This is a genomic window from Streptosporangium minutum, from assembly GCF_002149035.1.
Lineage (GTDB): Bacteria > Actinomycetota > Actinomycetes > Streptosporangiales > Streptosporangiaceae > Streptosporangium > Streptosporangium minutum.
Genome location: NZ_NGFP01000045.1, coordinates 1 through 43,131, shown reverse-complemented (window position 1 = coordinate 43,131; position 43,131 = coordinate 1). Strand labels below are relative to the sequence as shown.

The window sequence follows — 43,131 nt, the reverse complement described above, 5'->3', positions numbered from 1 at the left end:
CGGCGGGACCTGCCGGATGGCACGGGCAGGCGGCCGGGGCGGGCTTCAGTAGTCCTTGAGGGTGATGGCGCGGGCCGCCTTCTGGAGCGGCTCCATGACCTTGGCCATCATGCGCTCCTTGCCCGGCAGGTATTTCATCAGCGAGAGCATCTTCATCTGGAACCAGACCTGGGACCTGCTCCGCAGCACCATGTGCTTGATGTTGCCGGGCCCGAGGTTCTGGTTCTGCTCGGCGAAGTGCCGCGTCGCCTGCTCGTAGCCGCCGAACCCGGCCTCGTGGTCGCCACCGGCGGCCGCCAGCTCGCCGGCCAGGACGTAGGCGCCGACCAGGGCGAGGCTCGTGCCCTGCCCGGAGGCGGGGGAGGCGCAGTGGGCGGCGTCCCCGATCAGCGCCACCCGCCCCTTCGACCAGCGGTCCATGTGGACCTGGCTGAGCGAGTCGAAGTAGAAGTCGGGCGCGTCGGCCATGCCGTCGAGCAGGCGGGGGATCTCCCATCCCTCCCCGGCGTAGGCGTCGGCCAGGAGCTTCTGCTGCTGCTCGCGGTCGCGGTGGTCGTAGTCCAGCGTCCCGGTGGCGAACAGGAACATCGCCTTGGCCCCGGTGTCCTTGGCCGTGCTGTACATCAGGGCCGTCCTGCCGGGGGAGACGTAGGTGAGCTCCCACCGGTCGAGTTCCAGGTGGTTGGGGACGCTGAAGATCGAGACGTGGTATCCGAGGCCGCGGACATACCGGGACTCGGGGCCGAAGGCCAGCGCACGGGTGGCCGAGTGCAGCCCGTCGGCGCCCACCACGAGGTCGAAAGTGCGTGTCCCGCCGTTCTCGAAGGTGACCCGTACCCCGTCGCCGTCATCGGTGAGGGAGACGATGGAGTCGTCGAAGAGGTATTCGACCTCGTTCTCCGTCAGGTCGTAGAGGATGCGGTTCAGGTCGCCGCGCAGGATCTCGGTGTCTTCGCCCTCGCGCCCGCCGAACGTGTCGCCGCCCATGCTGGCCAGCCGTTCGCCGTTCGCTTTGACGATCGACGCGCCCTGCACGTTGGTGCGCTCCCGCCGGATCTCGTCCATGACGCCCATGCGGGTGACCACGTCGAGGGCCGCGCCACGGATGTCGATCTTGTAGCCGCCCTGCCGGATCGCGGGCGCCCGCTCCACCACCGTGGGTGTGAAGCCGTGGCGGCGCAGCCAGTAGGCCAGCGCGGTGCCCGCGATGCCGGCGCCGGAGATCAGGACGCTCGTGTTCCTCATGGGTGCTGCTCCTAGGTCGGTTCCTCGTCCGCCGCTGACAGTACACGTGTATGACACGTTTGTTCAATACGACTGTTCAAGACACTTGTGCGAGAGCTGTGTACACTGCCGGACATGGGAAATCGCGAAGATCTTCTGGCCGGGGCCAAGCGCTGCCTCTACGAAAAGGGATACGCCCGCACCACGGCCCGCGACATCGCGGCGGCCTCGGGCGTCAGCCTCTCCGCCATCGGTTACCACTACGGGACCAAGGAGGCGCTGCTGAACGCGGCCCTCTACCAGGCCATGGAGGAGTGGGGCGACGATCTGTCCAGCATCCTGAACGCCGAGGCCGGTCCCGACGCCACGCCCGCGGACCGGTTCGTGGCGGCATGGGAGGGAGTGATCGCGTCGTTCGCCGCGAACCGGCCGCTCTGGGCCATCCAGTTCGAGATCACCGCGCACATCGACCAGCTGCCCGAACTGCGCCGGACCCTTTCCGAGGCCAGCAGGCAGGCACGCCTGGGACTCGCCGAGCTGTTCGGGAGTCTGGGCCTGGCCGGGGACGGACAGCGGGACATGCAGCTCGGCTCGTTCTACCAGGTCCTGCTCAGCGGGGTGGCGGCACAGTGGCTGCTGGACCCGGAGGGCGCGCCGTCAGGGCGTGACCTGCTCGACGCGGTGCGGACCGTCGCGGAGGTCGTCGGCCCGGGACCCGTCACCCGATCCTGAATGTCACCGGCGGAAGGGTTAGGAGATGCCCCCGATCGGTGCTTGACTGCGGTCATGGAACTGGCCTTCGAACGGCGCGGGGCAGGACCGCCCCTGGTCCTGCTGCACGGAATCGGGCACCACTGGCAGGCATGGCTGCCGGTGCTCGACCGGCTCGCCGCCGAACGGGACGTGATCGCCGTCGACTTCCCCGGCTTCGGCGTCTCCCCGCCGCTGCCGCCCGGCTCGCCGTACACGGCGGAGAGCCTCGCTGACGCGGTCGTGTCGTTCTGCGACATGCTCGGCCTGCGCGAGCCTCACGTGGCGGGAAACTCCCTCGGGGGCTACGTCGCCCTTGAGCTGGCTTCGAGGGGCGTGGTCCGCACGGCCACGGCGCTCTCCCCGGCGGGGTTCTGGAGCCGGGGAGAGCTCGCGTACGCGCGGGCGGCGCTCCGGGCGGCGCGGGCCTCGGCCCGCGCCATGCCGCCGGAGCGGGCCACGGCCGCCCTGGAGAGCCCGCTGGGCCGGATGGTCGCGGCGGGCGTGATGGTGGCGCACCCGTCCCGGATCTCCGCCGAGGCGCTGCTCGCGGCCACCCAGGCGCTCGGGGCCGCCCCCGGCTTCGACGACACCCTGGACTCGTTCGCGTGGATGATGCCCCCGGCCCCGCCGAAGGCGCCGATCACCATCGCCTGGGGGGAGCGCGACCGGCTGCTGCCCCGGCGGCAGGCCGTACGGGCCGCCAGGTGGTCGGGTCAGCGGGTGAAGCTGCTGACGGGCTGCGGGCACCTGCCGATGAGCGACGATCCCGAACTGGTCGCCCGGGTGCTGCTGGAGGGATCGCGGTAACCGGCCGCGAGCCGGGCGGGGCTAGTGCGGTGACCGGAAAGGTTCACCGGCTCCGCCGTCCCCGCCCTCCACGTGATGTCCCGCTTCCTCCAGGACAGTGATGGCCTGCTGTTTCTTCAACTCGGGAAGCAGAACCAAGTCGGCGTGGAAAGTTGAGGCGACGAACACCGGAATCGCTGCCTCTGCCAGTGGCTTGATGATTGCCGAAAGCATCCCCGGAACATCCAAGCCGTGCGCTGTGACGTCGCCGTAGAGGCCGATCCACTGCTCACCTGAGTCTGCAGGCCGGGCCTCTCGGACGACAGTCAGCCCTTCGGGGGCGCGGACAAGCACAATCCAGTCGTCCTCGGGCAACGCCGCATCCGGCAGATGCTCGACAGTGAACATCGGGGACACGATACGCAGGTGCTGGGCTGTAAGCGGGTTCATGGGCGCCTGTCTACCAGACCCTCCTGTGAGGCATGCACGCTCGCACGGCCGTCCCCGTCGGCCATACCGTGCCAGGGGCTGACCGGAATCGACCCGGTGTACCTTTCCGGTCACAGCACCTAGCGGAAGGTCTGTCCCCACAGCGCGAGCATGACCAGGACGAACACGATCACGACGCCCGCGTAGGCGACCGGTCCGAGCCGCAGGGCGCGCCGGACCCGGTTGAGACCCCAGGCGAACAGGAACGCCAGGAAGATCAGCAGGATCAGTCCGCTGTCCATCAACACCGCCTTTGGTGAGCCTTCGCTGACCAGTATGCGTTCCCCGAGCTGATCTTGCGGCGATTGAGCGCGATGCGGGACTCCGTGGCATCGTTGCGCAACGTGAACAGATCCACGAAGGTAACGCGCATCCTGCTGGTGGCCGCCTTCGCCGCCGGCCTCACCGCCTGTTCGGACGGGGGCGACCCGGCGGCGGCCCCCACCGCGTCCGTCTCCGCCTCCGCGTCCGTCTCCGAGCCCGCGGTCTCCTCCGAGCCGGCCGTCCCTTCCTCTTCCCCCTCGGACCCGGCGGCCACGGTGCCCGAGGCCACGGCGTCGGCGTCGGCTTCGCCGAGTGAGAAGCCGCTCCGCGGGGCCGACGGTGAGCTGCTGGGTGATGTCAAGCTGTCGGGCGCGAACGCGATCACGGTGGCTCCCGAGGGGGAGAAAGCCCAGAAGGTCGAGCTCACGCCGTTCACCGAGGTACTGGACGTTCAGGGCGCCATCTGCAGTGAGGGCAAGATCCCGCACAAGTGCACCACGGACCAGCTCCGGAAGGCACTCAAATCGGCTGTGTCCTTCTACGCCAAGGTGACGGTCAAGGACGGGACGGCCACGAAGATCGAGGAGATCGTCCCGGAATGACGGTTCCGGCGGGCGGCTGTCGATGCCGGGTGGCCCGCTGAAGATCTGAGCACCGGCCCGCGGGCCGATCGGTCACGCGGGGTACGGCTCGCGCCCGGCGAGGGCGCGGGCCGTACCCGGCCGGTGGGACAGGCGGCGGGACGGCCGTTCGGAGGCCGCCGACCAGGTCGAACCGGAGACGGCCGACGGCGCCCGCCGGCGCTTCGGCCACGGCGCGGTGCCTGGCCGGCCTTCCACTGCGCGTGCTGCGCAACCCGGGGCCCGGCCCGGTCACATTGGTCGCGGCCCGTCGGGCCCGGACCGATTCCTTTTCCGGACAGGCACCGTCACACAGTTAGGAACGCGACAGAACGCCTGAGACGGAGATATGAGCATGCCAACCAACAGCCGGCAGGCGACCACGGTGAACTCGACGGTCACCTCGTGGGACGGAACTGACACCACGACCACGAAGCGGCTGCTGGCCGCCGGCGTGATCGCGACCCCGCTGTTCTTCACGGTGGCGTTCGCCCAGGCCTTCTCCCGGGACGGCTTCGACCTGTCCCGGCACATGCTCAGCCAGCTGTCGATGGGAGACCTCGGTTGGCTGCAGATCGCCAACTTCATCGTCACCGGGACGCTGTTCATGGCGGCGGCCGTCGGGATGCGGCGGACACTGCGCCAAGGTCCCGGGGCGAAGTGGGGCCCCAGACTGATCGGCGTCGTCGGCGCGGGGCTGATCGCCGCAGGCGTCTTCGTCACCGACCCGGCCGCCGGCTACCCCGTCGGATCCGTGGAGGGCGAGACGTCCTGGCACGGCATGCTTCACAACGTGGCAGCCATGGTGGGCGGCCTGGCCCTGCTGGCGGCCAGCCTGGTGTTCGCCCGCCGGTTCCTCGTCGGGAAGCGAAAGGGATGGGCGATCTACAGCGCGGTCGGCGGGATCGTCTACACCGTGCTGCCGCAGACCAACCCCGGACTGATGAGCCTGCTGTTCGCCGTCGCGTCACTGATCGGCTGGGCCTGGATCTCCACGATCTCCATCCACCTCATCAACACCGGCACTGCCGAGACGACCGCACTCCGCCATCCGGTCCGCCCCTCGTAGCGGAGGCCTTCCCGCCCGGCTCCGGCGGTCGTCCCATCGGAGCCGCAGGGTCAAGGCGAACGTCGCGCCAGCCCTCACCTGTCCCTGTGCCTGGAGCTACCTCGGCGGCGTCGCCCTGCTCGGCCTCCTCGCGGTGCCGGCGGCGGGCGGTGGCCGTACGGGCCGCCCACCGCCCGCCGCCGGCTGTCCCGCGCGACCTGTGAGCACTCAAGGCGGCGGGACCGTCCAGGCCGCGACCGGGAAGGAGTCGGTGCTCACCAGAGTGGTCAGAAGCCGAAGGAGCGGCCGATGATCTCCTTCATGATCTCGGTCGTGCCGCCGTAGATGGTCTGGACCCGGCTGTCGACCCAGGCCTTGGCGACGGGGTACTCCATCATGTAGCCGTAGCCGCCGTGCAACTGGAGGCAGCGGTCGATCACCTTGGTCTGCAGCTCGGTGGTCCACCACTTGGCCTTGGCGGCGTCGACGACGGTGAGCTCCTTGGCGTTGAGGGCCCGGATGCACTTGTCCACGTAGTGGCGGGCGATCTCGACCTCGGTGTCCAGCTCGGCCAGGACGAAGCGGGTGTTCTGGAAGCTACCGATGCTGCGGCCGAAGGCCTTGCGGCTCTTGCAGTACTCGATGGTCGCCTGCAGGACGGTCTCGGCGGCGGCCACGGCCATGACGGCGATCGACAGCCGCTCCTGCGGGAGGTTGCCCATGAGCTGGAAGAAGCCCTGGCCCTCCTCCGCGCCCAGCAGGTTGGCCGCGGGGACCCGGACGTTGTCGAAGAACAGCTCCGCGGTGTCCTGGGCGTGCATGCCGATCTTCTCAAGGTTGCGGCCCCGGCTGAAGCCCTCCATGCCCCGCTCGACGACGAGCAGGGACGTCCCCCGGGCTCCGGCGGTCGGATCGGTCTTGGCGACCACCACGACCAGGTCGGAGTTGATGCCGTTGGTGATGAAGGTCTTCTGGCCGTTGAGGACGTAGTGGTCGCCCTCGCGCACGGCGGTCGTCCTGATGCCCTGCAGGTCGCTGCCCGCGCCCGGCTCGGTCATCCCGACGGCTGTGATCAGCTCGCCGCTGACGAACCCGGGCAGCCAGCGGGCCTTCTGCTCGTCGTTGGTGAGGTCCACGAAGTACGGAGCCATCACGTCGTTGTGCAGCGAGTAGCCCAGGCCGGACGCGCCGATCCCGATGACCTCCTCGACGATCACGGCGTTGTAGCGGAAGTCCGTGATCCCCGCCCCGCCGTACTCCTCCGGCACCCCGAAGCCGAACATCCCGATCTCGCCGGCCTTCTTCCACACCTCGCGGGGGACGATGCCGTCCTTCTCCCACTGATCGTGGTGGGGCGCGACCTCGCGGGCCAGGAACTCGCGCACGGTCTCACGGAAGAGCTGGTGCTCCTCCTCGAAGAGGTCTCGCTGCATTGACTGCCTCCTTGGGGGATCCGTGGACCAGAATACGATTCTGTTACTTTCAGGTACAGCCGCCCTACGGTGCCGGTACGTCTGTTGTGCCCGGAGTGGCCAGATCACAAGTCCGCCACAGTCGCCTGGGGGTTCTGTCGTCTCCCTGCGGCGGGAGATCGCAGAGCGGTACGATCCGGGCCTAGTTGTGATTAGATGGCCGGTTTTGCGGCAAGATCCCGGTGAATCGGAGTGTCTAGTGGTGCGGTGGGGAGCGGGACTCCGTGGGGCTGTCGCGGTTTCAGTCCTCGGCCTGTTGAGCGGTGCGCTGGTCACGCTGACCTCCGGACCGGCCGGTGCGAACACCGCCGAGCTTGAGGTCGACTACATATGCACCGGAGGGCCCGGCACGATCGTGCGGAGCGGCCCGGTGAAACTCAGCACCAGGGTGACGGTCCCCACGACGCTCTCGGTCGGCGAGCCGCTCAACATCGGCTGGGCGCTCGCCTACAAGGACGCGTCGAGGTTCGGCTCGCCGGACTACTTCGCCCCCGGAGGCAAGGTCGCGGTCACCGGAGACGTCGAGCTGTCCGGTGTCTGGAGAGGCGTCCTCAAGCCGGTGGGAAGCGCCGACCAGTCCGGCCAGCTTGAGCCCGGCACCGTCCTTGCGCTCCCCGCCAACCTCTCCGACTCCGCCCACACCGAAAAGGCGGGAACGGTCAAGGTCACTCCCCAGAAGCTGTTCGTGGACTTCACGCCGCCCGCCGGCGAGGTCATGGTCAACGACGACGACCAGCGGGTGAGGTATGAGACGGGCCGCTGGAGGGATCTGAACGACCAGCCGGCGAACAACAACGACCACCACCACGACATCCACCGGACGGTGGAGCAGGGGGCCACGGCCTCTCTCTCGTTCACCGGCACCGGAATCGAGTACGTCGCCCAGCGTGACTTCCGCGCCGGGAAGGCCCGGTTCTACATCGACGGCGCGCCGGCCACGCCGGCCTACATCGACGCCTCGAAGATGTCCGACGGCACGCCGTCGAACGACGCGAACAGGGGCGGGCTGACGCTGTGGAGGTTCCTCGGCCTCAACTACGGCAAGCACGTCGTCCAGGTCGTGAACGACGAGCAGGGCAAGTGGACACAGCTCGACGCCTTCCGGGTGATCACAAAGGAGCTGGCGGAGCCGCCGACCGAGCACCGCGCCACCTGCACGCTCGTCAGCGCGCCGGTGTCGGTGAACGTCACCATCTCGGGTAAGACTTCTTCGCCTGACCCGTCGAACACGGGAAGCCCGCGTCCGGACCCGACGTGCACCCCGACTCCGGCCCCGTCGTCCACTCCCTCACCTTCTCCGACGTGCGTCCAGCCGACGAATCCGACGCCGACGCCGACGTGCACTGCCACACCGACGCCTTCTCCGACGTGTGTCCAGCCGACGAATCCGACGCCGACGCCGACATGCGTTACAACGACGCCGACGCCGACTCCTTCGCCTTCACCGACGTGTAGGTCCACGACCACTCCGACCCCCACGCCGAGCAACAGCAACACCGGCCAGGGAAACACGAGCACGTCCACGCCCAAGCCGACCCTGACCGTGACGGCGACCGTCACACCCACGAGGGCGACGCCGACCACCCCTCAGGTGACCGTCGTTCCCTCGGGCGGCGCCCAGACCGGTGAGGCTTCCGACGACGGGCCTTCGGGCATGGGCCTGATCGGCGGCGGGACGGCCATGGTGATCGGAAGCGTTCTCGGCGGAGTGGCGTTGAAGAGGCGGCAGGCGGCGCACGTCCGTGGCCGAGGCTAGGTAAGGAGGCGCGCCGTATGTATCCAGGGCCTTCGCAGGGTGGTCCCGACCCCTATTACGGTGGCGGTCGTCCCCCCAAGCCCCCCAGGTCTCCCAAGAGCATGCTGCTCCCGGCGGCGCTCGTGGTCGGGTCGCTCGGCGGGGTGGCCGCGATCATGGCGGGGCTGCTCAGCTACCTGGCTCCGGCGGCCGACGAGGAGCCCTACGGGCCTCCGATCGCGCAGGCGGCGGACAGCATGGTGGTGGAGAACGCTCCAGCGCAGGGCGAGCAGCCGGCGCAGCAGGATCCGGCGGTGGCATTGTCCCCGGTGGTGGGGCCGGGTGGGCTGGACGTGCCGTTGACGGCCGCCGCGCCGACCGCGCCACCGCCGTTGCCCGTCGTCCAGCCGCCGGAGCCGCTCAAGAGCGCCGGGGTGAGGCCGTACAGGATCGCCATTTCGAAGATCGGGCTGCTGGCTCCGCTGATGGCGCTGGGAGTGGACGCTAAGAAGGAGATCCAGACCCCGCCGCTGAGCAAGCCGAACCAGGCCGGCTGGTACAAGCACGGGCCGATCCCCGGCCAGCAGGGGCCTTCGGTGGTCCTCGGGCATGTGAACACCAAGCGCGGGGCAGCCGTCTTCAGCCGTCTGAAGGAGATCAAGCGCGGGGACACGATCAAGGTGTCCCGGTCGGACAAGACCATCGCGGAGTTCACGGTCGACGGTGTGGAGCAGGTCAGCAAGAAGGCGTTCCCGTCGAAGCGGGTCTACGGCAACACCGGTGAGGCCACCCTGCGGCTGATCACCTGTGGCGGCGTCTACAACCGCAAGACCGGCCACTACACCGACAACATCATCGTCTACGCGACCCTGTCGAAGACCCGCCGCGTCTGATCGCGTCGTCCCTACCGGCATCGGAAGGATCCGCACCCGTGCAGGCATGGCGTACGCCCGACGGCCGCACGCTGGTCGCCGGGCCGGTGGGCCCGCTGAGCGACACCCTGCTCGGCCCGCACGGCATCCTCGGCCCGGACGGCGCGTCCTTGACCGAGGAGCACACCTACTACGAGCTGGACGCCTCCGGGGCGCTGTGGCATGTGTACGAGACGACTGTCTCCTCGGTGGAGTACGAGCTGTACGCGACGACCTATCGCGTGGAGGGGACGGCGCTCCACGGCTACGAATCGTCGTGCGACGCTTTCTCTGGCGAGAGCAGGCACAGGCACACGGTCAAGTTCACGGGCCTGACCCCTCTCGCCCCGGAGGAGACGCCGTCGGAGGAACGGATCCACGCCATGCTCATCCAACGAGGCGCGTCTGCCGGGTGAGCATGGAGCGGGGCGGCTCCCCGGATGAGCAGCGTCCCGCTCCATGCGGCTTTCGAGCCTCTCAGTCCGCGTGCTGCCCGCTGCGGCGGAGGATCGGGTGCTGGGCTTCGACCTGTCGCATCAGGGTCAGCAGATCGTCGGCGTGCCTGGCCTCGACGGGTTCGGGGCCGGTGGTGATCCAGCAGGGGAAGGCCCAGTAGCGGCACGCCCAGCAGCGCCACAGGACGACCCATCCGGGATGGCGGCCCTCCAACTCGCGGGCCACGTCAGCCGGGAGGGGAAGAATCGCGTCGGCCAGGTGGGGAAGAGGTGTCACCGGCTGCGGCCCGTCGGGGTCAGGACGTGGTGGATCTTCCGGGCGACGACGTCCGCTTCGGCGACGGGCCCGATCTTTTCGTGCCAGGACCACCAGTACCACCAGGTTCCTTCCTGCGGTGCCGTGTAGACGATCTCGGAGAGTGCGGGGGCGTCGGGGTTGACGACGATCAGCTCTGGGGGACGGCGGGAGGCCACCCGGACCCGGGCGTGCAGGCCGTCTTCTTTGAGTCGTTCGGTCAGGCGGGTCAGGTGGACGGTCGCCGGGATGCCGGTGTCGTCGGTGACGGCCATGGGACCTCCGGTAAGGGGTGAGCGGGCTTGCCGTACTCCAGTTGTCGGGATGAGGGCGTGGGGCATCCACGCATGACGGATCGGTGCGGGTGGGAGGCCCCCGACGGGTTGTGGGGAAGCACGTCGGGGGCCGATCCGGCCGGGGCACGGGGGTGACTCCGGGCCGGAGGTCTGCGGGGCGGCTCCACCGCTACCCCTCCAAGAAGAGGTGGAGCCGCCTGCCCTCGGCAGCGCTGGCGCCTGCGCGTCGCCGAGGAGTCGTTGTCGTTGCCTGGTGCCCGTGTCCTGGAGCTGTAACGAGTGTCGGTAATCACTCGATCACTCTCCGTGGAACGGTTACGCTCCGATCGTGACGGCTGAACAAGTCGCTGTAAACAGGTTCCGCTGGAACAGTTCCCAAGTTTCTTGTTCCGAGGGCGAGCGGATCAACTCATAAGAGGGTGGAACGTGGCGAACAGGACCAGCCCAACAGTGCGTCGTCGGCGGCTCGCGGCAGAGCTGCGACAGCTTCGGCAGGAGTCTGGAAAGAATCGTGACGAAGTAGCGGCGTTCGTCGGCTGTGCGCCCGCCACCATCACCAAAATCGAGAACGCCTCCTCAACGGCCCGTCCAGCCGATGTCGCCCTGCTGCTGGAGTTGTACGGCATCACCGGAGAACGGCGTGAGGTCCTCATGACACTCGCCCGTGAGGCTCGTCAGCGCGGCTGGTGGCATCAGTACGGCGGAGCGATTCCGCAGTGGTTCGAGGCGTACGTAGGTCTGGAAGAGGAAGCCGCAGAGATCAGGTCCTTCCAGCCCGAGACGATCGACGGACGCCTTCAGACGGAGGGCTACATCCGGGCTCTCATCCAGGCGGAGGTGAGTGTCCCTCCGGAGGAGGAGATCGAGCGCCGGGTCGCCATCCGCCTCAGACGGCAGGAACGTCTGACCTCCCCTGACGCCCCCGAGCTATGGGTCGTGCTGGGTGAGGCCGCATTGCGCAGGGCGGTCGGCGGCACCGAAACCATGCGTGAGCAGCTTCAGAGGCTCAGTCAGGTCTCACGTCTGAACAACGTCACGCTGCAGGTGCTCCCGTTTCACGCGGGGGCTCATCCGGGTATGCACGGCGGTTTCCATATGCTCGGATTCCCAGAAGAAGCCGATAGAGCTGTCGTGTACGTTGAATATCGGCAGGGTGCCCTGTATCTGGAACGACAGCCGGATGTGGATGCTTATGCCAAGCTCTTCGATCACCTGCGCGCGAGGGCACTTGGTCCTGATGAGTCACGTGCTCTGATCGCGCGTATGGCCGAGGAGGCCCTCTGAGAGACCACGAGTAGGAAGGTGCGGGTGTCCACGATGGACTTTTCCCGCGTCACCTGGCGCAAGAGCAGCTTCAGCGGTAACGGCGGTGCTGACTGCGTCGAAGTGGCGGTCGTTCCTGGCGACCCGGCGCTGGCAGGGCACAAGGCCGACGTCGATGAGCTCTACCTCGTCCGTGATTCCAAGGACCCGGACGGTCCGAAGCTCGCTTTCACCCGTTCCGAGTGGGACGCGTTCGTCAAGGGCGTGAAGGCCGACGAGTTCGACGGCTGACGGACCCGCCGATGGTGTCCGGCGTGGTCACGGCCACGGTCGGCGAGCGCCGCGCCGGGCCCTGGCGAGGGGACGGCGGGGCGTCCCTGGACGATCTCCGTCCTGCCGCATGGTGGATCGGCTCGATGGATGCGGGACGAAAAAAGAGAACCCCGCAGGGAAGGTCTCCCGGCGGGGTTCGACTCGGAACCACGTCTGGTCTCTCCTACGATCCGACCTCCCCCTCAGGCCAGATCTCCACAGTACGAGGGGAGAGGCAGAAACACGCTTATCTGCCGCGATGCTCTACAGCGACGACTCCGCTCCCCTGGAAAAGTTCCGTCGCCTCCGCACGCCGAGGAAGCGGACCGCCACCATACCGATGGTCACGGTGGCCATCGTCCACACGACCCATTGCCCGATAGTCGTGATCACTTCATTCCTGCCCGGTGGCATCACGAACATCTGGACGGCCGCGCCGACCGGCACCGTCACTTGGGCAAGCACGCCGATCGCCCCCGGTTGCCTGGCACAGGCCCCTATGGCGCCGAGAATCGGTCCGAGCAGAACGGTCGCCGCCCACCAGTAGAGCGTTTCATACCCGTAAGAGCTGAGCGGGACGTCGTGGACGATCGTGTCGACGGCGTAGTACACGGCCGTGGCGGCGAGCAGGGTCAGCACGCCGGCAACGGCGCCCCGGGCCAGTGTCCGGGCCCTGAGGTCGCTCTGTTCGGCACGGGTGGCCAGCAATCCCGCCAACACCGCCAGCCCGGCCCAGGCCCAACCGGAGTCCAGCAGGACGCTCACGATTTCCATGATCGACCACCCGCTGGTCGTGGCTTCCTGGCTTTCCAGATCCACAGAAAGACGGGCTACGGCGTTGGCCAGGGAGGTGGCCGCGCCAAACACCGCGCCGGCCGCCAGGACGCCGAGCAGGGAGTTCAAGCCGGGGCGCGGGTTGTTGTTCATGGACGGCTTTCTACCAAAGCGGGTCGCGACATGCGCTACCGGAAGGAGACCGGAGCCGGTACCCCACCGGAGCGTGGTCGTCTGCCGGGCAGGACGCTCTGGTCTCCCGGTCCCATGACATGGATCTTGAAGAAGCGCTCAAGGCCGGCGTCGTCGCCGGTCTGGAAGCCAAGCGGCAGTTCGCGTTCCCCGGAGCCGTCGCGGTCGCGGACGAACCTGCGCAGGACGGTCTGGGTCCGCGCCGTGCCCGCGCACCGTCGCTCTGTGAGCGGGACGGAACGCCGAAACCCCCACCTGGGGTGTCCTGGCGGGGGGTTCGATGTTCGCGTAGCGGTGTGCGGGTCGCCTCACGGCGCGAGGCCCGATGTGGCTCCGGCCGTACGGCGGCCCGCGATGGCGGTGGGTCAGGCACGGGGGACCCCGGTGTCTCCGGTCAGGTGGTCCGGTAGTCGAGCAGCACCACCTGACCGAAGGTCCGCGCCTCGGTCAGCGACAGCTTCGCCGAGAGGCCCTCGCTCCAGAACCGCTGCCCGTGCCCGCGCACCACGGGGTAGATCCAGACCTTGTACCCGTCCATCAGGCCGGCCTCCAGCAGCGCGTCGGTGAGCCGGCCGCAGCCCCAGACGATGATGTCGCCGCCGGGCTCCTCCTTCAGCTTGGTGATCACCGGCACCAGGTCGGCGGCGGGGATGACCGTGGAGTTGGCCCAGTCGCTCTTGTCGATCGTCGACGAGACGGTGTACTTCGGCATCGAGTTGACCTTGTCGACGAACGGGTCGCTGGGCATGGCCGGCCACGCCTGGGCCATGCCCTCGAACGTGACCCGGCCCATGAGCAGCGCGCCCGCCTCCGTGAGCTGGCCACTGGAGTACGCGGCCCACTCCTCGTTGTTGTGCTCCATGGACCAGGTGTGCGGCTCGTCGATGAAGCCGTCGAGGGTGCTGAACGTGGAAGCGATGATCTTCCTCATGATTGTCTCCTTGTGTAGGGGTGTGCGGCCCGCGCGTCCCGGAGGGCCCTGGCCCACCAGGCCAGCCGGTCCAGGACGGCGGGCAGTGCGGTGTTGCAGTCCGCCGACGCCTTGGGCCAGCCGCCGTCCGCGGCGAACAGCTCCCAGTAGCGGGGCAGCGTGATGACGTCGCTCAGGACGGCGGCGTGCAGTTCGGTGAAGATCTGACGTAACTGGTCGATCGCGTACAGGCCGCCCGAGTCGCGGCCGTACGCGACGAATGTGACCGGCTTGGCCTGCCACTCCTCGTAGTACCAGTCGATGGCCGTCTTGAGCGGAGCGGGGAAACTGCGGTTGTACTCGGGGGTGATCACGGCGAAGGCGTCGGCCGCGGCCAGCCGCCCGGACAGGGCGACGACCTGGGGCGGGCGCGGCTCGCCCTCGTCCACCAGCCGCTCCGGCAAGTCCGTCTCCGCCAGATCGACCATCTCGATCTCAAGGTCGCTCCGCCGCGCCGCCCGGCCGGCGAACCAGCCCGCGACGGTCGGCCCGAACCGCCCGCTCCTGGTGCTGGCGATGATCACCGCGACCCGCAACGGGGTGGCCTGCCCGGTCTGCCCGCTCATCTCGTCCTCCCTCCTGCCGTGTGAGTCCACTGTGCAGGAGGGGCTTTACGGGATGTTTCCGGTTGTCTTACGGCCCGGCTATCGTGGCCCGCATGCGCTTCGGGATGCTGGGGCCGGTGGCGGTGTGGACGTCGGCGGGAGAGCCGGTCGCGGTGCCGGGGCTGAAGGTCCGGGCGCTGCTGGCCGACCTGCTCCTGCACGAGGGCCGCCCGGTGCCGGCCGACCGGCTCATCGACGACCTGTGGGGCGACGACCTGCCGGGCAACCCGGCGGGCGCGCTGTCGGCGAAGGTGTCACAGCTGCGGCGCGTGCTGGAGGACGCCGAGCCGGGGGCCCGTGACCTCGTGTCCCACCAGCCGGCCGGATACCTGTTGAAGGCCGAGACCGACGCCGTCGACTTCGACGCCTGGCTGGAAGCCGCCGGGCGGGCCGCCGCCGGTGAGCGGGCCGAGCTGCTGGGACGGGCGCTGGGCCTGTGGCGGGGGAACGCGTTCGCCGACTTCGCCGACGCGCCGTTCGCGCGCGCGGCGGCGGCCCGGCTGGAGGAGCGGCGGCTGGCCGCCGTGGAAGAGCTGGCCGAGGTACGGCTCGCCCTCGGCGAGCACGCGCTGCTCGCCGGTGAGCTGGGAGAGCTGGTCGCCGCCCACCCCCTGCGAGAACGGCTGCGCGCCGCGCACATCCTCGCGCTGTACAGGTCCGGGCGCCAGAGCGAGGCGCTCGGCAGCTACGAGCGCCTGCGCGCCGTGCTGGCCGAAGAGCTCGGCCTGGACCCCAGCCCGGACCTCGTCGCCCTGCACCGGCAGGTCCTCACGCAGTCCGTCGCGGGCGGCCCGTCTCCCGGCCCGTCCCTCGGCCCGTCTCCCGGCCCGTTCCTTGGCCGGACGAATCTGCCGACGCCGCTCGGCGCGCTCATCGGCCGGGACGGCGCCGTCGCCGAGCTGCGCGAACGGCTGACCGGCGAGCGGCTGGTGACCTTGACCGGACCCGGTGGCGTCGGCAAGACCAGGCTCGCCGTCGAGGCCGCCGCCGGCCTCGACGAGGTGTGGTTCGTCGAGCTGGCCGTACTCGACCGGCCCGGCGCCGAGGACGCGGAGGACAGGCTGGCCGAGGCCGTCATGGCGGTGCTCGGGATCAGCGAGGGCGCGCAGCCCGCCGACCGGCTCGTCGAGGCACTGCGCGGGCGCCACACGCTGCTCGTCCTGGACAACTGCGAGCACGTCGTCGAACCGGTGGCCGCGCTGGTCGCGCGGCTGCTGGCCGCCGCGCCGGGGCTGCGGGTGCTGGCCACCAGCCAGGAGCCGCTCGGGCTGCCCGGCGAGGTGGTGTGGAATGTGCCGCCCCTGGACGTGGCCGCTCCGGACGCGGGTCTCGGCGAGCTGGCCGCCTGCGGGGCGGTACGGCTGTTCGTGGCCAGGGCGGGGGCCGCGTCGCGGGGGTTCACGCTGGACGAGGAGAACGCGGCCGATGTGGCCGTGCTGTGCCGCCGCCTCGACGGGATCCCGTTGGCGCTGGAGCTGGCCGCCACCCGCGTGCGCTCCCTCGGCGTACGCGAGCTGGTGCGCCGCCTCGACGATCGCTTCAGGCTGCTCGCCACCGGGCACAGGGGTGCGCCGCCGCGCCAGCAGACACTCATGGCGATGATCGGCTGGAGCTGGGAGCTGCTGAGTGAGACGGAGCGGTCCGTGCTGCGCCGGCTGGCCGTACACGCCGATGGCTGCACGCTGGAGGCCGCCGCCGCCGTCAGCGGGCACGACGTGCTCGACCCGCTGACCCGCCTGGTGGACCGATCGCTCGTGGTCATGACCGACGATCCGGCCGGGCCGAGATACCGGCTGCTGGAGTCCGTCGCGGCCTACAGCGCCGACCGGCTGCGGGAGGCGGGCGAGGAGAAGCTGATACGGCACCGCCACCTCGCCTACTACCTTGATCTGGCCGAGGAGGCCGAGCGGCGGCTGCGAGGCGCCGACCAGCGCGAGTGGCTGGGCCGCCTGGACGCCGAGGCCGCCAACCTCAGGGCGGCCCTCGCCACCGCCGCAGGCCCGGCCGTTCACCCGGCCCCGGCCGCTGAGTCCGCGTTGCGACTGGTCAACGCCCTCGCCTGGTACTGGTTCCTGCGGGGGAGGCTGGCCGAGGCCGGGCGGTCGTTCGCGGTGGCGCTGGCCGTACCCGACGCCGGTGAGCCGGCCCTGCGCGGGCGGGCGCTCGCGTGGGACGCCGGATTCGCCTTCCTGTACGGCGGCGGTGGTGACGGTGGCGGTGGCGGCGGCGACCGTGACCGGCGGAGAGAGGCCGCGTTGCGCCTGCACGACGACCCCGGCGGGCGGGCCAGGGCCGCCTGGTTCCTGGCCTACGCCGGCAGCGACCTGGGTGACCTGACGGCGGCGGAGGAGCTGGTCGGCGAGGCGCTGCCGGTGTTCGAGCGGCTGGACGACCGGTGGGGCACCGCCGCCGCACTGACCACCAAGGCCAAGCTGGCCCACGTCCGCGGTGACCTCGACGGGCTGGGGCGTGACGCCGGGCGCGCCGCGGCGCTGTTCGCCGAGGTGGGGGACCGGTGGGGGCAGCTGGAGGCCACCGGCTGGCTGGGCGCGCTGGCCGAGCTGACCGGGGACCACGCCGAGGCGGAACGGCTGCACCGCCAGGGCCTGCGCTGGGCCGAGGAGCTGGGCCTGTGGGCGGAGGTCGCCGGGCGGGTCGCCTGGCTCGGCTGGCTGGCGCTGCAACGCGGGGATCTGCCGGTCGCGGCCGAGACCTGCGAGCGCGGCCTCCGGCTGTACGCCGAGCAGGGGAACCGGGCGGGCGAGGTGTTCGCGACGATGGGGCTGGCGTTCTCGCTGCGCAGGCTGGGACGGCTGGACCAGGCCGAGGCGCACCTGCGCTCCGTGCTGGAGCGCAGTCCCGGGACGGCCGTGGAGGGCACGCCCCCGCCGTACCTGCCGATGATCCACTGCGAGCTGGGTTTCGTCGCCGAGCGGCGCGGGGACGGGCCGGAGGCGCTCGCCTGCCACCGGGAGGCGTTCGACCTGGGCATGGCTCTCCCCGGAGGCAGGGAGCTGCCGGCGGCGCTCGACGGCCTGGCCGGTGCCCTCGACCTGCTGGGGCGGCATGAGCAGGCCGCCTGGCTCCTCGGCGCGGCCTCCGCGCTCCGCGCCGGGCAGCGCGTCGCGCCGGCCGAGCAGGCGGACATCGACCGCATCACCGCAGAGATACGCGAGCGGTTGGGCGAGCCGCGCTTCACCCTGGCCCACCGGCACGGCGCCACCCTCACCCCTGCCGCCGCCCGCGCACTGGCCGGTTAGGGCCTGTTCCGTGGACCTGGCGCGGCCGGGTGGGCGTCGCGATCCCGCTCCGGCGCGTCTCCGACCTCGTAGGCCCGGCCGGAAAATAATGTGACGCAGGTCACTTTTTCCGGCCGATCCCTTTCCGCCGGCCTGCCGGTCATATGAGCGACACCGTAACGCCGCGGGGAACGGCAGGAAGGAACGATCATGACGGAGAGCACCGGGAACACGCAGGCCGCGCAGCCGGACGAGCAGGTCAGGGCCCTGGACCGGCTCGTCGGCTCCTGGCGGGTGAGCGGAGGAGCGGAGGGGACGGTCACCTACCGCCGGCTGGACGGAGGCTTCTTCCTCATCCAGGACGTCGAGCTGGAGCAGTACGGCCAGAGCATCACCGGCTTCGAGGTGATCGGCCGTGAGAAGCCCTTCGGCGCGGAGAAGGCCAGCGAGGACATCAAGTCCCGCTTCTACGGCAGCGAGGGCAGCACCTTCGACTACGTCTACGAGCTCGACGGTGACACCCTGACCATCTGGGCCGGCGAGAAGGGCTCACCCGCGTACTACAGGGGGACCTTCGACGCCGACGGCGACACCCTCTCCGGCGCATGGGTCTACCCCGGCGGCGGGGGCTACGACTCCAGCATGACCAGGATCAAGTAAGTCCGGCAGCCGGCCCGCAGGGGAGAGCGGGAGAGAGCGGGGGAGCACGGAACTCCGAGCAGGCGATCGCCTCCGGTTCTGCCTGCTCGGCCCGGCGTCCGCACCTGTGGACCGCCGGCCCAGCTCGGCGAGCTGGGCCTGGTGAGCCCGTGGCGCCTGTGCTCCGGCTCTACTCCCCCGCCCTGTCCCCGGCGGCCGGCAGGATCGCCGACCGCCAGGGGGCGGGAGCTGGTGCGGAATGCCTGGCCGACTCTGCCCCATCAGCCCGCGGCCTTCCCGCCGCAGAACACCTCCTTGACGAGCTTGTCCAACGCCTTCGGGAACATCTGCGCCTGGTCGATTGCGGCGTCTCCGGTGGTGATCGAGGCGGTCAGGGTCTTACTGCCGTCGGGCGTGCTGTACATCAGCGTCCCGTAGCCCCCCGGGGTGCTGCCGTCGTGGTTGAGGATGGTGCCGACGCAGTCCGGGCCCGTGTCCTGCACATACAGCCCGAGGCCGTAGCGGCCGTAGAGACCGGCGCTCTTGGGGTGCGGCTTGCGCATCTCGGCCAGCAGCGGGGCCGGCAGGAGCTTGCCGCCGGTCAGCGCGGAGAAGAACGTCTGGAGATCCTGGGTGGTCGAGATCATGCCACCGGCGCCGGCCAGCAGGGAGAGGTTCTGGCGGGTGACGTCGACCACCTTCCACTGGTCGGCGTCCTTATACCGGTAGTAGCCGTGGGCATGCGGCCCGGGAATCTGCGTCCGGGTGCCCGCCGCCGCGGTGTTCCGCATCCCGAGCGGCCGTAGGATCCGCCGCTTCATCTCCTCGGCGTAGGAGCGGCCGGTGACCTTCTCGATCAGCAGCAAGGCCAGTGTGTAGTTGGTGTTGGCGTAGCTCCAGTCCGTTCCCGGCGCGAACTTCGCCGGCTTGGACAACGCCAGCCGTACCAGCTCCTCGGGCTGGTAGGTGTGGAACCGGTTGTCCACCCATTCCTTGCCCATGCCGGGGATCCCCGGCACGAAGGTCCCGTCGTTGTAGTACTCGCCGGTGTAGTTGAACAACCCGGTGGTGTGCTGCAGCATCATCCGTACGGTGATCCGCGTGTCCAGCCCGAGCTGGGGCAGGTAGTCGGCCACCGGGGCGTCCAGCCCGATCTTGCCCTCGGCCACCAGTTGCAGCACCAGGGTCGCGGTGAAGGGTTTGGCGGAGCTGCCCGTCCAGAACCGCCCGTTCGTCGGCGGCTTCGCGCTCCGGCCCAGCTTGCGCACCCCGGCGCTGCCGACCCACTCGCCCCGCTCATCGTGCACGCGCATCTGCATCCCGGCGGCGAGACCGGAATCGACCCACTCCTGGATGGCCTTCTGCAGCTCCGGGCGATCCTGCCCGGCAGCGGCCTTCAGCACGGCCGCGTTGCTGTCCGCGGTGGCCACCGGGGGTGTGGCCGCTCCGGCCAGCAGCGCGGCCGCCAGCGCCGTGACCGCCACTCGCCGCAAGACCCGCGGCGTCCGGGCCCTGTTGTTCTTGACGGTGTGGAGGGATTCACGCATGGTCGTTCCTCGCTTTGCGATAGTACGTGTTTGAGATAACTCGAAAGCTATGTTGCATTCAAAATTCCGTCAATCGATCAAAGTGTGTTTGCTCAGGTAGATGGCGGCAAATTGGTGCAATGACGCTGCGCTCGAATGCAATGTAGAGTTGCAATGAATGGCGGCGAAGGCAATACTGGCGGCATGCCAGGAGGACGATTGACCCAGCAGGACCGCGAGCGCATCGCGGCCGGACTCGCCGATGGGCTCTCCTACGCCGAGATCGCCAGGCGGCTCGACCGGCCGACCTCGACGGTCACCCGGGAGATCGGACGCAACGGCGGCCCCAGCGGCTACCGGCCCCAGCAGGCGCACCAGGCGACGGCCCAGCGGGCCCGGCGCGGCACACCGGCTCCACCCTGTGCGACCGGATCGCCGGGCGGCCGCACGGAAGACGAGCTCGTTGAGATGGCGGTCAGGATCGGGCTACCGAGAATGACAGCACGCGTGCACCTCGACCTGCTGCTGTCCGAGGACGGCAGGCGCACCGCAGCCGAGCTGACCCACAGACTGAAGATCAGCCCGGCCTCCGTCTCCGTCGCAGTGAACTACCTGGTCGAGCAGGGGTATGTCCGGCGCGAGCGGGACCCGCAGCGGCGTCGCGACATCTACGTGATCGACGACGACGCCTGGTACAACTCGATCATGACCAGCAGGCGGCAGACACTGGAGACGGCGCAGGCCACGATGGCGGCAGCCGAGACGTACGGGCTCGACAGCCCCGTGGGGCAACGGCTGGCCAAGGCAGGGGCGTTCCTGGAGCGGGTCAGCCTGGACATGATCGAGTCGGCCGACCGCTGGCGCGCCCTCCTGGCGTGATGGGGCTCAGCCGAGCCACCTGAGGTGCCGGCTGACCAGTTCCTGCTGAGCGTCACTGCACGACGCCGCTTCCCGTACCCCGCGAGCCCGCCGGGACCTCCGCCGGCCAGAGCGGGCGACCGCCGTACAGGGCGGGTGCGGGGTGCAGGTCGAATTCGATCGCGGCGACCAGTGAGAAGTCGCCGCCGCCGCGCAGCGCCCAGAACAGGCCGGCGATCGAATCGGGCCCCTCGGCCACGACCTTCCAGGAGACGCTCACGCTCATCGGCGCCTGGTATGGGCGTCTTCCCGTCGGCGCCCATACCAGGCGCTACTACGCGCGCCCCGATATCGCCTACATCCCCTTCAGCGGCGCAGGACCATCCGGGCGATCCGCCGGCGACCGTCGCGGACGAAGCTCTCGCTGTCGTTGAGCCGGGGGAACGGCGCCGTGGGGACGGGGAGGCCGAGGAAGGCGCAGAGCGGCTCCCAGCCCTGCATGACGTCGTAGACCAGCACCCGGTCCGGCGGGAACGACGCGCGCACCGTGTCGGTGTGGTCCTTGAAGACCTTCAGGACGTGTGCCTTGTCGGTGATGTCGCCGCCGAAGACCCGCTCGACGACCACCTCGCGGGTCATCCTGGTGAACGCGGCGAAATCACCGCTCATCCGGGACAGTACGGCGTACCCCGCGCGTCCGGACAGGGTCTCCCTTCTCCGTGCCTGCTTGAAGATCGTGGCCTCCATGCTCCTGTACCACCGCTGGGGGTCCCGGACGTTCAGCAGGATCTTGGCCTCGGGGTAGTGGTCGGCGAGCTCGCGCCAGTAGGACGCGCCCGGCCAGTCGACCGTGGCCTGGTAGCCGTCGAACACCGCGTCCCAGTCCGCCGACCGTCCCTCCGCGATGTCCAGCCACTGCCCGGCCATCTCGGGATGATCGAAGATCTCAAGCATGTGGTAGCAGGGCCGGAGGCCCAGATGCTCCAGCGCCGCCTTCAGCGAGGTGGTTCCCGTACGGCCGAACCCCGCTCCGATGACCTGCATGTGACCTCCCGGCCTTCCGGCCGCCCCGTCGTCCCGTGTGGCGGTGCGCCCGGCCCGCCACCTCCTGAATGCCCGGAGCTGTGGCCTGCGGAACATCGGGGAGGACGAGGAGACCGGTCACGTTCCGACCGAACTGCTCCGCCCGGTCGCCGAGGCGGACGAGCCGGGAGGCGTCGTCACCCGTTGACGGCGACACCCGTGAGGCCGATCATCGATTTCCGGAGGCCCGGTCTGAGCGCGGTCGACAAGCGCCTTCCCCGACGTGATCGAACGGCGGTCGATTGATGGAATCCCCCTTGCCGCACATTCCGCATCTCGACGGCCTGCGGGGAGCCATCCCCGGGCTCGTCGCCGATCTCGCGGATGAGCTCCCGGCCGGGCTGACGGACAACAGGGCAGAGGCGTTCAACCTCTTCAGCGCGATGATGTTCGCGCACTGGTCCAGTGACCGGGATCTGGGGACGCTGATAATCGCCGCACTGTACTCAGCGGACTCCGAGGCACTGGCCGAGGCCTGTCCCGAGCAGCGCGCCGCCATGCTGCGCAACCTGGATCACATCATCACCGAGCTGATCGACATCCCTGACATCGACGCCGCAGGACTGGCCGTGATCCTCGCGCACGACCGCGTGACGGCGACCGCGCCTGATGATCCCGAGCTCGTGGACCTCCTCACCAACCTCGCGGCAGCCTGCCGACGATACTGGGAGCTGACCGGAGAGCTCGACATCCTGCGCGACGCCGTACGGCGGCTCCGCGCTGCCGTCGACCTCGAACCGGACGCGCCGCAACTGCTGGCCAACCTCGGGCTGACGCTGTCCGACCTCGCCTCCTGCACGGACGACCTCGCGACCGTGGACGAGGCGCTGGAGACAATCGAGCGGGCCGAGCGGGCTGAGGGTGCCGAATCCGCCGACGTCCTCGCAACGCTCGGAGCGGCGTTCATGATCCTGGGCAGGCATGTCGGCGACGCGGACGCGGTGGGTCGCTCGGTCCGGCTGCTGCGGGGGGCGCTCGACGCTCCCGACGCGAGCCCGATCGTGCGGCCGCAGCTCCTCAACAACCTGAGCTTGGGCATGAGCCGTCTGGCCGAGCTGACCGGCGACGCCGGCCTGGCGGCCGAGTCCGTGGATCCGGCACGGCAGGCACTGGCTCTCACCTCACCCGATGATCCGATCCTGCCCATGCGGCACGCCAACCTGGCCGTGGTGCTGAAGACCGCCTTCGAGTCGACCGGAGAGGTCGGCGCGCTCGCCGAGGCGGTCGAGGAGGCCCGCCGCAGCGTGACCACGTCATCGGCGGACCATCCCGCGCGGCCTCGCAGACTGCTTTTCCTGGCCAGGGCGCTGATGCGACTCTATGAGCGGGACATCCGCCGGGAGGTGATCGACGAGGCGGTGGATCGGGCACAGGAGGCACTCGACACCGCCTCGAAGGCGGACGGCGTGTCGCAGGCCCCCTACCTGCTGGCGGTCGCCGACGCGCTCTGGTTCCGCTACGAGGCCACCGGCGATCGTGACGATCTGTGGAAGGCGACGGAGCTGTTCAGAGCGGTGCTCGAACAGGCCGAACCGGGTGGCGACTTCCACTACGAAGCCCTGCACCACCTCTGTTCCATCCTGCTGATGCTGGCCGACGACGTCTCCGTCGACCTGGCGATCGTCCAAGAGGCGGTGACGGCAGCCGAGACGATGGTCAGCGGATCGCACCCCGGTTCCTACGACCGGGCCGTAGGCCTGTCCAACAGCGGATCCGCCCTGTACTCGCTCTATCGGCGGACCGGGGACCGCGCCACCCTCACCCGGGCGATCCAGGTCCTTCAACAGGCGGCGGAGGCCAATCGAAAGCTGCTGGCCGACACGCAACTGTCCCGTGACAACCGCGTGAAGCAGCTCAGCGGCCTCTCCGGCGTTCTCATCACGGTCTACCAGGTCACCGGGGACACCCAGGCGATCGGCGAGGCGGTGCGGCGCGCCCGGGAGGCGGTCGACCTGCTCGGGGCCGGTCACAGGGACCATGCGCTCGCTGTGGGCAACCTCGCGGCATGCGCCTCGTCGCTGGCGGGCCTCACCGGTGAGCGGGAGCAGGTGGAGGACGCCGCTCTGCTGGGCCTGGCGACCCTCGCCGATCTGCCGGAGGGTTTCCACCGCAGATCCTGGCTCGCCGGATCGGTCGGCGAGGCGTTTTCCACCCTCTACGGGATCACAAGGGATCCCTCGCATCAGCGGGAGGCCGTCCGCTGCCTGCGCATGGCCAGAGAGCTCGCCTCCGACGGCCCCTCCGCCCCGTACTGGATGTCGAACCTGGCCACGGCCCTGATCACCGACAGGAGCCCGGTCGACCTCGACGAGGGCGTCGCACTGCTCGACGCGGCACTGGAACGGGTCTCCGACGAGGACCCGCTGCGGCCGGCCCTCCAGGTCAATCTCGCCACCGCGCTCCTGGTGCGCGGCGGCCGCGACGCCGAGCGGGGAGAGCGTCTGGCGATGGAGGCCGTCCTGAACGGCGGAACCCCGGCCAGGGAGACGGTCACACTGGCCTGGCTCGCGGGATCGAGAGCGGTCAAACGGGGCGAGTGGCCCAGGGCACTGGCCGCGTTCACGGCGGGCGTGGCCGCCCTGCCTCGCGCGGGAGCCAGGGCGCTCGTCAGAGAGGACCAGGAGGGCGGGCTGGCCAAGGCGCAGGGCATGGCCTCCATGGCAGCGGCGTGCGCGCTGCATCTCGGCGAGGCGGACACCGCGCTGGAACTGCTCGAAGCAGGGCGCGGCATTCTCCTTGGTCAGGGGCTGGAGAACAGGGCCGACGTCTCCAGGCTGCGCCGGATCCGGCCCGACCTGGCCGATCGGTTCGAGGCGCTACGCGCCCCCGCCGGGCCGGCCGAGATCGAGACCGCGGCGAGGATCGCCGCCAGACATGGCCGCGACCACGACTGGGCGGCTCTCCTGGCGGAGATCCGGGCGGTCGGCGGGGAGACGGACTTCCTCAAACCGCCGGACGCGGAGACGGTCCCCGAACTCGGCAGGCACGGGCCCGTCGTGTTGCTCAACGCGACCGTGGTCGGGTGCGCCGCCATCCTCGCCACGGAGCGAGGCGTATCCGCGGTGAATCTGCCCGATCTCCACTTCTCCGACGTTCAGACGCATGCGACCGTTCTGAGGGACAGCACGCTCAACGGCAGGATGGACGACAGGGCGATCTCCGGCATGCTGGAGTGGCTGTGGGAGACGGCAGCCGCGCCCGTCCTGAACGCGCTGGACCTGGCCTCGCCCGAGTCGCGGCTGTGGTGGTGCCCCACCGGACTCCTCACGTTCCTGCCGATCCACGCCGCCGGGCGGCACACCCGCGGCGACGGGACGGCGGTGATGGATCGATGCGTCTCGTCCTACATCCCCACGCTGCGCTCGCTGCGCCACCTGCGAGACAGGCCCCGGCCGCGTGCCGAGGCGCCGCGTCCCCTGGCGGTCGGGCTGTCGGACGCCGGTCTGAAGCGGCAGCGGGCCGAGCTCGACGAGCTCCGGCGCACGCTCGGCGCCAGGCTCCTGCACGACACGGACGCGACCCGCGAGAACGTGCTGAAGGCCCTGGGTTCTCACGACTGGATCCACTGCGCGGGGCACGCCACGACTGATCTCCGCCGGCCGTCCAGCAGCGGCCTGGTCGTCCATGACGGGGTCGTGACGGTGACCGACCTGGCTGAGCTCGACCTACGCCACGGCGAACTGGCGTACCTGTCGGCCTGCAGCACGACGCAGAACGCGCCGAATCTCGCCGACGAGGCCCTGCACATCACCGGCGCACTCCAACTTGCCGGATACCGGCACGTCATCGGGACCCTCTGGCCGATCTACGACGAGGTGGCCGCGCGCGTGGCCGGTGGTTTCTACGCGGCTCGGCCACCGGGGGGAGGCGCCGACGCGGGCTGGGCCGCCGGAGCCCTGCACCGGATTGTGAAGAAGTGGCGGGACGCATGGCCCGATCACCCCTCGCGGTGGGCAGCCTTCATTCACGTGGGTCCGTGACCGGCTCCTTCGCCTGCCGGCCGGTGGGAGCGGCGAGGTAGGTGACGGTGAGGAACTTGATCTGGCGGGCGCTGATGGTGACGAAGTGCTCGCCGGACAGGTCGCGAGCCGGTTGGTCTTTGGCCGGGCGATGCTCGAACGGTCTCCGGATGGCCAGCTCGCGATCTCCGGTCTCCTCGGCCTGGTAGGCGAAGTGCTGCAGCCGTCCGCCGATGAAACTCCCATCGGTCAGCTCGCAGCCCACCCGGATCTCGGCGGCTCCGTTACGTTCGGGATAGCTGTGGAACAGCAGCCACCACGAGGACTCGACGGTGAGCGGGTGGCGGCGGCGCGGCAGTCGCCACGCCGTCAGCACGGCTGCCCCGACCGCGAGCGCCAGCAGGACGGTCGCCCATGCGGTGACGCTGGCGTAGTGCGTGCGCAGGTATCCCTCTCCCTGACGGATCAGCCGACCGACATCAGGGGTCAGGCCCGGTGCGGCGAAGCGGAGCACGGTGAAGACGCCGAGCGAGGCGAGGTCGAAGACGATGCTCGCGAGGGCGACCCGGGTGCTTTCACGGAACGCCGAAGACGTGCGCTCGGGAAACCTGCTGTCACGGACGGCGGTGTAGGCGAATCCGGGTGCGAGCAGCGCGACGAAGAGAATCAGGGACAGGAGAGTGGTGGGCACGGCTCACGACTCCGCAGCGGGGTCCTTGTCGCCCTCCGGGGCCTGCGCGGGCTCCGGCGCGTCAGGCGGGATCGGCTTGGGCAGCACGGCTCCCACAGCCATGGCGTGCCCGCCCCTGAGCTCTCCCGGATCGGTCAACTGGGCAGGGTCGATCGAGAGCCTGGCCGGAGCGTCGTCCGGAAGCTGTTCATTCACAGGTGCTCCTTGGGGGGAGGGCATCTGGCTCCTCGGGGGGAGCGTCTGGGCCGAGACTGACAGAGACAGACCGGCTGTGCCAAGCCTTTCTCCTGGATGCCGGGCACTTCGCCCTGGAGACCCATGGCGCCGAGATCGCGGTGCTCATCCGGCACCTCCTCGGCCGGAAGGTCTCCTGACCGTCATCCCCGTCCGGCGCGGCGGGTGGCGTGAAAGCCTTCCTTCGAGGGGTCGGCATGCCGATGTGAGGGGTTGATTCTCTGGAGGGCATAAGAGATGAAATCAAATAAGTACGACATTTCTCCACTGTTGGTTAATCCATTTAAATCTCATTAAGCAGGGTGATGGATCCTCGTGGCGATCATGGGGTACTTCGGGGTTGCCACCGCTGTCGCGGTCTGCAGAACCTGATTCCCCGGAATCGTGAACGACATGGAATGCGATGACATCTAGCGGTACCAGACGGGCTCCAAATGCGGACTCCGGAAAACGCGGCCGGAGCTGGGCCGTCGCAACAACGGCAATCGGCGCTATCCTGGCAATTTCCTGCCAGGCGCCGTCAAGCGCCATGGCGGAGAGTGCGGGCGCCTTTCTTCTCCAGTACCGGGTCGGCGGTGGCCAATCCACTTCTGCCCGCTATGACGTCCGGACTCTCGACAATTCGAGTCTCCGTGTGGGGGGAGCCTTCGCTCTGAGGCACTGCGGGTGCCGCAAGCGTCACTGTTGCCACCGCGGCTGCAACGGCTGGAACGGTCACAACGGCTGCAATGGTCACAACGGCCGCAATGGACGTAACGGGCGGGATGGCCGCGACGGGCGTGACGGGCGTGAGGGCCGGCACGGGCCGCCGGGAACCCAGGGCCCGGTGGGCGCCACCGGCCCGGTCGGTCCGGAAGGCCCAGCAGGCGGCCCGGTGGGCCCCGCCGGCCCGGCTGGGCCAACGGGTGCCACAGGCCCGACGGGTCCGGCCGGTGCGACAGGTCCGGGAGGCCCTGCTGGTCCGGCGGGTGCGACCGGCGCCACGGGTGCGACAGGTTCGACGGGTCCGGGAGGCCCCGCCGGTCCGGCGGGCGCGACCGGTGCTACGGGTGCGGCGGGCGGCAGAGGTCCTGCCGGTCCGGCGGGTCCTGCTGGTGACAGGGGTCCAGCTGGTCCTGCGGGTGAGATCGGCGCTACAGGTGCCACAGGCCCGGCGGGTGCGGCAGGTTCGACAGGTCCGATGGGTCCGATGGGTCCGGGAGGTGCGGCGGGTCCGGCCGGTGCGACAGGTCCGGGAGGCCCTGCCGGCCCGGCGGGCGCGACCGGTGTTACGGGTGCGGCGGGTCCGGCGGGTGACAGAGGTCCTGCCGGTCCTGCGGGCCCGGCAGGTGGTACGGGTCCTGCCGGTCCGGCGGGTGCGACCGGTGCCACTGGTGACAGGGGTCCCACCGGTCCTGCGGGTGAGATTGGCGCTACAGGTGCCATGGGCCCGACGGGTCCGGGAGGTCCTGCCGGTCCGGCGGGCGCGACTGGCGCTACGGGTGCGGCGGGTCCGGCGGGTGACAGAGGTCCTGCCGGTCCTGCTGGTGACAGGGGTCCTGCCGGTCCTGCAGGCGCGACCGGCGCGACCGGCGCCACTGGTGTGACAGGTCCGATGGGTCCGGGAGGTGCGGCAGGTGCCGCGGGTCCGGCGGGTGCCACTGGTGACAGGGGTCCTGCGGGCTCGGCGGGTGCGGCGGGTCCGGCTGGTGACAGGGGTCCGGCCGGTCCTGCGGGTGCGATCGGCGCTACAGGTGCCACTGGCCCGGCGGGTCCGGCGGGTGACAGAGGTCCTGCGGGCCCTGCGGGTGACACAGGTCCGGTGGGTCCTGCTGGTGCGATCGGCGCTACAGGTGCGGCGGGTCCTGCGGGTGACATCGGTCCTGCGGGTCCGGCTGGTGACAGGGGTCCTGCGGGTCCGGCGGGTCCGGCTGGTGACAGGGGTCCTGCGGGTCCGGCGGGTGCGACCGGTGCCACTGGCGACAGGGGCCCTGCCGGTCCGGCGGGTACGAGAGGTGCGGCCGGTCCGGCTGGTGGCAGGGGTTCTGCTGGTCCGGCTGGTGGTAGGGGTTCTGTTGGTCCGGCTGGTCCTGCCGGGCCGGTGGGTGACAGGGGGGCCACGGGTCTTGCAGGTCCCACTGGTGACAGAGGTCCGGCTGGTCCTGCGGGTGAGATCGGCGCTACAGGCGCCGTGGGCCCGGCGGGTGACACGGGTCCTGCGGGCTCGGCGGGTGCGGCGGGTCCGGCTGGTGACAGGGGTCCGGCCGGTCCTGCGGGTGCGATCGGCGCTACAGGTGCGACTGGCCCGGCGGGTCCGGCGGGTGACAGAGGTCCTGCGGGCCCTGCGGGTGACACAGGTCCGGTGGGTCCTGCTGGTGCGATCGGCGCTACAGGTGCCACCGGCCCGGCGGGTGCGGCAGGTCCTGCCGGTCCGGCGGGCGTGGCTGGTCCTGCTGGTGACACGGGTCCCACCGGTCCTGCTGGTGCGACCGGCGCCACAGGTGACACGGGGCCGGCGGGTCCTGTGGGTGACACGGGTCCCGCCGGTCCGGCAGGTCCTGCTGGTGACACGGGTCCTGCCGGTCCTGCGGGTGCGATCGGCGCTACAGGTGCCACCGGCCCGGCGGGTGCGGCAGGTCCTGCCGGTCCGGCGGGCGTGGCTGGTCCGATGGGTGACACGGGTCCCGCAGGTCCCGCAGGTCCTGTGGGGCCGGTGGGTGCGACGGGCGCCACGGGTGCGACAGGTGACACGGGCGACACCGGTGGCACGGGTCCTGCCGGTCCTGCGGGTGCGACCGGCGCCACGGGTGCCACAGGCGCCACGGGTCCTGCGGGCCCGGCGGGACCGGCAGGACCTGCCGGCGCCCCAGGCGCGACCGGTGCCACGGGTGCCACAGGCGCGACGGGTCCTGCGGGTCCTGCGGGTGCGACCGGCGCTACGGGGGACACGGGTCCGGCGGGTCCAACTGGTCCGGCGGGTCCGGTGGGTCCTGCGGGCGCGGCGGGGGCGACGGGCCTCGTGGGTCCGGCGGGCCCCGCGGGTCCGGCTGGTCCGGCTGGTCCGGCGGGCGCGACGGGGGACACGGGCCCTGCCGGGCCTGCCGGTCCTGCAGGTACGGCGGGCGCGGCAGGCCTGGCGGGTGCCACGGGTGCGGCCGGTCCTGAGGGCCCGGCTGGTCCGGTCGGTCCCGCGGGCGCCACGGGTGCCGCGGGTGAGATAGGTCCGGCTGGTCCTGCGGGGCCGGTGGGTCCCGCGGGCGCTCCAGGCGCGACGGGTGCGACGGGTGCCACGGGTGGGGCCGGTCCGGCTGGTCCTGCGGGGCCGGTGGGTCCCGCGGGCGCTCCAGGCGCGACGGGTGCCACGGGTGCCACGGGTGCGACCGGTCCCGCGGGTCCGGAAGGCCCCGCGGGCGCGCGAGCCGCCCTCGCCACGTCATCCCTGCTCCTCGACGAGTTCATCACGTCTGTGCGATCTGACGGAAGGGTGGTCCTCCGCGACCCGAGGACGACGCCTGCCTGGCACAACCTCTCGACTCTGTCCGGCTTCCCCAACGGCGTGTCCGACGTCGCCACATCGGTGATCACCGAAGGCGTGCTGCCCTACCTGCACGTCGCGGTGCAGAACACAACCGGCGACATCGCCCGGACACGGTGCCTCGTGGGTCTTCCCATCCCGGTCCTGGGAGGTTTCTTCCCTCCGGGAGCGCCCCTTGGGCCTCCGGCGTATCCGGCGAACTGCACCGCTTTCGTCAACGACACACCAACGGTCTGAGTCCCGTGAGGGCCTGACGAGACAACCGCGAGTGCCGTTCCCGGTCGTGGCCGGGAACGGCACTCGCCGTCTCAGCCCGAGCCCGGTGCTCGCCGTTCCCGGATCTGTCCGTCTCAGCCTGGGCCTGGCGCTCGCCGTTCCCGGACCTGTCCGCGTCGTCCGGCATCGATCCCGACCGTCCGACAGCGAGCCCGGCATCGGCCCGTCAGAGAGTCCGTCAGAGAGTCCGACAGCGAGCCTGGCATCGGCCCGTCAGAGAGTCCGGCAGGGAGCCTGGCATCGGTCCGTCAGAGAGTCCGGCAGCGAGTCCGGCGGAGCGGACGAGCGCCGTCGGGACGGCGGCCACCCTCTCGGCAGCCGGGTCACCCGAGCGGGGGATGCGAGATCACCCGGCTGACGGGTGCGGCCGGTCGCGGCACGGAGCTACCGTTCCCTGCCATAAGGGCGGCGGCCCGGCGGGCGGCGATCTTCAAGATCCTTCGGGAGAGAACGCGACCGGTGTTCATCGCATGCGTCGTAAAGCGTCCTGCTGCGGCGACTGAGGTCCTTCCATCGGCTTCACCGTGCGCTCCCGCGTCACCCGGTCGCGCGTCAACCGACCGCGTCAACCGACGCGCGGCAATGGACATGGAGTGCAAGCTGATGAAATGGGTGCCGCGGCTCGGAGCCGTACTGCTGGTGGCGGGGCTGATCGCCGGGGCGTTGGGCGTGTTCGCGTTCTCCCGGGCGGGCGAGACGGCGGCGCGGCTGGACGGCCACCTCCAGAAGGCGACCGAGCTGCTCCGCGAGGCGGAGGCCGTCAAGGAGACCGAACCCGAGCGGTACGAGGAGTTGAGGCAGGACGCCGATCGGCGTGCGGGGTTCGCCGAATCGGATCAGGAGGAGCACTCCTCCCAGCTTCAGGGCGGCTGGATCCTGGCAGGCGCTGGGGGAGCCGGTCTCGTCGGGGGCGTCGTCCTGCTCGCCCTCCACCGTTTCAGGATCACGCCGCGACAGGCCGGGCGCATGGCCTCGCGGCCGTCCGGGAAGCAGGCGGACATGTGGCCGGACGCCAGGTGAGCCGGCCGGCGAGCCTCGCCGACCCCCGGCCGGGCGATGGTGGGGGACAATCGACCTCGTGCAGTTCGGCATCCTGGGCCCGCTGGTGGTGCGATCGGCCGATGGCGACCTGATCGCCGTCGGCGGTCCGCGGCCGCGCACCCTGCTCGCGCTGCTGCTCCTGGACGCGGGCCGGACGGTCGGCGTGGAGCGGCTCATCGACGGCCAGTACGGCGAGCGCCCGCCCGCGGGCGCCGCCAACGCCGTCCAGGCGCAGATCTCCCGGCTCAGGCGCAACCTGCCCGCCGATCTGATCGAGTTCCACGGCGCGGGCTACCGGCTGGCGGTCGATCCGGAAGACGTCGACGCGCACCGGTTCGAGCGGCTCGCCCGCGAAGGGCGGCGCCTGCTCGCCGCGGGCCACCACGCCGGCGCGGCCGGCCTGCTCAGGGAGGGGCTCGGGCTGTGGCGGGGGCCCGCGCTCGCGGACGTCGCCGCCGCGCCGTTCGCCGGCACACAGGTCAGCAGGCTGGAGGAGCTCAGGCTCACGGCCGTGGAGGACCTCGCCGACGCGGAGCTGGCCCTCGCGGAGACCAGCCCGGTGGCCGAGCTGCAGGAGCTGGTCGCCGCGCATCCGCTGCGCGAGCGGCCGCGCGGGCTGCTGATGCGGGCGCTGCACGCGGCCGGGCGGCAGGCCGAGGCGCTGGCCGTGTTCGATGACGTGCGGCGGCTGCTCGCCGACGAGCTCGGCGCCGACCCCTCACCGGAGCTCGCGGCGGTGCACCTGGCGATCCTGCGCGGCGGGCAGCCGCACGGGCGCGCCGCGCGGGCGGGCCTGCCCACCCAGCTCACCAGCTTCGTCGGCCGTGAGCGGGAGCTGGAGCGGATCGATGCCCTGCGGTCCGTCCGGCTGGTCACGGTCATCGGCCCCGGCGGCACCGGCAAGACCAGGCTGACCGTCGAGGCGGCGGCCCGCCGGGGCGGCGACGCGTGCTTCGTGGACCTGTCCCCGCTCGACGACGGGAACCAAGCCCCGCAGGCGGTGCTCGGCGCGCTCGGCCTGCGCGAGACCGGGCTGCGGTCGCCCGCGTCCGGCACCCCCGATCCCACCGACCGGTTGGTGGCGGCGCTGGCCGAGCAGGAGCTGCTGCTCGTCCTGGACAACTGCGAGCACGTGATCACCGGGGCTGCCACGCTCGCCCGCCGGCTGCTCGCCGCCTGCCCCGGCCTGACCGTCCTGGCCACCAGCAGGGAACCGCTGGGCATCACCGGCGAGCACCTTGTCCCGCTGGCGCCCCTGGCCACCCCGCCGCCCGACGACGTGCCCGACGACCCGCTCGGCTATCCGGCGATCAGGCTGTTCGCCGACCGGGCGGCGGCCGTACGGCAGGGCTTCTCGCTGGAGCCCGGCAACCTCGGCGCGGTCCTGCGGATCTGTGCGGCGCTCGACGGCCTGCCGCTGGCCATCGAGCTGGCGGCGGCGCGGGTGCGCACGTTCTCGGTCGAGGAGATCGCCACCCGCCTGGCCGAGCACGGCAGGTTCAAGCTGCTCTCGCGCGGCGACCGCACCGCCGCCGCCCGCCACCAGACCCTGCACGCGGTCGTGGAGTGGAGCTGGGACCTGCTGGACGCCGACGAACAGGTGCTGGCCAGGCGGTTCTCGGTGTTCTCCGGGGGCGCGAGCCTGGAGGCGGTCGAGCGGGTCTGCGGCCAGGACACCGCGGAACTGCTGGCCGATCTGGTGGACAGGTCGCTCATCGAGACCGATGGCGACCGCTACCAGATGCTCGACACCATCCGGCTGTTCTGCGCCGAACGGCTGGCGGAGGCGGGAGAGGAGGAGCGGCTGCGCGCCGCTCACGCGGCCTGCTTCCTCGACCTCGCGCGGCGCGCCGACGCCCACCTCTACCGGGCGGAGCAGCTCCGGTGGCTGGCCCGTCTGTCGGCCGACAACGCCAACCTGCAGGCCGCGCTGCGCTGGGCCGTCGGGCACGACCAGCCGACGGCGCTGCGGCTGATCGCCGCCATGGCCATGTACTGGTGGCTGAGCGGGCGGCGCGGCCAGGCCACGCAGCACGTCGTGCGGCTCCTCGACGCGATCGAGCCGGAGCCGCCCGCTGAGTTGGCCGACGAGTACGTCATGGCCGTGCTGCACGCCGTACCGAACGCGGGGCCGAGGCACTGGGAACGCGCAGAAGCGATCATGCGGTCGCTGGACCGGCCGATGCGGCACCGGTTCGCCCCCGCCCTGTGGGGGATGACGGCGGGGCCGCCCGAGCCCACGCCCGAGGCGACCGAACGGCAGCGACGGCTGCTCGGCTCCGATCCGTGGAGCCAGGCGCTCGAAAGGCTCGGCGGCGCACTGATGTCGCTGCAGGACGGCCGGGTCGCCCGTGCCGAGCGGGAGTTCGAGGCCGTGGTCGCGGCCTTCGGCGCGGTGGGCGAACGCTGGGGGAAGGCGCAGGGGCTCGACTGGCTCGGTCTGATCGCGAGCTGGCGCGGTGAGTGGGCGCGCTCCATGGAGCTGTGGCAGGGCGCACTGGACCTGCTCGAAGAGCTCGGCGCGCTCGAAGAGATCGCAGACGTGCTGTGCAGGCGCGCCGACGGGCTGCGGCGCCGGGGCGACACCGTGGCCGCGACCGCCGACTACCTGCGCGTGGCCGAGCTCGCCCGCAGGACGGGCAGGCCGGAGACGATGGCGGCGGCCCACCTGGGGCTGGGCGAGCTCGCCCGCTTCGAGGGCGACCACGCCGAGGCGGCGTGGCGGCTCGGAGCCGCGCTGGCGGCGTCGGAGACCGGTGGATTCATCGCCGAGACCACCGGTTCGCGCGTGCTCATCGCGCTCGGACGGCTGGCCGAGGCGACGGGCGACACGCGGGAGGCCATGATCAGGCATCGCCAGATGCTGGCCGTCGTGTTGCGGTCGCCGCCGGCGATCGATCTCGCCGACGTCGCCGAGGGCCTGGCCGGGCAGGCCCTGCGTGAGGGTACGGCGGAGCGGGCCGCGCTGCTGCTAGGCGTGGGCGTGGCGCTGCGAGGCATGGCCGTGACCGGTGACCGCGACGTCGCCCGGATCGCCGCGGGCGCCACGGACGTCCTCGGCGCCGAGACGTTCGCGACGGTGTTCGCGCGGGGCGCGGCGATGGACCGGCAGGAGGCGCTGACAGTCCTGGACGGTCCCGGCGCGTGACTGTCAGCGGGTGGTCGTCGGGCTGTCAGCGGCCTCGGCGAGGCTCCGGGACATGAAGAACACCAACGTCCTCATCTCCGGCGCCAGCATCGGCGGCCCGGCCCTCGCCTACTGGCTCGACCGCCACGGTTTCAACGTCACCGTCGTCGAGAAGGCCCCGGCCCTGCGGACGGGCGGCCAGGCCGTCGACTTCAAGGGCGAGACCCACCTCACCGTGCTGAGGCGGATGGGCATCCTGGAGGATGTGCGGCGGCTGCAGACCGGCGGGACCGACCAGGAGATCATCGACGCCGACGGCCGCAGGCTGGCGGTCATGCCCGGAGAGTTCAGCGGCGGTGAGATCGAGATCAGGCGCGGCGAGCTGTCCAGGCTGCTGTACGACAGGACGGCCGCCGGCTGCGAATACGTCTTCGGTGACTCCATCACGTCCCTGACCGAGACCGCGGACGGCGTGCACGTCACCTTCGAGCGTGCCGCGCCGCGCACGTTCGACCTGGTGGTGGGGGCGGACGGGATCCACTCCAACGTGCGCCGCCTGTCCTTCGGGCCGGAGTCCGACCACGTCGCGTTCCTCGGCTACTACTACGCCCTGGCCGATCTGCCCGAAGACTTCGGGCCCGTGCCGAAGATGTACAACGAGCCCGGCAGGATGGTCACCGTCGGCGGGCCGAAGGCGCCCGGGTTCTTCGTCTTCGCCTCCGAGCAGCTCGACTACGACCGCTACGACGTCGAGCGGCACAGGGAGATCGTGGCCGCGGCCTACGCGGGCATGGGCTGGCGGGGCCCCGAGATCGTCGACGCGCTACGGCGGGCGGACGACCTCTACCTCGACTCGATCAGCCAGGTCAGGATCGACCACTACGCCAGGGGCCGGGTGGTGCTGCTCGGCGACGCCGCCTACGGCAACACCCTGGGCGGCTTCGGCACCGGCCTGGCCATGGTCGGCGCCTACGTCCTGGCGGGCGAGCTGGCCGCGGCCGGCGGTGATCACCGTCTGGCCTTCGAGCGGTACGAGGAGGAGTTCCGCGGCTACGCGAAGATAGCCAGGAGCGGCAACGCCGGCCCCTTCCTCGCACCCGGCAGCCCGGCCAGGATCCGCATGCGCAACTGGACGTTCAAGTACCGCTTCCTGCTGGGCCTGATGCTGAAGATGACCGACATGTTCGCCACCCGCATCACCCTGAAGGACTACGAGCCCGTACGGCAGGCCCGCTGACAGTGTCGCTCCCGGAAGACCTCGGCCGTCCTCGGCGGCCTGCGGGAGGGAGCGGCATCCGCCGGGAACGGGGGCGGCACGGGGATCGAGAGCCGAGAGGTCATCGCGCCCGTCCGTCCGTGACGGCGGGGATGATCCGGTAGTCGCGCTGGAAGACGAGATTGTGCAGGTCGGCGGCGACGACGGCCCGGAGGGTGGGCAGTTCGGCCGCGGCCTGCCCGGGGGTGAAGACGTTGAGCGGCCACTCTCCCACGGTGCCGCCCCGCAGGTGCGGGTGGTGGAATCCGGCACCGTAGAAGGCCCGGATGACGATCGGACCGATGCCGGCGGCACGCTGTTCGGCCCAGGACAGGGCCCATACGGCGTCGACCCCGCCGTCCGGCGAGCGGCGCGTCCCGGTCGCGGTCACCGTGCCGGTGCCGCGCAGCAGATGGGTGTCGACCTCCTCCAGGGTCTGCCGGGCGTAGGGGTCGAGGAGGGCGACGGCCTGGTGGAAGAGGCGCTCCTTGTCCTGCCGGGAGACGGCGTCGCCGTGGGTGCGGTCGCGCAGGTCGGCGAAGTGGCGCAGCAGCGCCGCCGCGTGGTCCGGTGCGGTCGTGTTCACGAGGTCCTCCGGGAGTATGCGGCGCCCAGCCAGCGGCGGAGCGCGGGGTCGGTGAGGAAGGCGCCGTGGCGCATGCCGCGGAACTCCCGGAACGTGACGGTGTTTCCCGCCGCGCGCAGGTGCCGGGCGTATCCGCGGACGTCGTCGGCGACGGGGTCGAGGGAGCCTACGGCGATGATCGCGGGGGCGAGTCCGGTGAGGTCGTCGGCCTCGTCCGGGGTGCTGTGGATCGGGGTGGCGCCGGCGGCGGCCGGGTGGCGGGGCGCGGTGCCCCGGTAGGCCCGCCAGGCGGCCAGCAGTCCGGCGCGGTGGGGGAAGGCCTCCGGGTCGCGGCCGTAGGAGGGGGCCTGGCAGCGCGGGTCGATCGGCGGGTAGACCAGCACCTGCGCGGCCAGCGGCAGCCGCCGGTCCCGCCACGCGAGAGCGGCGCACGCGGCGATCGTGCCGCCGGCGCTGTCCCCGCCCACCGCGATCGGCCCGTCTGCGGTGGCCTGGGCCCAGGTCATGGCGGTCAGGACGTCCAGGAGGGCGGCCGGATGAGGGTGCCCGGGGGCCAGCCGGTAGTCGACGCTGACCACGGTGGCCAAGGCGGCCCGTGCCAGTTCGGCGCAGGCCGGGTGCCAGCCGGCGGCCGATCCCGCCGACCAGCTGCCGCCGTGCGCCCACACCAGCACGCCACGCGGGGCCGGTCCACCTCGATAGACCCGCAGGGGGACGTCGTGACCCGGACCGGGCACGGTGGTCGCCTCCCAGCGGACGGTGCCGGGTCCGCCGGTCCGTGACGGTTGTGACGGTGACATGGCCCTGTCCTCCTGTGGTGTCGGATCCGGTGCGGGCGTCGGCGTCGGCGGTCCCGCGGCACCGGTTCCCCAGCCGACCGGTTGGAGACGGCGGATGGGCGACGTCGCCGGCGGCCCCGCCGGCACCGGTTCTCCGGCCGGCGGGAGACGGCGGACGGGCGACGTCGCCGGGGTGCCGGGAGGTCCCGGCGCCCCCTGAGGCGAGGTCACCTGACCGGTGCGCGCTTGTCGCGGCGAGGGGCGAGGAACGCTCCGGCGAGCACCGCGCCGACGAGGACGAGGGCGGAGTTGACGAGGATGGCGAGGGAGACGCCGGACAGGACGGCGTCGGGGCCGCTGCCGTCCAGAGCGGTCATCCGGGCGGTGGCGATGGCGCTCATGATCGGGATGCCCATGGTGATGCCGACCTGCTGGGTCATCGTGGCCAGACCGGTGGCCAGGCCCTGCTCGCGGTCGGGCAGGCCGGAGGTGGCGGTGACCATGAATCCAACGATCATGAACATGTTGCCGACGCCGCCGATGAAGGTGGCCGCCAGCAGCAGCCAGATCCAGGCGCCGGAGGTGCCGAGCGCGACCAGGGAGACGGTGGCGACGGCCTGGACGACGCCGCCGATGACGATGGTGGCGCGGTTGCCCATCCGGCCGACGGCCCTGCCGCCGAAGGTGCCGCCGATGACGGTGCCCAGACCCAGGATGCCGAAGGCCAGTCCGGTGGCCAGCGCGGAGTAGCCCAGCACCTTCTGCAGGTAGAGGGTGAGCAGGAAGACCAGGGAGGTCTCGGTGACGAAGGCGATCAGGCCCACGGCGTTGCCCCAGACCACGGTGGGTCGCTTCATGATCTGCACGGGGACGAGCGGGTCGGCGGAGCGCTTCTCGATGAACCAGAAACCGGCCAGCAGCGCCGCGCCGGCGACCAGGGCGGCCAGGGTTGCGGGGTCGCCCCAACCGGTCTCACCTGCCTGGGTGAGGCCGTAGACCAGGGTGAGCAGGCCGCCGGTGACGGCGACGGCGCCGGGCACGTCCAGCCGGGAACGGCCGGCGGGGCGGGAGTCGGGAATGACGGACGGGGCCAGGGCCACCACGAGGGCGGCCACCGGAACGTTGATCAGGAAGGCCCAGCGCCAGGACAGCAGGTCGGTCAGCAGCCCGCCGAGGATCGCGCCGGCGGTGAACCCGGCCGACATCAGGGCGCCGTTGAGGCCGAGGGCCTTGTCCCGCAGCGGCCCTTCCTTGAAGGAGGTGGTCAGCAGGGACAGCCCGGCCGGGGTGACGGCCGCGGTGGCCAGCCCCTGCAGCACGCGGGCGACCAGCAGCATCCCCGGCGAGGTGGCGAGGCCGCCGAGGGCGGAGGACAGGCCGAGCAGCGCCATGCCGCCCAGGAACAGGCGCTTACGGCCGAACAGGTCCGCCACCCGGCCGAACAGCAGGGTGAAGCCGGCCGCGGTCAGGGCGAAGGCGGTGGCGATCCACTGCAGGTCGGCCAGGGAGAAGCCCAGACCGGCGCCGACCACGGGGAGGGCCACGTTCAGGATGGAGAAGTCCACCGCGACCATGAACTGGGATCCGAGCAGCAGGGCGAGCACCAGTTTCTGGCGCCCTGTCATGCGCGCCGCCTGCCGCCCGCCTGGCGGCGTGGTCGCGTTCACCGGTGTGTCCGATGGGTGGGGCGTGGTGACCGGCGGGGCCTGGTCGAGTGTGGACATGGATTTCCTCCGTGACGGACCATCTAACGGAACTTTTATTCCGTTAAGATGTGGCGACAGTAGCACAGGGGGAGGTCTTAATGGAACTGGAGAACCGTTATGGAGGGGTGAGGGTGCGGAGTCCGGCACGCTGCGGCTCGCCAAGTTGCGGCTCGGCAGGTTACGGCTCGGTACGTTGCAGTCCGGTACGTTGCGGCTCGGCAGGCGTACGGCGGGCGTACGGCGGGTGCGCGGCGGGCGTACGGCGGGTGCGCGGCCCGGGTGCGGACGGCGGTGCTTCAGGCGGCCGGCAATCCCTGGACGGGCGACTCCTGGGTGGGGCGACCTCTAGGTGGGGCGACCTCTGGACGGGGCGGCCTCTGGATGGGGTAGCCGCCGGTCGCGCTGCGGCGGTCGCCGCCCACGCGAGCTGACCGCGAACGGCCGGGGGGCGCTCCATGCCCGTGACCTGGGCGATGTTCGCATCTGATCGTTAGTCGTGCGGCCAACTCGGGTAGAGATCCGTCTGACCAAGTGTGCCCCCCGGAAGATCGGAAAACGGGGGGTGTGCTCGGATGAGCATCATGAGGGCCGGTGTGCTGGCCGTACTCATAGGGGTGGCGGCGGTCGGCGCCGTCCAGCACTCGAAGCCGACATCAGGTCAATCGTCGAGCTGGGTGGTCAAGCGACCGGGACACTCCTCCGTCAAGCGACCTGCGAGCTGGGCGGTCAGGCGGCCGAACTCGGCCGGCGGGCGCGAGCGGGACCGGGGGTTCGGGCGCCCGGGAGGGCCGGGTGTGAAGCGGCACGGTGACTGGAGGGCCAGGCGGCCGGGCATGGATGCCAGGCGCGACAGGGAGTGGGCGTTCGGGCGGCCCGGAGGGCCGGCGTTCAAGCAGCCCGGTGGCCGGCGGGCCAGGCAGCAGGGCCCGGACGCCAGGTACGACAGAGGCAGGGGATACGGACGCCCCGACGGCCCGGCGGCCAACCGGGGCAGGGATTGGGGGTACGGGCGGTCCAACGGTCCGGATGCCAGGTACGACAGGGACAGGGGATACGGGCGGTCCAACAGTCCGGACGCCAGGGGCCGGGGATACGGACGTTCCAACGGCTCGGCCGCCGACCGGGGCAGGGATCGGAGCTACGGGCGCCCCGACGGCCTGGGCTCCAGGAGCGACAGGGATTGGGGGTACGGGCGGTCCAACGGTCCGGATGCCAGGTACGACAGGGGCAGGGGATACGGGCGGTCCAACAGTCCGGACGCCAGGGGCCGGGGGTACGGACGTTCCGACGGCTCGGACGCCAGGGGCCGGGGGTACGGACGTTCCGACGGCTCGGACGCCAGGGGCCGGGGGTACGGGCGGCCCGACGGCCCGGTCACGGGGCGGCACAGGAACCGGGCGTTCGGACGGTTCGAGGACGGGAACGCCAGGCGGCCCGGGGGAAGGATGGTCAGGCGGCCTCCGCGGGCAGAGGCCGGCTCCCGGCCCTTCCGGCCCGGGAGAGGGCAAGGCCGGCCGGACCGGCCTCGGACGGAGCAGGAGTGGTGATCTGGCGGCGTCGATCCAGCGGCGTTACCTGGCGGGGTTGACCCAGCGAGGTTGATCCGGCGGCGCTGATCCGATGGTGTTACCCAGCGAGGTTGATCCGGTGGCGCTGATCCGGTGGTGTTACCTAGCAGGGTTGATCCGGTGGCGCTGATCCGGTGGTGTTACCCAGCGGGGTTGATCTGGCGGTGGTGATCCGTCACCGGAGGCCGGTGTGGGCCTCCGGCGGATCCACCGGAGGCCCTTGGGGTGAGCCGGAGCTCACCATGCCCTGGGCGCATGCCCTGCCAACTGGGCGACGTCCTCGGCGCCGTCTCTCATCAGCTTTCCGGCCATGTCGGCCAGGGCACGCCCCGCCGCCAGCTCGTCACCGATCGCCGGAACAGGCTGGTCCTCCGGGTTGCGCCGGGCGTATGCGACGCACTCGCGCCTTCTGCCGTCAGGCGTCGTCAGCACCGCCTTGGCGGTGGTGACGTCGTCGTTGTCGTCCTCACTGATGAATATCTGCACGTCCCATTGCTTTGATTCCATTACGAACACCTCCCGTTCAAGCCTCCTCCTCCGTCGGCGTGACCGGAAGGGGTATTAGTCCCGTCATGGCAGGGTTTTGCCGCCTATGTCCTGCTAAAAGAGAAAATCTCCTGCTCGCAGACGGTCTGTCCGTTGACGGGCGCCCGTACGCCAGTCGTCTTCGACGACACCGCCCAGGAGGGGTCCAAGCCGGCGGGGTCATCGCGTCGACAGGCGGTCCGTCACGGCTGCCGGCATCTGCCCGCCCGTGATCGCCGGAACTCCGGGGCGGCACGTGAACAGGGGGCGCGCCACTGGGGTGGGCCGCGCCCAGTAGTCCTACTGATGGCACCGGTGCGCCGGTAGACCAGGCTCATGGCATCGGCAGACGACAACCTCTGTGAGAAGGAGCCGGTTTATATGTCTCAGGGACGCATGGTGAACGTCGGCGACGTCGAACTGTGGACCGAGGAGTTCGGCGACCCGGCGCACCCCCCGGTGCTGCTGGTGATGGGCTCGATGTCGCAGGGGGTCCTGTGGCCGGACGAGTTCGTCGGACGGCTGGTCGCCGGCGGCCGACGGGTCATCCGCTACGACCACCGCGACACCGGCCGCTCGACCACCGTCGACTTCGACTCCCACCCCTACACCTGGGCCGCCATCAAGGCCGACGTCCTCGGCCTCCTGGACGCCTACGGGATCGGCGCGGCCCACATCGTCGGGCACTCGGCGGGCGGCCTGCTCGGCCAGTGGATCGCGGCCGAGCAGCCGGACCGGGTGCTGACGCTGACGGTGATCGGGGCGTCACCGCTGGGCGGCGGGGAGGGACAGGTGCTGATGCGCGCGCTGATGGGCCAGGAGCAGCCCCCCGGCAGCCTGCCCCCGCCCACGCCGGAGTTCGTGGAGTTCTTCACCAAGGCGGCGGTGAACCCGCCGCCCGCCGGGCGGCGCGAGCAGATCGACTTCCAGATCGAGCTTGCCCGGGTGCTGCACGGTACGGCCCTGCCGTTCGACGAGGACGAGCAGCGGCGCGTGGAGGAGCGGCTCCACGACCGCGCCGCCGATCCCGCGGCCGTGACCAACCACCAGCGCGCCGGGACCTCGGCCGCCGATTTCGAGCCCGTGGGAATCCTGCACCGGGTGGTCGCGCCCACGCTCGTCATCGAGGGCACGCACGAGCCGGTCAAACCAGGTCACGGAGCACTCATCGCCCAGGAGATCCCGGGGGCCGAGCTTCTGATGATCGAGGGGATGGGCCACACCCTGCCCCCTCAGGTGCACCGGCAGCTCGCCGACGCCATCCTGGAGCACACCGGCGACCGCCCGGAGCGATGATCGGCGGGGTGCCCGTCACGGGACGGCCTCCTCGGGCGGCCGTCCCCGCGGGCCCGTCGTCGGGTCGTGGTCATATCCGGCCGGAAATTCCCGCTGAGCCTCAGTGACGCGATCGGCGCCCGAGCGCGACGTGGGGAGCCATGCCTCGATTATCGGCTGCTCTGCCTGCTCGCCGTCGCCCGGAGCGACCCGGAGCGGGCCGACCTGCTCCTTGACCGGGCGCCCGCCGATCCGGCACCTCCAGCTTGCGCAGCAGCGAGGAGACGTGACTCTCCACGGTACGCACCGAGATGCACAGCCGTGCCGCGATCTCGGCGTTGCTGAAATGGGCCCCGACCAGTTCCAGCACCTCGGCTTCCCGGGGGAGATCTCCACTTCTGTCACCACTGTGCAAGTTTGCCGCACCCCCTCTGCGCTCTCATCCGTAGTGGCCCCTGTGCGCGCTCCGTGTCGTCGATCCGTGGGTGGTTCCGTGGTCACCACGGATGCGGCCCGGTCAGGCCGGAAGCGAAGCTGTGAACACGCAAACAGCGGGTCGACGAGGCCCACCACCACAGGAGCGACCATGACCGGCTCTTCCCCCCAGGGAATCAAGACCGTGCTGCACCCCGTGTCCGACCTGGCGAAGGCCAAGGCGGTGTACGCGGCCCTGCTCGGTATCGCGCCGCAGACCGACTCTCCTTACTACGTCGGCTTCGAGGCCGAGGGCCAGCACATCGGACTGGTGCCCGGCGGTGGACCGCAGGGCATGACCTCCCCGGTGGC

The 43,131-nt window shown here is 71.0% G+C and carries 41 protein-coding genes; 22 read left to right on the top strand and 19 right to left on the bottom strand.

Annotation, left to right across the window (positions count from 1 at the left end; genetic code table 11):
- Nucleotides 1-45: 45 nt before the first annotated feature.
- Nucleotides 46-1,245 (bottom strand): FAD-dependent monooxygenase, encoded by a 1,200-nt coding sequence (locus CA984_RS12740; protein ID WP_086571544.1) that lies wholly within the window; start codon nucleotides 1,243-1,245, stop codon nucleotides 46-48.
- Between the two features lie 114 nt (nucleotides 1,246-1,359).
- Between CA984_RS12740 and CA984_RS12735 the strand changes: the two genes are divergently transcribed.
- On the top strand, nucleotides 1,360-1,956 hold the full coding sequence (locus tag CA984_RS12735) for a TetR/AcrR family transcriptional regulator (protein ID WP_086571542.1): 597 nt from the start codon (nucleotides 1,360-1,362) through the stop codon (nucleotides 1,954-1,956).
- Between the two features lie 54 nt (nucleotides 1,957-2,010).
- Nucleotides 2,011-2,784: an alpha/beta fold hydrolase gene (locus CA984_RS12730; protein ID WP_086571540.1), complete on the top strand. Its 774-nt coding sequence runs from the start codon at nucleotides 2,011-2,013 to the stop codon at nucleotides 2,782-2,784.
- 21 nt (nucleotides 2,785-2,805) lie between these two features.
- Here CA984_RS12730 and CA984_RS12725 read toward each other — a convergent pair whose 3' ends face one another.
- Both CA984_RS12725 and CA984_RS46060 read right to left on the bottom strand, forming a co-directional pair.
- On the bottom strand, nucleotides 2,806-3,171 hold the full coding sequence (locus tag CA984_RS12725) for an ACT domain-containing protein (protein ID WP_242675912.1): 366 nt from the start codon (nucleotides 3,169-3,171) through the stop codon (nucleotides 2,806-2,808).
- A gap of 161 nt (nucleotides 3,172-3,332) precedes the next feature.
- On the bottom strand, nucleotides 3,333-3,494 hold the full coding sequence (locus CA984_RS46060) for a hypothetical protein (protein WP_012887758.1): 162 nt from the start codon (nucleotides 3,492-3,494) through the stop codon (nucleotides 3,333-3,335).
- 102 nt (nucleotides 3,495-3,596) lie between these two features.
- On the opposite strand from CA984_RS46060, the gene CA984_RS12720 reads away from it, so the two are divergent.
- Nucleotides 3,597-4,118, top strand: coding sequence for a hypothetical protein (locus tag CA984_RS12720; RefSeq protein ID WP_133061647.1), 522 nt, complete (start codon nucleotides 3,597-3,599; stop codon nucleotides 4,116-4,118).
- Between the two features lie 373 nt (nucleotides 4,119-4,491).
- A complete protein-coding gene (locus CA984_RS12715; protein ID WP_086571556.1) occupies nucleotides 4,492-5,205 on the top strand; it encodes a DUF998 domain-containing protein in 714 nt (237 codons plus the stop codon).
- Nucleotides 5,206-5,471: 266 nt separating this feature from the next.
- Here the strand turns inward: CA984_RS12715 and CA984_RS12710 are convergent, their stop codons facing one another.
- Nucleotides 5,472-6,617 carry an acyl-CoA dehydrogenase family protein gene (locus CA984_RS12710; RefSeq protein ID WP_086571534.1) on the bottom strand — a complete coding sequence of 382 codons (1,146 nt, stop codon included), beginning with the start codon at nucleotides 6,615-6,617 and terminating at the stop codon, nucleotides 5,472-5,474.
- A 295-nt stretch (nucleotides 6,618-6,912) separates the two neighbouring features.
- Between CA984_RS12710 and CA984_RS47110 the strand changes: the two genes are divergently transcribed.
- The 3 genes from CA984_RS47110 to CA984_RS12690 all read left to right on the top strand — a co-directional run bounded on the left by CA984_RS47110 (nucleotide 6,913) and on the right by CA984_RS12690 (nucleotide 9,718).
- A complete protein-coding gene (locus tag CA984_RS47110) occupies nucleotides 6,913-8,412 on the top strand; it encodes a hypothetical protein (protein WP_207620840.1) in 1,500 nt (499 codons plus the stop codon).
- Nucleotides 8,413-8,513: 101 nt separating this feature from the next.
- Nucleotides 8,514-9,284 (top strand): class F sortase, encoded by a 771-nt coding sequence (locus CA984_RS12695; protein ID WP_242675911.1) that lies wholly within the window; start codon nucleotides 8,514-8,516, stop codon nucleotides 9,282-9,284.
- Nucleotides 9,285-9,322: 38 nt separating this feature from the next.
- Nucleotides 9,323-9,718, top strand: coding sequence for a hypothetical protein (locus CA984_RS12690; protein ID WP_086571528.1), 396 nt, complete (start codon nucleotides 9,323-9,325; stop codon nucleotides 9,716-9,718).
- Nucleotides 9,719-9,779: 61 nt separating this feature from the next.
- On the opposite strand, the gene CA984_RS12685 is transcribed toward CA984_RS12690, so the two are convergent.
- Both CA984_RS12685 and CA984_RS12680 read right to left on the bottom strand, forming a co-directional pair.
- Nucleotides 9,780-10,034, bottom strand: coding sequence for a hypothetical protein (locus CA984_RS12685; protein WP_133061646.1), 255 nt, complete (start codon nucleotides 10,032-10,034; stop codon nucleotides 9,780-9,782).
- Complete coding sequence (locus CA984_RS12680; RefSeq protein WP_086571523.1) at nucleotides 10,031-10,327, bottom strand: hypothetical protein; 297 nt, start codon at nucleotides 10,325-10,327, stop codon at nucleotides 10,031-10,033. The genes CA984_RS12685 and CA984_RS12680 overlap by 4 nt, the downstream gene beginning before the upstream one ends.
- Before the next feature lie 447 nt (nucleotides 10,328-10,774).
- Between CA984_RS12680 and CA984_RS12675 the strand changes: the two genes are divergently transcribed.
- Nucleotides 10,775-11,632, top strand: a complete 858-nt coding sequence (locus tag CA984_RS12675) for a helix-turn-helix domain-containing protein (protein WP_086571521.1) — start codon at nucleotides 10,775-10,777, stop codon at nucleotides 11,630-11,632.
- A gap of 33 nt (nucleotides 11,633-11,665) precedes the next feature.
- Entirely contained in the window at nucleotides 11,666-11,902 is a 237-nt protein-coding gene (locus CA984_RS12670) for a DUF397 domain-containing protein (RefSeq protein WP_086571554.1), read from the top strand.
- Nucleotides 11,903-12,187: 285 nt separating this feature from the next.
- On the opposite strand, the gene CA984_RS12665 is transcribed toward CA984_RS12670, so the two are convergent.
- The 3 genes from CA984_RS12665 to CA984_RS12655 form a co-directional block, all read right to left on the bottom strand.
- Complete coding sequence (locus CA984_RS12665) at nucleotides 12,188-12,850, bottom strand: hypothetical protein (RefSeq protein ID WP_086571519.1); 663 nt, start codon at nucleotides 12,848-12,850, stop codon at nucleotides 12,188-12,190.
- 433 nt (nucleotides 12,851-13,283) lie between these two features.
- Complete coding sequence (locus CA984_RS12660) at nucleotides 13,284-13,820, bottom strand: dihydrofolate reductase family protein (protein WP_086571517.1); 537 nt, start codon at nucleotides 13,818-13,820, stop codon at nucleotides 13,284-13,286.
- Nucleotides 13,817-14,425, bottom strand: coding sequence for an NADPH-dependent FMN reductase (locus CA984_RS12655; RefSeq protein WP_086571515.1), 609 nt, complete (start codon nucleotides 14,423-14,425; stop codon nucleotides 13,817-13,819). Before CA984_RS12655 ends, CA984_RS12660 begins: the two co-directional genes overlap by 4 nt.
- Nucleotides 14,426-14,517: 92 nt before the next feature.
- Between CA984_RS12655 and CA984_RS12650 the strand changes: the two genes are divergently transcribed.
- Complete coding sequence (locus tag CA984_RS12650) at nucleotides 14,518-17,724, top strand: AfsR/SARP family transcriptional regulator (protein WP_086571552.1); 3,207 nt, start codon at nucleotides 14,518-14,520, stop codon at nucleotides 17,722-17,724.
- Nucleotides 17,725-17,913: 189 nt separating this feature from the next.
- Nucleotides 17,914-18,363 carry a hypothetical protein gene (locus CA984_RS12645; protein ID WP_086571513.1) on the top strand — a complete coding sequence of 150 codons (450 nt, stop codon included), beginning with the start codon at nucleotides 17,914-17,916 and terminating at the stop codon, nucleotides 18,361-18,363.
- Nucleotides 18,364-18,623: 260 nt separating this feature from the next.
- Here CA984_RS12645 and CA984_RS12640 read toward each other — a convergent pair whose 3' ends face one another.
- Nucleotides 18,624-19,889 (bottom strand): serine hydrolase domain-containing protein, encoded by a 1,266-nt coding sequence (locus CA984_RS12640; protein WP_086571511.1) that lies wholly within the window; start codon nucleotides 19,887-19,889, stop codon nucleotides 18,624-18,626.
- A 198-nt stretch (nucleotides 19,890-20,087) separates the two neighbouring features.
- Here CA984_RS12640 and CA984_RS12635 point away from each other — a divergent pair, with 198 nt between their 5' ends.
- Nucleotides 20,088-20,747: a GbsR/MarR family transcriptional regulator gene (locus CA984_RS12635; RefSeq protein WP_207620839.1), complete on the top strand. Its 660-nt coding sequence runs from the start codon at nucleotides 20,088-20,090 to the stop codon at nucleotides 20,745-20,747.
- 52 nt (nucleotides 20,748-20,799) lie between these two features.
- Here CA984_RS12635 and CA984_RS12630 read toward each other — a convergent pair whose 3' ends face one another.
- Nucleotides 20,800-21,012 (bottom strand): hypothetical protein, encoded by a 213-nt coding sequence (locus CA984_RS12630; protein ID WP_086571507.1) that lies wholly within the window; start codon nucleotides 21,010-21,012, stop codon nucleotides 20,800-20,802.
- 80 nt (nucleotides 21,013-21,092) lie between these two features.
- Nucleotides 21,093-21,770: a sulfotransferase family protein gene (locus tag CA984_RS12625; protein ID WP_086571505.1), complete on the bottom strand. Its 678-nt coding sequence runs from the start codon at nucleotides 21,768-21,770 to the stop codon at nucleotides 21,093-21,095.
- 43 nt (nucleotides 21,771-21,813) lie between these two features.
- On the opposite strand from CA984_RS12625, the gene CA984_RS46055 reads away from it, so the two are divergent.
- Nucleotides 21,814-21,957, top strand: coding sequence for a hypothetical protein (locus CA984_RS46055; protein ID WP_165781220.1), 144 nt, complete (start codon nucleotides 21,814-21,816; stop codon nucleotides 21,955-21,957).
- A 109-nt stretch (nucleotides 21,958-22,066) separates the two neighbouring features.
- Complete coding sequence (locus CA984_RS12620) at nucleotides 22,067-25,789, top strand: CHAT domain-containing tetratricopeptide repeat protein (RefSeq protein ID WP_108724568.1); 3,723 nt, start codon at nucleotides 22,067-22,069, stop codon at nucleotides 25,787-25,789.
- On the opposite strand, the gene CA984_RS12615 is transcribed toward CA984_RS12620, so the two are convergent.
- Together CA984_RS12615 and CA984_RS12610 are read right to left on the bottom strand one after the other, a co-directional pair.
- A complete protein-coding gene (locus CA984_RS12615) occupies nucleotides 25,770-26,459 on the bottom strand; it encodes a DUF6338 family protein (protein WP_086571501.1) in 690 nt (229 codons plus the stop codon). The genes CA984_RS12620 and CA984_RS12615 overlap by 20 nt on opposite strands.
- 3 nt (nucleotides 26,460-26,462) lie before the next feature.
- Complete coding sequence (locus tag CA984_RS12610) at nucleotides 26,463-26,654, bottom strand: hypothetical protein (protein WP_086571499.1); 192 nt, start codon at nucleotides 26,652-26,654, stop codon at nucleotides 26,463-26,465.
- Nucleotides 26,655-27,742: 1,088 nt separating this feature from the next.
- On the opposite strand from CA984_RS12610, the gene CA984_RS48660 reads away from it, so the two are divergent.
- The 6 genes from CA984_RS48660 (at nucleotide 27,743) to CA984_RS12585 (ending at nucleotide 35,888) form a co-directional block, all read left to right on the top strand.
- Nucleotides 27,743-28,279, top strand: a complete 537-nt coding sequence (locus tag CA984_RS48660; protein WP_207620838.1) for a hypothetical protein — start codon at nucleotides 27,743-27,745, stop codon at nucleotides 28,277-28,279.
- A 30-nt stretch (nucleotides 28,280-28,309) separates the two neighbouring features.
- Complete coding sequence (locus CA984_RS48655) at nucleotides 28,310-29,893, top strand: hypothetical protein (protein WP_207620837.1); 1,584 nt, start codon at nucleotides 28,310-28,312, stop codon at nucleotides 29,891-29,893.
- Between the two features lie 245 nt (nucleotides 29,894-30,138).
- A complete protein-coding gene (locus tag CA984_RS47090; RefSeq protein ID WP_207620841.1) occupies nucleotides 30,139-30,444 on the top strand; it encodes a hypothetical protein in 306 nt (101 codons plus the stop codon).
- Nucleotides 30,445-31,086: 642 nt separating this feature from the next.
- Entirely contained in the window at nucleotides 31,087-31,503 is a 417-nt protein-coding gene (locus tag CA984_RS12595; RefSeq protein WP_133061645.1) for a hypothetical protein, read from the top strand.
- 58 nt (nucleotides 31,504-31,561) lie between these two features.
- On the top strand, nucleotides 31,562-34,672 hold the full coding sequence (locus tag CA984_RS12590) for an ATP-binding protein (RefSeq protein WP_086571493.1): 3,111 nt from the start codon (nucleotides 31,562-31,564) through the stop codon (nucleotides 34,670-34,672).
- Between the two features lie 52 nt (nucleotides 34,673-34,724).
- Entirely contained in the window at nucleotides 34,725-35,888 is a 1,164-nt protein-coding gene (locus tag CA984_RS12585) for an FAD-dependent monooxygenase (protein ID WP_086571550.1), read from the top strand.
- 100 nt (nucleotides 35,889-35,988) lie between these two features.
- Here the strand turns inward: CA984_RS12585 and CA984_RS12580 are convergent, their stop codons facing one another.
- The 4 genes from CA984_RS12580 to CA984_RS12565 all read right to left on the bottom strand — a co-directional run bounded on the left by CA984_RS12580 (nucleotide 35,989) and on the right by CA984_RS12565 (nucleotide 41,052).
- Nucleotides 35,989-36,492, bottom strand: coding sequence for a hypothetical protein (locus CA984_RS12580; protein WP_086571491.1), 504 nt, complete (start codon nucleotides 36,490-36,492; stop codon nucleotides 35,989-35,991).
- Complete coding sequence (locus tag CA984_RS12575) at nucleotides 36,489-37,292, bottom strand: alpha/beta hydrolase (RefSeq protein WP_086571489.1); 804 nt, start codon at nucleotides 37,290-37,292, stop codon at nucleotides 36,489-36,491. Before CA984_RS12575 ends, CA984_RS12580 begins: the two co-directional genes overlap by 4 nt.
- 206 nt (nucleotides 37,293-37,498) lie before the next feature.
- Nucleotides 37,499-38,995: an MFS transporter gene (locus CA984_RS12570; RefSeq protein WP_207620836.1), complete on the bottom strand. Its 1,497-nt coding sequence runs from the start codon at nucleotides 38,993-38,995 to the stop codon at nucleotides 37,499-37,501.
- Nucleotides 38,996-40,782: 1,787 nt separating this feature from the next.
- Nucleotides 40,783-41,052, bottom strand: a complete 270-nt coding sequence (locus tag CA984_RS12565) for a DUF1876 domain-containing protein (RefSeq protein WP_086571546.1) — start codon at nucleotides 41,050-41,052, stop codon at nucleotides 40,783-40,785.
- A gap of 399 nt (nucleotides 41,053-41,451) precedes the next feature.
- Here CA984_RS12565 and CA984_RS12560 point away from each other — a divergent pair, with 399 nt between their 5' ends.
- Nucleotides 41,452-42,366: an alpha/beta fold hydrolase gene (locus CA984_RS12560; protein ID WP_086571487.1), complete on the top strand. Its 915-nt coding sequence runs from the start codon at nucleotides 41,452-41,454 to the stop codon at nucleotides 42,364-42,366.
- A gap of 100 nt (nucleotides 42,367-42,466) precedes the next feature.
- Here the strand turns inward: CA984_RS12560 and CA984_RS48650 are convergent, their stop codons facing one another.
- Nucleotides 42,467-42,715 carry a response regulator transcription factor gene (locus CA984_RS48650; protein ID WP_278249006.1) on the bottom strand — a complete coding sequence of 83 codons (249 nt, stop codon included), beginning with the start codon at nucleotides 42,713-42,715 and terminating at the stop codon, nucleotides 42,467-42,469.
- Between the two features lie 216 nt (nucleotides 42,716-42,931).
- Here CA984_RS48650 and CA984_RS12550 point away from each other — a divergent pair.
- Nucleotides 42,932-43,131: VOC family protein (locus tag CA984_RS12550; protein ID WP_423229304.1), on the top strand; the 200-nt coding region annotated here is incomplete at its 3' end.

What these genes read in the sequence shown, in the direction of transcription:
- CA984_RS12740 (WP_086571544.1), bottom strand. Translation starts at nt 1,245, where the DNA reads ATGAGGAACACGAGCGTCCTGATCTCCGGCGCCGGCATCGCGGGCACC.
- CA984_RS12735 (WP_086571542.1), top strand. Translation starts at nt 1,360, where the DNA reads ATGGGAAATCGCGAAGATCTTCTGGCCGGGGCCAAGCGCTGCCTCTAC.
- CA984_RS12730 (WP_086571540.1), top strand. Translation starts at nt 2,011, where the DNA reads ATGGAACTGGCCTTCGAACGGCGCGGGGCAGGACCGCCCCTGGTCCTG.
- CA984_RS12725 (WP_242675912.1), bottom strand. Translation starts at nt 3,171, where the DNA reads ATGTTCACTGTCGAGCATCTGCCGGATGCGGCGTTGCCCGAGGACGAC.
- CA984_RS46060 (WP_012887758.1), bottom strand. Translation starts at nt 3,494, where the DNA reads ATGGACAGCGGACTGATCCTGCTGATCTTCCTGGCGTTCCTGTTCGCC.
- CA984_RS12715 (WP_086571556.1), top strand. Translation starts at nt 4,492, where the DNA reads ATGCCAACCAACAGCCGGCAGGCGACCACGGTGAACTCGACGGTCACC.
- CA984_RS12710 (WP_086571534.1), bottom strand. Translation starts at nt 6,617, where the DNA reads ATGCAGCGAGACCTCTTCGAGGAGGAGCACCAGCTCTTCCGTGAGACC.
- CA984_RS12695 (WP_242675911.1), top strand. Translation starts at nt 8,514, where the DNA reads ATGCTGCTCCCGGCGGCGCTCGTGGTCGGGTCGCTCGGCGGGGTGGCC.
- CA984_RS12680 (WP_086571523.1), bottom strand. Translation starts at nt 10,327, where the DNA reads ATGGCCGTCACCGACGACACCGGCATCCCGGCGACCGTCCACCTGACC.
- CA984_RS12670 (WP_086571554.1), top strand. Translation starts at nt 11,666, where the DNA reads ATGGACTTTTCCCGCGTCACCTGGCGCAAGAGCAGCTTCAGCGGTAAC.
- CA984_RS12665 (WP_086571519.1), bottom strand. Translation starts at nt 12,850, where the DNA reads ATGAACAACAACCCGCGCCCCGGCTTGAACTCCCTGCTCGGCGTCCTG.
- CA984_RS12660 (WP_086571517.1), bottom strand. Translation starts at nt 13,820, where the DNA reads ATGAGGAAGATCATCGCTTCCACGTTCAGCACCCTCGACGGCTTCATC.
- CA984_RS12655 (WP_086571515.1), bottom strand. Translation starts at nt 14,425, where the DNA reads ATGAGCGGGCAGACCGGGCAGGCCACCCCGTTGCGGGTCGCGGTGATC.
- CA984_RS12650 (WP_086571552.1), top strand. Translation starts at nt 14,518, where the DNA reads ATGCGCTTCGGGATGCTGGGGCCGGTGGCGGTGTGGACGTCGGCGGGA.
- CA984_RS12645 (WP_086571513.1), top strand. Translation starts at nt 17,914, where the DNA reads ATGACGGAGAGCACCGGGAACACGCAGGCCGCGCAGCCGGACGAGCAG.
- CA984_RS12640 (WP_086571511.1), bottom strand. Translation starts at nt 19,889, where the DNA reads ATGCGTGAATCCCTCCACACCGTCAAGAACAACAGGGCCCGGACGCCG.
- CA984_RS12630 (WP_086571507.1), bottom strand. Translation starts at nt 21,012, where the DNA reads ATGAGCGTGAGCGTCTCCTGGAAGGTCGTGGCCGAGGGGCCCGATTCG.
- CA984_RS12625 (WP_086571505.1), bottom strand. Translation starts at nt 21,770, where the DNA reads ATGCAGGTCATCGGAGCGGGGTTCGGCCGTACGGGAACCACCTCGCTG.
- CA984_RS12595 (WP_133061645.1), top strand. Translation starts at nt 31,087, where the DNA reads ATGAAATGGGTGCCGCGGCTCGGAGCCGTACTGCTGGTGGCGGGGCTG.
- CA984_RS12585 (WP_086571550.1), top strand. Translation starts at nt 34,725, where the DNA reads ATGAAGAACACCAACGTCCTCATCTCCGGCGCCAGCATCGGCGGCCCG.
- CA984_RS12575 (WP_086571489.1), bottom strand. Translation starts at nt 37,292, where the DNA reads ATGTCACCGTCACAACCGTCACGGACCGGCGGACCCGGCACCGTCCGC.
- CA984_RS12570 (WP_207620836.1), bottom strand. Translation starts at nt 38,995, where the DNA reads ATGTCCACACTCGACCAGGCCCCGCCGGTCACCACGCCCCACCCATCG.
- CA984_RS12565 (WP_086571546.1), bottom strand. Translation starts at nt 41,052, where the DNA reads ATGGAATCAAAGCAATGGGACGTGCAGATATTCATCAGTGAGGACGAC.
- CA984_RS12560 (WP_086571487.1), top strand. Translation starts at nt 41,452, where the DNA reads ATGTCTCAGGGACGCATGGTGAACGTCGGCGACGTCGAACTGTGGACC.